The sequence below is a fragment of the Paracoccus sp. (in: a-proteobacteria) genome (assembly GCF_047973135.1).
Classification (GTDB): domain Bacteria; phylum Pseudomonadota; class Alphaproteobacteria; order Rhodobacterales; family Rhodobacteraceae; genus Paracoccus.
This window is the reverse complement of the sequence record NZ_JBKEBL010000144.1, coordinates 1-44,389: the sequence shown is the minus strand read 5'-3', so window position 1 is coordinate 44,389 and position 44,389 is coordinate 1. Positions and strand designations below refer to the sequence as shown.

Genomic DNA, 44,389 nt, shown 5'->3' with positions numbered 1-44,389 from the left:
CAAAATCAAATGTCGTCATGCCGCTGCCCGCGCCGACAGTGCCCTGATCGAAGCTGGTCCCGGCGTTGTCGATGGCGGCCATCGCGTCTGCCTCGGTCACGGCCAGACGCTGAATATCGTTGACCTTGCCGTCATTACACTCCAGCACCAGCGGGTTGACGGTGCTGTCCTGCCGCCCGATCCGGTCGTTCTGCGCAATCGCCCTGCGGATCAGCGCCGAAGCGCATGCGGGCACGCCGAACGTGTTGGTCAGCAGGATCGGAGTCTCGATTTCGCCCAGTTCGGTCAGTTGCACCAGCCCAAGGCTTTTGCCAAATCCGTTCAGCACCGCCGCGCCCGCCGGAACCGGGTTGCGGAACAGATCGCCGCCATGCGGCAGAACCGCCGTCACCCCGGTGCAAATGCCTTCCCCCCGCAGCGAGGCATGGCCGACCAGCACGCCCGCCACATCGCTGATCGCATTGGCCGGGCCCGCGGGCAAACGCCAGTAATCCCTGGCACCGATCGCATCACGCATGTCGTCCTCAGCCCTCGTCCAGCTTGGGGTCAAGCGCATCGCGCAGCCCGTCGCCCAATATGTTGAAACACAAAACGGTCACGAATATGGCCAATCCGGGGAAAAATGTCAGGTGCCATTCACCGGCCAGCATGTAGTCGCGCCCGGTGGCCAGCATCGCGCCCCATTCCGCAACAGAAGGTTCCACGCCAAGACCGATGAAAGACAGGCTGGTCGCGGTCAGGATCGACGTCCCGATACGCATGGTGAAATAGACGATCACAGCACCCAGCACCCCCGGCAGAATATGGCGGAACATGATCACCGCGTCCGAAGCACCCGCCGCGCGCGCGGCCTCGACATAGGTGGATTCCTTCAGCGACAGCGTGCCCGACCGGACGATGCGGGCAAAGGCCGGAACGCTGAATACCGCGACGGCGATGATGACATTGCTCAGCCCCGCGCCAAGGATCGCCACGATCCCGATGGCCAGCAGGATGCCGGGAAAGGCGAACAGCACATCGGCGATGCGCATGATGACCGAATCCAGCCAGCCGCCGTAATAGCCTCCGAACAGCCCGGCAAGAATCCCAAGCGCCGCCCCGATCGAAACCGAGACAAAGCCGATGAACATCGACAGCTTGGCCCCGTTCAGGATGCGGGCAAAGATGTCGCGGCCAAATTCGTCCGTCCCCGCCCAATGGACAGGCGACGGCCCGCCAAGGGTGTTCTGATAGTCGAAATCATCCGGCCCGAAGGGCAATATCCACGGGGCCAGCAGTGCCGCCAGCAGCAGCAGCACCAGAAACAGGCCGGTGACAATAGCCGCCCTGCGGCGTGCGAAACGGCGGCGGAATTCGCTGAAAGGCGACCGGGCGCTGGTTTCGCCACGCGCGGGCCGGGATTCCTGGGCGGCAAAGCTGGTCATGGCGAACCCTATCTATAGCGGATGGCGGGGTTGATAAAGCCGTACAGGATATCAACCGCCAGATTGATCAGCAGGAATTGCAGCGAAAACAGCATGATCTCGGCTTGCACGACCGAATAGTCGCGATAGCTGATCGCGTCGATCAGCAGCGACCCCAGGCCCGGCCAGCGGAACACCTTTTCCACGACGATGGAACCGCCCAGAAGAAAGCCGAATTGCAGCCCGGCCATCGTCACCACCGGGATCAGCGCATTGCGCAGCGCGTGTTTCCAGATCACGATGCGTTCGCGCAGCCCCTTGGCGCGGGCGGTGCGGATATAATCCTCGCGCGCGACATCGATCACGGCGGATCGCGTGAACCGCGCCATCACCGCCGCCACCCCGGATCCAAGCGTGATCGCGGGCAGGATCAGGTCCGACGGTCCGTCAAAGCCGCTGGTTCCCAGCCAGCCCAGATTGACCGAGAAATACTGCATCAGCAGCAGCCCCAACCAGAAATTCGGCATCGAAATCCCCGATACCGCCAGAAACATGCCCAGATGATCGCCAAGGCTGCCGCGCCGCACCGCGGAAACCACCCCGGCGATCAGCCCGAACAGCACCGACCATGCCAGCGCGCAGATTGACAGCCAGAAGGTCGGCATGAAGGCGCGGCCGATCATGTCGGCCACAGGTTCGCCCGTACGCAGCGACACGCCCAGGTTCAGCGTCGCGACATTGCCGAGAAAGTCGAAATACTGTTCGATCAACGGTCGGTCGAGGTTCAGCGAACGGCGGATCGCATCGACCTCTTCCCGGGTTGCCGTCTCACCCGCCAGCAGCCGCGCCGGATCTCCGGGCAGCGCGTGGATGAACAGGAACACAAAGACCGAGATCAGCAGCAGGACCGGCACAAGGGCCAGCAGCCGGCGCAGAAGATAGGTGATCATGATGTCTCTTTCGATTCTGGCCCGGCGGTGGCAACCGCCGGGCCACGATGACCCGCGCCCTATTCGTAGGCGGCGTGCTTGTACTGCATGGTCCCGTCAGGCATCTGGAACACTCCGGTCAGCCCCTTCTTGCGGCCAGCCACCTTGTTTTCGATCCCCAGCCAGATCACCGGACGATCCTCCCAGATTTGTTTCTGCGCGATGGCATAGGCGGCGCGGCGCTTTTCCGGGTCGGCGGTGTTCAGCGCGTCCCTGATCGCGTTGTCCACGATCTCGTTCGAATAGAAGGCGGCGTTATAGATTTTTGGCAGCCAGCCTTCCGTGGCATAAACCGGGCGCAGATGCCAGTCGGCATCCCCGGTCGAGGGCGACCAGCCGCCTGTCACCAGATCGTATTCGGCCTTTTCAGGCACCATGGACGAAAACAGCTTTTCCGACCGGGTCGCCCCCTCCATCGGCACGATGGTTGCGTTCACCTTGATCTGCGCCAGTTGCTGCTTGAGAAACTGCAACTGCCGCACGCCCGAGGAACTGTTGGTTCCCCAGATCGTGACGTCAAAGCCGTTTTCATAACCGGCTTCCTTCATCAGGCGGCGCGCCTCTTCGACATCGGTTGTCAGCGGCTCTTGCGCCTCGTGAAAGCTGGTATCCGGGGCAATGGGCGAGTCCGGCACAATGCCCCGGCCCGCCAGCACGATCCCCAGATAGGCCTGCTGATCCACGGCAAGGTTAAAGGCCTGGCGGACGCGGATATCCTTGAAATGATCCTTGAGCATGTTCATCGACGCCGTCGAAACCGAGATTCCCGGCATCTCGGTCACTTCGTAGCCATCATTCGACGCAACCCGGTCTGCCAGCTCCGGCGGCAGGATGTGAACGAACTGAACCTCGTCCGACAGCAGCATCGACACCCGTGTCGCGCTTTCGGTAACGGGATAGAAGGTCACGCTGTCCACCCTGGGCCAGTCGGCATCCCAGTAATCGCCGAATTTCTCAAGGACCAGTCGTTCGCCCGGTATCCATTCCTTGAACTTGAAGGGGCCGGTTCCGACCGGGTGCTTTTCCACATCCTTGCCCATCTCGGCCAGCGCCTTGGGGCTGTGGATGACGACTGACGGATGAGCGACCGTGTTGATCATCGCACCGAAAGGCTCCTTCAGATGCAGGATGACGGTCATGTCATCGGGTGCCTCGACCGATTCGACGACCTTGAACAGGCTGTTCTTGGCAAGGTTCTGGGACTGGTCGGCCAGACGGTCGAAATTCGCCTTGACGGCGGCGGCGTTGAAATCGGTGCCGTCATGGAACTTGACCCCCTCGCGCAGCTTGAAGGTGAAGGTTCTGGCATCCTCACTGCCTTCCCAGCTTGTCGCAAGCTGCGGCTCCAGCTTCATGTTTTCGTCAAATCCGATCAGCCTTTCCAGCACGCCATTCACGGCCGAGTAATCGACGTTGTAATTGGTGTTATGCGGATCCATGCGCTGAAAGATCTGGTTCATGGCGATGGCAAGATCGTCGGCGACGGCGGGCATCGCCAGCGCGGTACCGGTCATCAGTGCCGCGCCGAACGCGGCATGTTTCAGGAAAGTCATCGGGAATACCTCTCTGTGATTGTGACGTTTCTGGTTATGTTCAGGCAGCCGACCAGCCGACCCCGTCATGGTCGGCCGCAACGAAATGGCCGTGGTTCACCTCGATCAGATTCAGCAGGGCGGGCGGCTGGCCAACGGGGCGGACAGGGCTGGGAACCTCGCCCGAGATCAGCGGACGGTCGCGATGGCGCATCGCCGGATCCGGGATCGGGGCCGCCGCCATCAGGCGCCGCGTGTAGGCATGGCGCGGATCCTCGAATATCGCGCGGCGCGGGCCGGTTTCGACGATCTGCCCCAGATACATCACCGCAACCCGGTGACTGATCCGTTCGACAACCGCCATGTCGTGGCTGATGAACAGATAGGCCAGCCCAAAGCGATCCTGCAAATCCATCAGCAGGTTGACGACCTGCGCCTGAACCGAGACATCCAGCGCCGACACCGCCTCATCCGCGATAATCAGCCGCGGCTCGGTCGCCAATGCGCGGGCGATGGCGATACGCTGACGCTGCCCGCCGGAAAACGCATGCGGATAGCGATGCGCGTGATCCGCGCTCAGCCCGACCTGTTCCAGCAGCCAGACCGCGCGGTCAAAGGCGTTCTTGCGGTTGTCCAGCCTGTGCAGCAGGATCGGCTCGGCAATGGAATATCCGACGGTCAGGCGCGGGTTCAGCGACGCATAGGGATCCTGAAACACGAATTGCACCTGACGCCGCAGCTTTTGCAGATCCGGCCCGGATAGCCGCGTCAGATCCTCCTGGTTGAATTGCAACCGGTCAGAGCTGGCCTCGACCAGCTTCAGGACAGACCGCCCCGTCGTGGATTTTCCACAGCCGGATTCGCCGACCAGACCCAGAGTCTCGCCCGGCCAGATGTCCAGATCCAGATGCTCGACCGCGTGAACCCGCCTTGTGACACGCCCCAGAAGGCCGCCGGAGATGTCGAACCGTGTGGTCAGCCCGCGCACCGACAGCAGCGGCGGCTGCGTGTAATCGACAGGCTGCGCCACCGTCGCCGGCACGGCCTGCCGGTCCTGACCCGGAATGTCAAAGGGCGCGGGGGTCTCGGTTCCGGCCATGGCACCCAGCCGGGGCACAGCGTTCAGCAGTGCGCGGGTATAGGGATGGCGCGGTGTGGCAAAGACCGTCGCGACATCCCCCTCTTCGACCTTTTCGCCGCGATACATGACGATCACCCGGTCCGCGATTTCGGCCACCACGCCCATGTCATGCGTGATGAACAGGACGGCCATGCCCTCGTGTTCCTGCAAATCGCGGATCAGACGCAGCATCTGCGCCTGAATGGTCACATCCAGCGCGGTTGTCGGTTCGTCGGCGATCAGCAGTTGCGGGCGGCAGGACAGGGCCATCGCGATCATCACCCGCTGGCGCATACCGCCCGACAACTGGTGCGGATGCCGCCTCATCACCTGCGCAGCATCGGGAATGCGGACCTTTTCCAGCATTTCCAGCGCAATCGCGACCGCCTCTGCGCGGCTTTTGTTCTGGTGGGTGATCACGGCCTCGACGATCTGGTCGCCGATGGTGAACACCGGATTGAGCGAGGTCATCGGTTCCTGAAAGATCATCGCGATATCATTGCCGCGCAGATCGCGCGCGGCCTCGTCATCCAGCGCGGCAATGTCGATCCGGGTACCGTCGCGCCGCGCGAACCCGATCCTGCCGCCCGCGATCCGTCCTCCGCCGAATTCGACCAGCCGCATGACCGACAGCGCGCTGACCGATTTGCCCGAACCGGATTCCCCGACGATTGCTACCGTCTCGCCCCGACCGACATGAAGATCCAATCCGCGCACGGCCTCAAGCATTCCCGCGCCCTGCCCAAAGGCGACACTCAGTCCCTCGATTTGCAGCAGATTGTCAGCGTCCATGCCCCCTCCCGTGCTCAACGCAGCGCCGGACAGAAACCTGTCGCAGCGTATACGGGCATTCTGGCGGTCAGTTCGCCCCCAAGGCCAAGGCCATTTTCACATGGGTTATGCAAAATTTGCATAATTCTGCGCTTGTGAGGGCACAGCCACCATGCTGTCATCGGCTTATGGACATCAAGTGGCTGGAAGATTTCCTGACTCTGGCACAGACGCGGAACTTTTCGCAGGCCTCTCAGGAACGCAACGTATCGCAACCGGCCTTCAGCCGGCGAATCCGCGCGCTGGAAAGCTGGCTTGGCGTATCCCTGTTCGACCGCCACAGCTATCCGGTGGTGCTGACCGAAGAGGGTCGCACCTTCCGCGACACGGCTGAAACCGTTCTGGCGACGCTTTATTCTGACCGGGCGCAGTTTCAGGAACATCTGACGCGCGGCCGGCCCGATCTGCGCATCGCCGCAGCCACCACGCTGAACCTGCATTTCGTGCCGGCCTGGCTGCGCCAGCTTGAACCTCTGACAGGGCATCTGACCACGCATCTGTTAACCCGCAACTTTCATGACATGGCACAGAATCTTGCGGATGGGGAAATCGATCTGGTGCTGCAATACAGCCATGCCAAGGTACCGTTCCTGTTCGAATTGTCGCGCTTTCAGACCCGCATCCTGGCGCATGAGGACATGGTTCTGGTCTCGACTGCAGATGCCGGGGGACGACCGCTGCATGACCCGTCGCGCCCTCTGCCCGGAGGACAGGACGTGCTGCCCTATGTCGGCTATTCGGGCGACGGATATTTCGCCGAGGTCGAAAAGCTGTTCTTCGCGAATTTCCTGCGCGACGGGGTGATCGTGCGCAGGCTTGGCGAAAGCCCCACATCCGAGGTGCTTAAGCGGATGGCCCTGGTCTATGGCGCAACGACGCTGCTGCCCGAAAGTTGCGCGCGCGATGCTCTGGACAGTGGGGCGATGGTGATTGTCGGCGATCAGGACTGGCGCATGCAGCTTGAAGTACGGCTATACCGCGCCCGCGATTCCCGTCGCACCGGCGTCCGCAAGATCTGGGCCGCACTTGAAGCCACCGCCGAAACCGAACCGCGTCAACAGGAAACCACAGGATGAAAATCTTCATTTCAGTCGATATTGAGGGCGTCGCGGGGGTTTGCGAACCCGTTCAGGGCCAGCGCGGCAACCCGGAATACGAGACCGCCAGACGCCTGATGACAGAAGAGGCGAACGCCGCCATCGTCGGCGCTTTTGACGGCGGTGCCACCGAAGTGACCGTCGCCGATTCACATGGGGCGATGCGCAATATCATTGCCGGGCAATTGGATCCCCGCGCCAGCCTGATATCGGGGAAACCGCGCCCGCTGTCGATGATCGAGGGATTGCGCCAGGATCATGACGGCGTGGTCCTGATCGGCTATCACGCCGCTGCGGGGGAACGCGGGGTATTGGCGCACACCATCAGCGGGCTGGCCTTTTCGCGGATCCGCATGAATGGCCAAATCGTCGGGGAACCGACACTGTTCGCCGGTCATGCGGCGGAAATCGGCGTGCCGCTGCTGGCGGCAAGCGGCGATGACCGGTTGTGCGACGAAATCGCACGGCAATTTCCCTCGGCGGTTGCGATCTGCACCAAGTCAGCCATCGGTGCGCATGCAAGCAAAAGCCTGTCTCCACAAAGCGCCCGCGATCTGATCGGCCTGCAGGTCCGTTCGGCCGTGGCGCAGGCGTCTGGCCGCAAACCCGAAGCGCCATGCCATCCCCCGCTTGAGGTCGAGGTCGGGCTGACAAGGCAGGTCTTTGCAGATGCCGCCAGCCTGTTACCCTTTGTCACGCGGCTTGACGGAAACTCGGTCAGCTTTCAGGCGCAAAACCATGCCGAGGTCATCGGAACCCTGTCAGTGCTGGCACTGGCATCGCTGGCCCTGGCCTGAGGCCCGGCACCTATTTGCCGGGGCCCCGGCTGGATTGCCGGATGGACAGGCTGACCGGCGTGCGGGTTTCCGTGGGCGGCACCTCGCCTTCCTCAAGCCATTTCACCACGGTTCCGGCGGCCATGACGCCGATATGGGCGATGTCGCAGCGCACCGAGGTCAGCGCCGGATAGCTTTGGGCGGCATCCTCGATATCGTCAAATCCGACGATCAGGAAATCGGAACCGATCCTGCGACCGATCTCGTTGAAACCCGACAGCATGCCAAGCGCGACCAGATCGTTGAAGCACATGGCGGCATCGACATGCGGATGGTCACGCGTCAGGATCGCCGCCGCATCGCGTCCGAACCTGCGGCTGGTCTGGCCGGTCAGGACGGTGGGCGCGATGCCCGCCTCGGCCAGCGCGCGCAAATAGCCGCCCTTGCGTTCCTCGGTGACGCCAAGCCCCTCCAGCCCGCCGACAAAGGCCGGATAACGCGCGCCCTGGGCGATCAGGTGGCGCGCGGCCTCAAGGCTGCCGCCGATGTAATCGGGCGCGGTAAAAGGAAACAGATCCAGCCGGTCATCGGCGCGGCGCAGCATCTGCATCGCCGGTATCCCCGCCCGCGCGATCATGTCGAAGGCGCCGTTTCCGGCACCGGGGGCAGGACAGATGATCACCGCTGAAACGCCGTGTTCGATCATCGATCCGACCACCTGTTCCTGCAAGCGCGGGCTTTCGTCGGTATTGGCGATAAAGGTCGAATAGCCGCGCTCGGCCAGGGCCATCTGCAACGAGGTCGCAAATTCGGTAAAGAACGGGTTGCGCAGGTCGCTGATCACAAGCCCGATCAACCCGGCATTCGCCATCCGCATATTCGCGGCGGCGCGGTTATAGACATAGCCGATCTCGGCCATCACCTTCTGGACTTTCCGGCGTGTCCGGTCCCGCACCGAGGGGCTGTTTTGCAGCACAAGGCTGACCGTCGATTTCGACACGCCCGCCTTGCGCGCAACGTCGATAATGGTCGGTCGGCGTGTCGTCGTCATCTTCCGTCAATCCAGCCGGGCACCACTTTCGGCGCAAAGCTACGATCAGGGACGCACCTTATACCCGTTGCCCTGTCCATCTACGCCATACCATCCGGTTTGAAAATCGCTGCCGTGGGTAAGTTGATCATTATTCAGCCCATGCCGTTATCAGCCTTGATCATGTCGGACGCCTTTTCGCCAATCATGATCGCCGCTGCGTTGGTGTTCGAGGAAATGACTGTCGGCATGATCGAGTTATCGACCACGCGCAGCCCCTGAATCCCGTTGAAGCGCAGGCGCAAATCCACGACTGCCCCGGCATCCACACCCATCCGGCACGTGCCCGCGCAATGATGCGAGGTCTTGGAATGGGTGCAGATAAAGTTGAAATAATCCTTATCCGTGCGGGTATCGGGTCCGGGCAGACGCTCGGCCAGGATAAAGGGCTTCAGCGCAGGCTGCGACAGGATCGCTTGGGTCAGCTTCAAACCCCGGATCGACATTTCGCGGTCCATCGGGTCTTGCAGGTAATTCGGGTCGATCAGCGGCGCATCGGCCGGATCGGCGCTTTGCAGGCGCACTGTCCCGCGCGAACGCGGTCGCAAATAGCAGGAATTCAGCGTCACCCCCCCCTTGGGCATCGCCGCCACGCCATGTTCGATCCCGGTTCCCAGACCCAGATGCAACTGGATGTCGGGCGAACGCGCATCGGGGTCCACATACCAGAATCCCCCCGTCTCGAACAGCGAGGACGCCACCGGCCCCTTGCGCGACAGCAGATATTGCAGCCCGGCCAGCGCCGCCCAATGCGGTTTGGCGTAACGGTCGTAACTATAGGGGCCGGACAATTCGCTGATGCAATACAGGTCCAGATGATCCTGCAAATTCTCGCCGATCTGCGGCTGATCCTGGATCACCGCGATCCCCAGCGCGGACAGATGGTCCGCGGGCCCGATCCCCGACAGTTGCAGCAGCCGGGGCGATCCGATCGCCCCCGAGGACAGGATCACCTCGCGATCCGCGCTCAGGCGGGTGCCATCGGTCAGCTCGACCCCCGTTGCCCGCCCGCTTTCCACGATCAGCCGCCGCACCTGCGCGCCCAGCCTGACCGTCAGGTTCCTGCGGTGCCGGTTCGGAGCCAGATAGGCCATCGCCGCCGAGGACCGCCGCACATTGCGCTGCGTCAACTGGTAATAGGCCGCGCCATCCTGCCTTTCGCCGTTGACATCCATGTTGCGCGGAATGCCCAGTTGCGCGGCGGCCTCGAAAAAGGCTTCGCAGATGGGAAGGGGCGCGGATGGTTCGCTGACGCCAAGCGGCCCCCCCTTGCCGTGATAGGCGTTGTCATAGGTCTGATTATCCTCGGCCTTGCGAAAATAGGGCAGCACATCGTCATAGCCCCAGCCCTCGCAGCCCATCTGCCGCCAGTCGTCATAATCCTGCGCATTACCGCGCGTATAGATCTGGGCGTTGATGGCCGAGCCGCCGCCGATCACCTTGGCCTGAGTATAGCGGAACACCTTGTCCTGCATGTGGCGCTGCGGAACCGTGTCCCAGCCCCAGCTTCCGATGCCCTTGGTCATCTTCGCGAAACCGGCGGGCAGGTGATAGAACGGATGCCGGTCGCTGCCGCCCGCCTCCAGCAGCAGGACGTTCACATCGGCGCTTTCCGACAACCTGGCCGCAAGGACCGAGCCGGCCGAGCCGCCTCCGATGATGATGAAATCGTAACCCTTGGACATGGGATGCTCCTTTGATCACGCGGCGGTTTCGCGGATATGGTCCGCCGCCCGCAGGGCCAGCGCCGCGATGGTCAGCGCCGGGTTCACCGCCGCCGAGGTCGGCAGGACCGAGGCGTCGGTGATGAACAGGTTCGGGTGATCGTGACTGCGGCAGAAGGTATCGACAACACTGCTTGCCGGGTCGCTGCCCATCCGCGCCGTGCCGCATTGATGCGAGGGCGTGCGCCGGTCGAAGGGCCGCGACAGCACGACCGGATAGCCCGCCTTGCGCAGCAGCGCCTTCAGCCTTTGCACCAGCAGCAGATGCGCGTCCCAGTTCGACCGCTTCCAGTCCAGCACGATCTGATCGCCCTTCAGGCTGACACGGCTTTCGGGATTGGGCAAGTCTTCGGACATGGCATAAAGATCGACCGAGCGCGCGGCGACCCAATTCGCGACCGGCCCCGGCAGACCGGACGATGCCGCAAGGATCGGCCCCGAAATCTTGCCAAGCAACTGGATATTCCCCAAGGGCTCGCCCCCAGGCCCGCCGGTCAGATAAAAATCGTTCACCATCAGGGTTTTCTGATAGATGGACGGGTTCTTGCGGAAGGGATGCAGGGCCAGCACCGCCGAGCAATTGTGATTCATGAAATTGCGCCCGACCTGATCGGACCGGTTGGCCAACCCCGTCGGGTTCGCCTCATCCGCCGAAGCCAGCAGCAGCGCCGCGCTTTGCACCGCCCCTGCGGCAAGAATGACGGTTCCGGCGGACAGCGTGCCGCCATCTGCCAGCGTGACGCCGGTGATGCGACCACCGTCCCCGGCGATCAGCCGGGTGACGCGCGCACCCGTCCGCAGGGTCACATTCGGATGCTGCAACGCGCGGGCCAGCCCCCCCGATTCCGCGTCCTTCTTGCCGCCAGTGGTATCGGGAAAGGCGTCCCATGGCGTTTTCGCGCGGCTCAGCCATCGATCCAGATCCACCCCCAGGGGCAGCGATGAAGGCCGCAGCCCGACCGATGCCAGTCGGCTGCGCAGATCGGCTATGGGCGGTTCGTCCGGCAGCGGGCCAAAGGGATAATCGGCGGAATGCGCCGGTTCGGTCGGATCCTGCCCCGCCGTACCGCGCACCTGATACAGTGCCTCGGCCCGGCTGTACCACGGTTCGATCTCGTCATAGGTGATCGGCCAGCCCGGCGTCGTGCCGCCAAGATGGGCCAGCGGGCGGAAATCCTGTTCCCGGTAACGGATCAACACCGCCCCGAAGAATTTCGAATTCCCGCCAACATAGTAGTAATTGCCCGGATTGAACGGCTTTCCCTCGCCATCCAGCCAGCTTTCTCCGGGGCGGAAATACCCGTCACGAAAGATCGCCTGTGGATCGCGCGCCTGAGGGCAGTCAGACAGATGTTCGCCGCGTTCCAGAATCAGGATGCGGCGACCCGTATCGGCAAGGGCGGCGGCAACCGTCGCCCCGCCCATGCCAGACCCGATGATGATGACATCTGCGTCCATCAGCCGCCAATCCGTTCTTCCGTCTTGGGATCAAAGACCACGGCCTTGTCCATGTTGACGGTAAATTCGAACATCTGCCGCGGATGGGCATCCGCATCGGCCCGCATCCGCGCCACGCAATCCTTGCCCGACAGCACCGTGGTCACAAAGGTGTCCGAACCGGCAGGTTCCGTGACCGAGACCTGATTGGCCAGGGTTTGCAGGTTCTGCGCCCGGCGATCCGCGCCTTCGGCATCGGTGATCGCCTCGGGGCGGATGCCGAGGATGACCTGCTGCCCGACATGGCGGCGCAGCCCCGCCCCGTCGCGCGACAGGCGCAGATGCACCGGCTGGCCTGCGTGATCGCGCAGTTCCGCAGCCAGCGCACCATCCTGTTCGACCAGCCGCGCCTCAAGCAGGTTCATCGACGGGCTGCCCATGAAGCTGGCTACGAACATATTGGCGGGGTTGTCATAGATCTCTTTGGGCGTGCCAAGCTGCTGGACATAGCCCTTGTTCATCACAGCGATGCGGGTGGACAGCGTCAGCGCCTCGATCTGGTCATGGGTGACATAGACGATGGTGGTGCCAAGGTTCTGGTGCAGCTTCTTGATCTCGGTCCGCATGTCCACGCGCAGTTTCGCGTCAAGGTTCGACAGCGGTTCGTCGAACAGGAACACGTCGGGATCACGCACCAGAGCCCGGCCCATCGCCACGCGCTGCCGCTGACCGCCCGACAACTGGCCGGGCTTGCGGTCAAGCAGATGGTCGATCTGCAACAGCTTCGACACATCGGCCAGCTTGGCATCGCGTTCGAGCTTGGGCGTGCCGTGCATTTCCAGCCCGAAGGTGATGTTCTGCCCGACCGTCATGTTCGGATACAGCGCATAGCTTTGAAAGACCATGGCGATATTGCGCTTGGACGGATGAACGTCATTGACCACCCGCTTCTTGATCGAGATCGTACCGCCGGTGATATTCTCAAGCCCGGCGATCATGTTCAGCAACGTGGACTTGCCGCATCCCGAAGGCCCGACAAGGACCAGAAACTCGCCCTCTTGCACGTCAATATCGACGCGATGCAGAACCTCGACATTGCCATAGGACTTGGTGACGTTTTCGATATTCAGAAAGCTCATGGGCTTACCCTTTCACAGATCCGGCCATCAGTCCGCGCACGAAGTAACGTCCCGCGACGATGTAAACCAGCAAGGTAGGCAGCGCGGCCAGAATGGCGCCGGCGAAATGGACGTTGTATTCCTTGACCCCGGTCGATGACTGGACAAGGTTGTTGAGGGCGACGGTCATCGGCTGGGCGTCAAGCCCGGCAAAGGACACGCCGAACAGGAAATCGTTCCAGATATTCGTGAACTGCCAGATGATGCAGACCACCGCGATCGGACCCGAGACGGGCAGCATGATCCGCCAGAAGATGCGAAAGAACCCTGCGCCGTCGATCATCGCCGACCGGACCAGTTCGGTCGGGAAGGCGGCGTAATAGTTGCGGAAATACAGCGTCGCGAAGCCGATCCCATAAACCACATGCACAAGGATCAGCCCCGGCAGAGACCCCGCCAGCCCCATCATCCCCAGCAGCCGCGCCATCGGGATCAGCACGATCTGGAACGGGATAAAGCAGGAAAACAGCATCAGGCCAAAGATGATCGTGTCGCAGCGAAAGCGCCATTTCGTCAGGATATAGCCGTTCAGCGCCCCCAGCACGGTCGAGATCGCAACGGCGGGTACCACCATCAGGATCGAGTTCAGGAAATAGGGCTTCAGCCCCGTCGCCTCGACCCCGATCTGGGCGGTGGACCAGGCGGAATGCCACGGCTCGAATGTGGGCGATTGCGGCAGCGCCATCATGTTGCCCGAGGTGATTTCAGACAGCGGCTTGATGCTGTTGATCACCATGATGAAGAACGGCAGCAGATAGAACAGCGAAAAGAAAATCAGGACCACATAGATCATGACCCGCGAAATACGGCCCGTCCTGACGGCCGTGTCCTGTGTTGCGGCAGCCATCAGTTTCTCTCCTTCAGTTCGGAATAGATATAGGGCACCATGACCGAGGCCACGCCCATCAGCATGATCACGGCACTGGCCGCGCCCACGCCCATCTGGTTGCGGGTGAAGGTATAGGAATACATGAATGTCGCGGGCAGTTCGGTCGCCCGGCCCGGCCCGCCGCCCGTCAGTGCGATCACCAGGTCATAGGATTTGATCGCCAGATGCGCCAGGATCACAAAGGCCGACATGAAGGCCGGGCGCAGCAGCGGAATGACGATGCGGCGATAGAGGTTCCAGTTCGAGGCACCGTCGATCTGCGCGGCCTTCAGCATCTCGTTGTCGATCCCGCGCAGACCCGCCAGGAACATCGCCATCACAAAGCCCGACGATTGCCAGACCGCCGCGATCACCAGCGTATAGATCGCCATGTTGCGATCCTTGATCCAGCCGAATTTGAAGCTTTCCCAACCCCACAGATGCATCGTGTGTTCCAGACCGATGCCGGGATCAAGAAACCATTTCCAGGCCGTCCCGGTCACGATGAAGGACAGCGCCATCGGATACAGATAGATCGGGCGCAGCATCCCCTCGCCGCGGATTTTCTGATCCAGAAAAATCGCCAGCGTCAGCCCGATGACCATGCTGATGACGATGTAAAGGCTGGCGAAAATCGCCAGGTTCACCAGCGCGGTGGACCAGGCCGACAGCCCGAACAACCGGGCGTAATTCTCGAACCCGACCAGATCATAGCTTGGCAGCATCTTGCTGCCGGTAAAGGACAGATAGATCGTATAGGCGATAAACCCATAGACGAACACGACCATCGCCGCGATGGATGGCGACAGGACGATCCGGGGCAGCCAGTCCTGCAGCTTCGTGCGCAGATCCGGGCCATCCGAACTGTGTGTCATAGCCATGGAAACCTCCCTTTTCAGGTACAAGCGACCCCCCTGCCCGAATGGCAGAGCGCAGTCTGTTCAGAGGTGCCGGTAAGGGACAAAGCCGCGATTTGCGGCGGCTTTGCCCAAGGCAGGCGCTATTGGGCGGATTCGACCGCGTTCACCAGTTCCTCGGCAGCGGTGGCGCTGTCATATTCACCGTTGAAATGCGCCGTCACCACGTCATAGATCGCGTTCTTGACGGCGGCCGGGTTGGCGTGGCCATGCGCCATCGACCCCAGCAGCGTGCCAGCCTGCGCGGCCTCGGCCAGTTGCGCCATGCCCTTCTTGCCGCAGGCATCGAACGCCTCGTCCGGCACATCGGTGCGCGCCGGAACCGAGCCCTTGACCACGTTGAATGCCGACTGGAATGCGGGCGATTCAATGGCCTTGGCCATCGCTGCCTGCGCCTCTTTGGCCCCGGCATCCTTTTGCGCGAACATCACGAACTGGTCGCTGTTGAAGGTCACTGTGCCGTCGGTTCCCGGCACGCGGAAGCACAGGAAATCGGTGTCCGGCACCTTGCCCGCGTTCAGGAATTCGCCCTTGGCCCAGTCGCCCATGATCTGAAACGCCGCTTCGCCATTGATCACCATGGCCGAGGCAAGGTTCCAGTCGCGGCCAGAGAAATTGTCATCCACAAAGCCGCGCAGCACGGTCATCTTGTCGAATGCCTGCACCATCTGGTCAGATCCCAAAGCCTCGGGGTCCAGGTCGATGAAAGCCTTCTTGTAGAACTCTGGCCCGCCGGTGGCCAGAACCGCGCTGTCGAACATGGTCGCGTCCTGCCAGGGCTGGCCACCATGCGCCAGCGCGACCTTGCCCGAATCCTTGACCTTCTGCATGGCGGCAACGAATTCGTCCCAAGTGGTCGGCTGCGCGATGCCCAGCTCGTCCAGCAGGGCCTTGTTCGCCCAGACCCAGTTGGTCGAATGCACGTTCACCGGCGCAGCAATCCAGACCCCGTCGGGTTTCGAGAATTTTTGCAGCGCCTCGGGGATGACGGCATCCCAGTTCTCGGCGGTGGCGACCTCGTTCAGGTCGGCCAGCAGGGCGGGCTGCGCGGCCCAGTCCAGAATGTCAAAGCCCAGCATCTGAACGGCGGTCGGCGGGTTGCCTGCGGTGACACGGGCGCGCAGAGCGGTCATTGCCGCCTCGCCGCCGCCGCCGGCAACCGGCATGTCCTTCCAGCCGATGCCCTGCGTTTGCAGATCGTCCTTCAGCACGTTCAGCGCCTTGGCCTCGCCGCCGGCGGTCCACCAGTGCAGAACTTCGACATCCTCGGCCTGCGCGGCCATGCTGGTCGTTGCCAGCAGCGCGGCGACCAGCACCGCTTTCCCCCTGTAGTTACCAAGCATCGACTTCTCCTCCTGAGTTGGTCGTTAGGGTTTCGTTCTTGTCGTTCCTTCCGGCGTCAACCTTCCCTGACCCATGGCGCGCGGCTGCGGCCGACGCGCATGACAAGGGATTTGACCTCCAGAAACTCGTCAAAACCATAGCTGCCGATCTCGCGCCCCTGGCCGGATTGCTTCATCCCGCCAAAGGTGATTTCGGGAAAACCGTCCATCCATGTGTTCGTCCAGACCGTTCCGGCCTGCACGCTGCGGGAAAATTCCAGACAGGTATGGATATTCTCGCTCCAGATGCCGGCCGACAGGCCATAGCTGGCATCATTGGCCAATGCGATGGCCTCGTCCAGCGTGCGGAAGGTCAGCACCGACAGGACCGGGCCGAACACCTCTTCGCGGGCGATGGCCATGTCGGGCGTGACGTCGCTGATCACGGTCGGCTGATAGAACTGTTCGCCAAGGCCCGGCACCGTCAAGCTGCCGCCGCCAAGGCAGATGCTGGCCCCCGCCGCCACCGCATCGCGGACATAGCCGTCGATCTTGTCGCGATGCTGCGGCGTCACGATAGCCCCGACCTGCGTATCGGGATGCAGCGGATTGCCAAAGGCCACCTTGCGCGACAAGGCCACCACGCGCGCCACGAAATCATCGGCAATATCCTGATGCACGATGATCCGGCTGGATGAATTGCAGCACTGGCCCACGTTGAAATAGATGCCGAAGGCCACGGCATCGGCCGCGCTGTCCAGATCGGCATCGGGCATGATCACCTGCGGGTTCTTGCCGCCAGTTCCAGCGCCACCATTTTCAGCGTGTCGCCCGCGCTTTTGGTGATCGCCTTGCCCACGGCGGTCGAGCCGGTAAAGCTGACCATATCCACATCTGCATGCGTGGACATCAGGCTGCCGACCGGATCGCCGAAACCCAGCACGATATTGCAGACCCCGGCGGGCAGACCCGCCTGAACCAGAAAATCGGCCAGCATCGCGGTGGTCGAGGGCGTCACTTCGGACGGCTTGACCACGCAGGTGCAGCCGGCGGCCAGCGCGAAGGGCAATTTCTGGCTGAGGATCCAGAAGGGAAAGTTCCACGGCGTGATGATCGACACGACCCCGATCGGTTCCTTCAGCACCACGCCCAGCATGTCGGGGCCAAGCGTGTTGTGGCTGTCACCATGCGATACCCGCGCCAGCGATGCGGCATAGCGCCACAGATCCGCCGCCCCCCCGCATTCGCCGCGCGCCTGCGAAATCGGCTTGCCGCTTTCCAGCGTCTCGATGACCGCCAGCTTTTCGGCATTCGCCTCGATCAGATCGGCCACGCGGTTCAGAACGGCGGCGCGATCCTTGCCCGAAAGACGGCTCCAGCGGCCATCGTCAAAGGCCGTGCGGGCGGCACGGATCGCGGCCTCGGTTTCCGGCATGCCGCCAAGGGCCGACTGGCTGACCAGAACCCCGTGCGAGGGCGAAACGCGGTCCGATTTCCGCCCGTCTGCGCTGTCCAGAGGGCGCCCGTCGATGAAATGGCGGGCCTGATAGGGCGCATCCGGCATCCCGACGGTCTGATCGCTGATGATATGCAGGTCTTTCATCGCCTTAACGTCCCGAAAATTCTGGTTTGCGCTTGTCACGGAAGGCCTGAACGCCTTCGGCCCGGTCATCCGTGGCGGCAATGGCGGCGGCCCCCAAAGCCTCGACCATGGCGTCCCGATCCTCGTTCCGGGCGGCGTGGATCATGGATTTGGCGATCTCGACCGCGCGCGGTGACAGCGTCACGGCGCGGTCAAGCAGCGCCATGGCCGCCGCGCGCGGATCGTCATCCACCGCCGCGACAAAGCCGCAGGCCAGCGCGCGGTCGGCCTTGATGCGATGCCCGAACAGTGCCATCTCCTTGACCATCGGTTCCGGCATGAGCCGCATCAGCCGCTGCGTACCCGACCAGCCCGGCACGATGCCCACACCCGCCTCGGGCAGGGCCAGCGTCGCCTTGGGCGCCATCACCCGGATGTCGCAGGCGGTCGCCAGCTCCAGCCCGCCGCCAAAGGCATGCCCGTTCAGCACCGCTACGGTCGGCTTGGACAGCCGCGCCAGCCGGTCGAAAATCCGGTGCCCGTCGCGCACCCAGTACCGGGAAAATTCGGCCGGGCTCAGATCACCCCAGCCGTTGATGTCGGCCCCGGTGCAAAAGGCACGGTCGCCCTCGGCGGTCAGCAGCACGGCGGCGACAGCGCTGTCCCGCTCGATCCGGTCCAGATGCGCGCCCAGATGATCCAGCATTTCGACCGTGAAGGCGTTCATCTTGGCGGGGTTGTCCAGCCGCAATTCGGCAATGCGGCCCTCGATTGTCAGATGAACCGCGCTCATTCGCCCCACCCCATCGGCGCATCCGCCAGCAGCGACAGCGGCAGCACCAGCGCGTCATCGGCCACGCGCACCCGCCCGCCCGAAGCCTGAACGATGTCGCGCTGCGGGTCGATGCCGGGCATGATCTCGGTCGCGATCAGGCCCTGATCGTCCAGCCGGATTACGCAGCGTTCGGTGATATACAGCACCTCTTGCCCGCGTTCCCGCGCCCGTTTGCCCGAAAAGGTCACATGTTCGACCGCCTCGACCATCTTGACGAACTTGCCCGGAGCCGTGACCCGGATACCGTCATCGGTCAGGTCGATCTGCGCGCCGGCCTCGAACCAGCCAAGGAACACGATCTTTCCCGCGCCCGAAGTGATGTCCACGAACCCGCCACAGCCCGCCGTCAGATAGGGCTTTTTACCCAGCTTCGAGACGTTGACATTGCCGTCCACGTCAACCTCAAGGAAGGACAGGAACGACACGTCGAACCCGCCGCCCTGAAAATAGATGAATTGCTGGGGCGAGGGCACAAAGGCATCCGCGTTCGAGGCGCAGCCAAAGGCAAAACCGGTCAGCGGCATGCCCCCCACGGCGCCCTGTTCGATGGCCCATGTCACCGCCTCGGGGTAGCCTTCCTCCAGCAGGATGCGCGGCACCACGGCGCTGATGCCGAAACCCAGATTGGCGGTCATGCCGGGACGCAGTTCCTGCGCGGCGCGGCGGGCGATGATCTTTTCGACGCCATGCTGTGCGCGGGTAAAGCTGTCCCAGGGGCGCATGATCTGGCCCGAGATCGCGGGATCATAGGGCGTTTCGCAGGTCTGTTTCTGATCGGGGTCGATAACCACCAGATCGACCAGATGCCCCGGCACCCGCACGTCATGAGGCCGCAACGACCCGCGCTTGGTCACGCGGCTGACCTGCGCGATCACCAGCCCGCCATGGTTGCGCACGCAGATCGCCTGCTCCAGTGCGCCCAGATAGGCCCCCTCGTGTTCATAGGTCAGGTTGCCGAACTCATCCGCTGTCGTGGCCCGGATGATGGCGACATTCGGAACGATGTTCGGAAAATGCAGCCAAGTGCCGCCGTCAAATTCCACACGCCGCACGATGGGCGTTTCCGCGCCCCTGTCATTCATCGCACAGCCCTCGCGCTGCGGATCGACGAAGGTATCCAGCCCCACGCGGGTCAGCACGCCGGGACGGTTCGCCGCTGCCTCGCGGTTCATGTCGAACATGATCCCCGAGGGCACGTTATAGGCCGCCACCCGGTTTTCGACGATCATCTGCCAGATCTGCGGCATCGGCTTGGACGACGGCCCCGAGGGATAAGAGCCGCCAAGAATCCGCGACAACAGCCCGTCTTTCGCGATGTGATCGACGCCCTTGACGCCATACATGTCCCCCGCCGCGATCGGATGCAGCGTCGTCAGGTCGCGGGGATGGCCCTCGGCATCGAAACGCTCGCCCAGGGCTTTCAGCACCAGATCGGGGCAGCCTAGGGCCGATGACGACGACACCGTCACGATGGCGTGGTCGGGGATGCGCGCCACCGCTTCGGCGGCGCTGACGGTTTTGGTCATTCGATATCTCCGTAGTCGACCGTCTGGCGTTGTCCGGTCAGGGCAGCCTTGCGAACGGCATGGGCGACGGCCAGCGATTTGACCCCGTCGCCCCCCGTAGCCGCCGGCTGCCCGTTCCCCGCGACGGCGGCCACAAAGCGCCCGACGCCATATTCATACAGGTTATGCGCGTCAAACGGCACGGCCTCGCGCCCCGAACCCGTTACCAGTTCGATCTCGCCCACCGGTTCCTGCGTCATCACCCCGCGCGCAAGAATCGAGCCGTCGGTGCCATGCACCTCAAGCCCCGTACCCGCGAAGGGATGGGTAAAGCTTTCATGGCTCATGACCATCGCGCCCGAGGGCATGGTCCAGACCGACATCGCCGAATCCTCGACCCCCTGCCCCATTCCCGATGCGCCGGTCTGCGCGACCACATCCTGCGGATCCTCGGCCAGCAGGAAACGCGCGACATCGGCATCATGGACGGTAATGTCGGGGATCACGCCGCCCCCGGCCCCGGCGTCATTGATGCGCCAGCCTTGCAGGCTTGCCGGCAGGTGCACGGCATGAAAGATGCGCAGCGACAGCACCCGCCCGATCCGCCCCGAGGCGATCAGGTCGCGGATGGCCCTATGGCTGGCCGAGCAACGCAGATGATGATTCGTCGCCAGCACCACCCCGGCATCCCGTGCGGCCCGCACCATCCCCGCCGCCTCGTCCAGCGACATGGCCAGCGGCTTTTCGCACAGCACATGCTTGCCCGCCGCAATCGCCGCCAAAGCCTGCGCGGCATGCTTTTCGTTGGTGGAAGAGATGTAAACGGCGGTCACTTCGGGATCGGCCAACGCCTCGGCCAGATTGGCGGTCGCGCCGGGAATGCCATGCCCGGCCGCAAATTCCGCAGCCCGCGCGGCCGAATTGCTGACCACCCGCACAATCTTGCCCGATTGCGCGCGAATGGCCCCGATCATGTATTGGCTGGCAATCGTACTGGCGCCGACAAGTACCCAGTTCACGTCCACCTCCTCCTGATTTGGAACGTTCCACAACGTACTGGAACGTTCCATACGCTGTCAACAGCCTTCTGCGTTTTCATCGCGGGGTCAATCCGTATTCCGCACCGAACTGTCCAAAGGATAGATCGCGCCGGTCAGCCATGCCGGCCAGTCACGTTCGAAAAACGCCTTGGCCGTTTCGTCAAAGCCGCGATTCGCGCGGGTGCGGATCGTCATGACGCCATTCACCATCCGCAACACGATCTGTTCCTGCCGGTCACGGGCCTGTTCCTTGCGGAAGCGGTAATCCTCCAGCGGTCCGTGCCGCGAAACGGGCAGCCCCTCGCCCTGCGGATCGCGGATCGCGCGCGCGCCGCGACTGCCGCCGCCCTGCCGGACATAGTGGTCCAGCGCGGCCAGCACCGCCTGAGAGGCCAGCGCCATCTGTTGCCATTGCAAGGCGCGCGCCGCCTCTTTTGCCCGACCAAAGGCAATGCCCCGCGCCCGGATCGTCGCATTCAGAGCCTGCGCGCCGCGCAGGGCCCCGGCTACATCGGCGGGCTGACACAAAATCCCGGCACTGCCGCTCATCCGGGCCTGAACCTCGTCGCGAACCGCGTTCATCTGCACCGGGCTGTCAGGGCGCAGCACCGCCTCGATCCCGGCAACCGCCTCGGCCAGCGCAGCCATCGGGGCATCGATGTCGGGCATGGCACCGCGCGCCGCGATATGTTCGGCGACCCGCGTGCCAAAGACCTGCCCGGCATTCAGCGCCGCCCCGCCAGGCCGCGTCACCCCATGCGTCCCCGCAGCTTCGCCCACGGCATAAATGCCGGGAATGTTGCTGCGACCCCAGGTATCTACCGCGATTCCGCCGTTCATATGCTGGTTGTTCACCGCAAATTCCAGCGGATCAGAGGCGATGTCCATCTTGTAGCGGCGGTAAAGCTCGATCGACAGGGGGTTCATGTGCCGTAGCCGGTCGATGGGCATGTCCTGCCCGGCCCCCGCCGTTTGCAGATATGCGCCGACATCCGCATCCAGCCGGTCCATACTGAAAGGCAGATCGCCCGGCACGGGCAGTGGGTTGCGGTTGAAATCCATAAAGACCCGCCGCCCCGCCTGACTTTCGCGATATATCGCCAGATCGACAAGACTTGACCCGAAATCCAGCATCCGCGTCGCATGGAACGGCCATTGATAGCCCTTGCGGAACAGGTTCGACGCCATTTCCTGCGTCGTCCGGTAATAATCGGCCAGAAAATGATGCTCGGCCCCGTCGGCATCAATCGAATAGACATGCGGAATCGCCTGCACATAGGTGCCCGACAGGTTCCACGGAAACCCCTCGCGCCGCGTGCCTATGCCAAACTGGCTTTCGGTCAGGTTGACCAGTTCCAGCCCCGCCACAAGCGCAAGGCCAAGCGAGCCGAAACAACCCTTGGGAAAGACGCTGTCGCGATACAACTCTCCGGGACCGCCTGCTGCCAGGACCAGTGAGGCGCAGTGAAAGAACACCAGCCCCAGCGGATTCCCCTCGCCCTGATCCTTTGTCCGGATCGCCAGCAGACCCACGACACGGCGCGTATCCCCCTGCCCTTCGGTCAGGATGCGCACAGCCGTGGTGTGGTTGTAGAACGCAATCCCCAGCCCGATCGCCTCTTGCGCCAGAACCCTGACCATCAGCCGCGAGGTACGCGGTCCGCAGCTTGTCGCCCGGCCAACCTCGTCATGGTCGGTCTGATAGCGCAGCGTCCCGCCAAGCGGATCCTGCGGCAGGGGCAGGCCCAGAAACTGCAACGATGCCATCGCGCGGGTGGATCCGACGGCCTCGACATAGGCCGTATCCTCGTCCATCGCGCCCCCCGCCCGGATCGCACGCGCCATCGCCTTGTAATCATCGCCCCGATCCGCGCTGTTCGCCGTGTGCAGGGTCTGCTTGTCAGACCCCGAACAGGCCGAGGTTCCGCCCCAGGCGCTTTGACTGATGATCACCACATCGCTGCCCCTGCGCCCAAGCTCGACCGCGGCGCGCAGCCCCGCCGCACCGCTGCCGACCACCAGACAGCCGGCGCGACAGACAGGCACCCGATGCCCGCCGATATCGATATGCGCGGCAAACCCCGGTTCGGGCCGCAGACGCGGCATCGCAACATCGGTCAGGGCGTCAAGGATATGCTGGGGAATGGTGGTTTGCATGGCGGCGGTCCAAAGTAGGTCAGGGTCAGGGGTTATCGCACCAGAGATGCGGGAAGGGTCGTCAATTGCGGAATCAGCACCAGCAGCGCGACAACGATCAGCATGGTGCCGAAAATCCGCGCCATCTCGGCGAATGCCTCGTGCATGCCGATCCGGGCAATGGCCGAGGCGATCAGCAGGCACAGCCCATAAGGCGGCGTGACAAGGCCAAGCGACAGGCTGACACAGGCAACGATGCCATATTGCACCAGATCGATTCCCGCCGCCGCGACGGCAGGCGCGAACAGCGGTCCGATGACGATGATCACTACCAGCGCGTCAAGAAACAGCCCCAGAACCAGACAGACCAGCGCGACCCCGGCCAGCAGGATAACCGGCGAACGGACATCTGCCATGACCCCGGCAATCGTCTGCGGCACACCGTAATAGGTCAGCAGCCACGCGAACAACCCGGCCGAACCAAGGCAGAACAGCGACAGCGACATCAGCTTTGCGCTTTCCACAAGCTGCGACCAGAATGCACCCACCGAAAGCTGACGATAGACGAAAAAGCCGATGATCAGGGCGTAAAGCACCGCAAAGATCGAGGCTTCGGTCGGGGTAGCCAGGCCGAACATGATACTGCCGATCAGGATCAGCGGCAGTATCATCCCCGGCGCGGCGGACAGAAACGCGGTCCGGCGTCTGGCGCGCGACGCCTTGGCGCTGGTGGCCGACACATCGTGGCGACGGCACCAGATCACGATATAGGCGGCCTGCGAGGCTGCGATCAGGATACCCGGAATGATCCCTGCGGCGAAAAGCCGTGCGACCGAAGTATTCGTCACCGCCCCCCAGACGACCAGCGTGATACTTGGCGGGATGATGGTGCCCAGAACCGACGACGCGGCGGTGATCGCCACGGAAAACGGCGCGGGAAAACCCTTGGATCGCATCGCCGGGATCAGGACCGACCCGACCCCGGCGGTATCGGCGGTCGATGACCCCGACACACCCGCAAACAGCATGCTGACCAGCACATTCACATGCGCGATGCCACCGCGGATATGTCCCACCCGCGTATCGGCATAGCGGATCAGCCGCTCGGTCACGCCCGAGGCGTTCATCAGGTTTCCGGCCAGCAGAAAGAACGGCACCGCCAGCAGCACGAAACTGTCCAGCGAGTTATAGATTCGCTGCGCCAGCATGATCTCGGCCAGACGCGGCTCCATGACGATGGGCGGGATGGTTGCCAGAATCAGGCAAAAGGCGATGGGCACCCCCAGAAGGACCGTAACGCCGAAAATGGCGAACATCAGCAGCACCGGTTCCATGGCCTAGCCCCCGGTCTTGCGCGTGGCGGCAAGCAGGTAAATCCGGAAGGCCGCGCCCAGCAGGATCAGGACTCCGCCAACAAACAGCGCCAAATAGACCCAGACAGCGGGCAACCCCGACACTTGCGATACACGCGTCATGCCGCGTTGGGAAAACGGGATGGCGGACCAGACCAGATACCCCCCCGCGATCAGCGTACCCAGAAGCCCGATACAGTCATAAAGACGGCCCAGACGGTTTTCCAGAACCGCCAGCCGGAAATGCGTCCCCTCGAAGGCCGCCCAGCCTGCGCCCAGCATCACCACCCAGACCAGCAGCCCGCGCGCGATTTCCTCTGTCCACAGCAGCGAGGGCAGAAAGGTGAGATAGCGCGAGGATGACTGATAAAGCACCAGCACCGCCAGAACCAGCAGCAGCAGCGCGCAAAGCGCGCCGATAGAGGTTCTGATGGTGCGGATCATCGAATGCGAACCGTTATCCGGCATCTGTCAGGATCACTCGGCCCGGATTTTCTCGACCATGGCGGTCAGCCCCAGATCGTCGATGACCGCCGCAGCCGCCGGGGCCACCTTGGCCACGATGGCCTGTTTGTCCACCTCGATCAGCGTCATGCCATGCTTGTCGGCCAGTTCCTGACGGCTTTCGGCATCCAGCCTGTGCTCAAGCTGTTGCTGGAAATCCGCCGCTTCGCGGGCGGCTTGCAGGACGGCGTCCTGTTGTTCAGGGGTAAACCCCTCGAAACGCATCCTGGAAAACACCAGCGGTCGCGTGACGATTTCATGTTCGGTCAGGACATAATGGCTGGCCTGTTCATAGAATTTCATGCGCAGCACCCATTCGGGTTCGTTTTCCAGCGCATCCAGAACGTTAAGCTGCAAGGCATTGTAGATTTCGTTATAGGCCACCACGGTCGGGTTCGCGCCGATGGCCTTCCACGATTCGACCAGCAGCGGGCTGGCATGCAGACGCATCTTCATCCCGCCCAGATCGGTGGGATCGGGAACATCTGGCCTGGCCACCAGATTGCGAACCGAGCCGCCGAAATATCCGACGACCATCACATCGCTTCTTGCGGCGGTCATGTCGGCAAGTTCCTTGCCGATGTCGCCATCGATGACGGTTTGCCAATGATCAAAGTCCCTAAACAGGAACGGGACGGACATGACCTGAATTTCCGGAACAAATTCGGCGATGATGCTGGGAACGGCGGGAAAGATGTCGATCTGGCCGTTCGCCACCTGCTCGAACAGTTCGGAATTGCTGCCAAGCTGGCCATCGGGAAAAATCTTGACCGTCATGTCGCCACCGGTCAGTTCGGACAGCCGTTCACCAAAACGCTGAAGGCCCTGCCCCTGCGCGGTTTCCAGCGGACCGACCAGCGCGGCAATCAGTTCTTCCGCGCTGGCCGGTGTTACGACCGCGCCCCGGGCCATGGCCGCAGCCGCGAAAAATCTGTCCAGTTTCATACATCCCCTCCCATAACGTGACCGCCGCGACGCACAGCAATCTGCGACGGTCGAAACCCTGAACGAATCTTTATTTGGAACGTTCCAAATGACGCTAACCCAATCACGCGCGCGGGTCAACCGGCATCATGCGGCGAAATGGCGCGCAACCGGACGCTATCCGAAAACCAGTTCCGGCAGCACGGCTTCCCATTCGTCGCGGCGAATGCTGCTGCGGTATTTTTCCTCATTGTCGTATTTGCGCCAGCGGATGATGGCACCGATTTCTCCGCGCAGGAAGGTCAGGCCATCGGGCGGCGCAAAGGCGTTGGACATGCGGCCAAGCGTGTTCCCGGCCAGATCGCGAATGAACCAGCGACCTTTATTGCGGATCAGCGCTACCGGATCACCGACCTTGCAGGTGGCAATGGCACCGGACGAGGGACTGCCCTCGCCAAGCCGCCCCGCCCATGAAAGATCGACCAGCTTCATATCCGGCATGACATATTGCTCGGACCGCCCCTTCAGGACATTGGAATCCGGATCGACCTGCCGCAGAAGCAGATCCTCGTGCGGCGTCAGGAACGGATGCGCGCCTTCGGCCATCACCGCAAGACCGCTGCGGGCGCGGGTCATGGCCACGTAGAACAGGCGGCGCGGGGCGTCGGCGTCCTCGCCTTTCGACGGTCGATCCCAGCCACCGTCCAGAATGATCACATCGTCGAATTCCAGACCCTTGGCCCGGTGCGCGGTCAGCAGCAACAATCCCCGCTGCTCGCCCCGTGTGTCACGGGACCATTCGGCGAACCATTCGACCAGATCGGGCACCGGAATGGCCTTGTCGGCGATCTCGCGGGCCAGCCCGGCGACGCCCTCGGCGATCAGGTCGGTCCAGCGGTTGCCGGGCTGTTGGTTCAGCATGCCAAGCAAATCCGTGACCCCTGAACGTGCCGCAGAGTTCTGCCTTAAAGCAGCGATGAAGGTCTGCATCTCGCGCAGGCGCCAGATATTTGGCAGGCTCTCATTCGCCATTTCGACCGGAATGCCCCTGGCTTCGGCACAGGCGCGGACCGGTCCCAGCCCCTTCCAGTCGCGCGAGATGATCGCTGCGCGCGACCAGTTCCAGTCGGGATCAAGGCGCGACAGGCGGATCAGTTCATCCACCGCCGCCACGGCCTGCGCCGCACCTGGGGGGCATTGCAGAATCTGGACCCGGCCCTGCGCGACGGGATCGACCCCGGCCCGTGCCCCGCCCCGAGGCTCGTTCCGGCGCTTGCGGTCCACGGCGGCGGGATGACTGGCCTTCATGCGTCCGGCTGCCGAAGCGACGACCCGGTTGGCGGCCTCGACGATGTTGTGGGTCGAGCGGTAATTTTCGATTAGATATTCCGGCTTTGCCCGGTAATCCGCCTCGAACTTGCGGATGAACCCCACCGAGGCCCCCTTGAAGGCATAGATGTTCTGGTCGTCGTCACCCACCGCGAACAGGCTGAGCCGCAGATCGGGATCGTCCAGCGAACGCCCCGCCACGGCGGCGATCAGCGCGTATTCATGGTGGCCGATATCCTGATATTCATCGACCAGAATCCAGCGAAAGCCCTGAATCAGCGCGTCGCGCTGTGCCTCGGCCTCCGGTTTCGACAGCCCCTCGCAGTTCAGTTGCCGCACCGCCTCCTGCACGATCCCGTCAAAATCGCGGTCATTGTCAGAGGCACCCACAAAACTTGCCCCAACCAGCCGCATCGCCAGCGCGTGGCAGGTCGAGACGGTGACGAAAGCCGCCTCGTCGCCGATCAGATGGCGCAGCCTGGCGCGGATCTCGGCGGCGGCATGGCGGTTATAGGTCAGCACCAGAACCCCGCGCGGATCCTCGCGCCGGACCCGGATCAGCCAGGCGATGCGGTGGACAAGCACCCGCGTCTTGCCAGAACCCGGACCCGCCAGCACCAGCACATTGGTCTGTTCGCGGTCATCAGAGACGATCTTTTGCTGAACCGGATTATCCAGCGCCTCGACGATAGCCTGCCACGACGCACCGGTGGTCTGGCGGCGCAGTTCCATGCCGCGACCGGGCAGCCATTTCTTCAGAAAATCGTCGTGGTCAAGGCGGAAATAATCCTTGGACAGGTTCTCGGCCTGATCGATCGCAGCAAGGCCCCGTTCGGCATAGGCGGCCATCACATGGGTCTGGACGGTCTGTTCGGTGTAATGTTCTTCCAGCGGGGCGAAATGCTCGACGGTGAAGGGCTTGCTGCCGGGCCGCAGATACAGCGTCATCGCCGGACGAAAGACGGTCAGCCCCTTGCCAAGCGTCACCACCTCCTGTTCGTGCAGCCACAGAAGCGCGCGCTCCATCAGCTTGTTCGTGTCCCGCGCGGCCCCGCGCAGAAAGGCGTCGCCGGTCAGGCTGGCCAGCAGATCGCCCATGGTGGTCTCGACCTGAATATCCTTGCCACGCCTGCCCTTCGCCACCTTGCCGGTCAGATGGGCCAGTTGCGTTTCTGCCGCCTGACGCCGGATCGCCGCAGTCTGGTCCACGATTGGCCATGACCGTTGCAGCGCGACCATCAGCGTATTGCGCGAGGCCTTGCGCAGCCGCAGACTGCCGCGTCCGCCATCCTGATCGCGCCCGTCGCCCGCCATGCCGCGCAACAGCTTTTCGACGATATCGGGCCGAACGCCGGTATGGCCCCGGTCGCGCAGCGCCTGACAGGTCTCGGCCAGATGCAGGGGCACCGCCTCGTCGCCTTCGGTATCGGGGGCCGCCTCGCGCATCAGCGCAATCAGATCGGCCTCAAGCTGCGCGGCCAGCATGAAGCGGCTGTGCGAATGCCCCTCGACACCGACATGCACAAAGACCGTCATCGCCAGATCGTTGCGGGCGATGCCAAGTGCCTCCAGATCGGCCATGGCCTTGTTCAGCCCCGTACCGCTCAGCCCGCTGACGCCGGTCAGTTCGTCGGTGGAAATCCCCTGATCGGGCAGCGCATTCATCAGGTGGCGAACCATTTCAAGCAACTGCTTGCGCCGGGTGCCATTGATCTTGGCGCGGTCAAGGATCGCCTCGACATCATCCAGTCTGCGGATGAGCAGCGAGGACGGAAAGACCTGCACCCGGTTTTCCTCGCGGCTGAGCAGCGCCGCTTCCTCCAGCCAAGATACCGCCGTCTTGACACGGGTGTCGTCAGTGGCGCTGTCGCGCGCAAACTCCTGATCACGCTCGGCCCGGACGATTTCGCCCGACGTGGCCACAACCTCGCCCGATTTCAGGGTTTTCCCGTCAAGCCTGCGTAATGCCCTGAGAATTGCGCCGATTTCATGCCGCGCCAGTCGCGAACGTGCCGATAGCGAGAACTGCCTTTCGACATCCTCGCCGGAAAACAGCAGCACGCATTCGGCATGTTCACGGTCGCGGCCCGCCCGCCCGGCCTCTTGCAGATAGTTTTCCAGCGAACCAGGAATGTCGCCATGCACGACCAGCCGTATATCGGGCTTGTCGATCCCCATGCCGAAAGCATTGGTCGCCGCGATGACGCGCAGTTCGCCGATGCGGAACCGTTCCTGCACATCGCGTTTGGCCTCGGCCGTCAGCCCGGCATGGAAATGCTCGGCGGCAAGGCCCTGCTGTTTCAGGAACTCGGCCACACGCTCGGTTGTACTGCGGGTCGCGCAATAGACCACCGCGCCCGACGCACCCTCTGCCGGCAGCTTGGCCTCGATCACGTCCAGAATATCGGCCAGCTTGGTGTTGCGCTGCGTCTCGCGCACCTCGAAGGACAGGTTGGTACGCTCTGCGCCGCCATCCAGCAGCAGCAGATCGACCCCAAGCCGCGATTGGAAATGGCCGCAAATATCGGCCACCACCTCGGGTTTGGCGGTCGCGGTCAGGCACAGAACTGGCGCAGGCGGCTGATCGCCCGAAAATTCCCTGATGAAACGCCCGATATAGCGGTAATCGGGTCGGAAATCATGACCCCATTTCGACACGCAATGCGCCTCGTCCAGCACCCACAGCCCGATCTCGCGCTGCTTCAGGACCGAGCGGACCGAGCTGCTGCGCAACTGTTCAGGCGAGATCAGCAGCATCGCGGCCTCGCCCATCCGCACCCGGTCCAGTTCGTCCTGCCGCTTTGGCATCGAAAGCATGCCGTTAACCGTCGCGGCTGACGAAATCCCCGCCCGCTTCATCCCGTCTACCTGATCCGCCATCAGCGCGACCAGCGGCGAGATGACCACGGTCAGCGCCCCGGTCCGGTCGAATTTCGTCAGCGCCGGGATTTGATAGCAGACGGATTTTCCGGTGCCGGTAGGCAGGATACCCAGCAGGCTTTGACCGGCCATCGCCTCGCTGACGATGCGTTCCTGCAAGGGGCGGCCAGTCTTGGGGTCTTTCGGCTGCGGGCGGAAAGCGTCGAAACCGAACCAGCGGCTCAGCGCCCGGCCCGGATCGCCGTGTTCGCGACACCATGCGCAATCCGGGCTGTCGCAGCCGGTATCGCGCAGATCCCGCACGATCCGCGCGGCATCGGGGAATTGCATCCGTACCCAGGGCGGCATGACGGAATCCCCGCCCGCGACCGAGATCCAGGACAGCGCATAGGCCAGCGGCCAGCCGTGTTTCGGATCGGCCAGCCAGTCAAGCACCTGCCCAAGCCGGGTTTCACAGGCCCGCCCGGCCAGCAACCGCCGGATCGCATCATGCGCCACCGTCGCCGAGGGCCTGTCAGACCCGCGGACATGCCGAAACACAGCGTCAAAACCGCCTGCATCATCCATCCTCGCGGTCAGGAAATGATAGGCGGTCAGCGCGTCAGGCGGCAAATGCGCAAGCGCCTCGAATTGATTTTGCAGAACCTCAAAAACCAGCCGCGCGTCCAGTTCGGGATCGTTCACATGCCCGGCCTGAAGGCGGCCATCGTGATAATGCTTGACCAGATGGTGATAAGGGTTGCGGGGAAAGGCCAGCGGGTTCAGCCACAGCGTGTCGATCGGCGCCCGCGCAAGCGCCGCCAGCCGGGGCCGCGCCGCCGCCAGATGCGGCAGGTCATGGCGCAGGATATTATGGCCGATCAGATGATCCGTTGCGCCAAGGACGGTTTCCAGCCGGTCCAGCGCCACATCCGGCGCGCCCTTGCGCGACAGGATCGCGGGTGTGTTGTCATGGCGGACTGCCGCAAGCGCGAATATCCGCGCCGTTTTGGGATCGACCTCAAGATCAACAGACAGACAGCGCCCGAGAAATTTCTGCGTCGGGGATTTCACGACAGGCACGGCGACCGGCCCGCCACTACGGGATCGCCGGGGAATGGCCGACGCGGGCAACGGGCAACCGTTCCCGATCGGCTTGCGGGCACCCGGCCCCGGCGGCGGGACGGCTCGCCTTTGTCACTGCCCCCCGGCAGATCATTCGTTGCTGTCGCGCGCGTAAACATCCTCGTAACGGATGATGTCATCCTCGCCCAGATAGCTGCCGGTCTGCACCTCGATCAGGACCATCGGCACCTTGCCGGGATTCTCCATCCGGTGCACGGCACCCAAAGGCACATAGATCGACTGGTTTTCCGTCACCAGCGTCACCGTCTTGTCCACCGTCACCCGCGCCGTGCCGCTGACCACGATCCAGTGTTCGGACCGGTGGACATGGCTTTGCAAAGACAGCGCCGCGCCGGGTTTCACCACGATCCGCTTGACCTGAAAGCGGTCGGCCAGGGCCAGCGTCTCGAACCAGCCCCAGGGGCGGTGGTCGCGCGGGAACGCCTCGGCCTGTTTGCGGCGCTTTTCCTTTAACGAGCTGACCGCCAGCCGCACATCCTGCGCCCGATCCATCCCGGCGACCAGCACCGCGTCATGGGTTGCGACAACCATCGTATCCTTCAGCCCGATGCCCACGACCTGCAAATCCTCGCTATCGGATCGCAGCAGCACGTCCTGACAGTCGATCGCGGTCGAGGCGGCATCGGTGACGACGCCCGCCGGTGACGGATGTTCGGACAGCGCCTCGCGCCAGACGGCGTCCCAGCCGCCCAGATCGGACCAGCCCTGCGAAAAGCGGATCACCGTCAGGTTATCGGCCTTTTCCATCACCGCATAGTCGATGGACTTGTCGGGCAGACCGCCCCACGGTCCGCGCGCCAGCCGGAGAAAGCCGAGATCGGTCTGGGCCTGATCCAGCGCCGCCTGAACCGGGTCCAGATATTCCGGCGCATGGGCGCGGAAGGCGTTGATCATCGTATCGGCGCGGAACAGGAAAATCCCGGCATTCCAAAGGAAATTGCCGCTGGCCAGCATCTGCGCGGCGCGGTCGGCATCCGGTTTCTCGACAAAGCGGGCCAGGGGCTGCGGCCCCTCGCCCTGACCGGCCAGTTCCAGATAGCCATAGCCGGTTTCGGGGCGGTCGGGGGTGATGCCGAAGGTCACGATACGCCCGTCCCGCGCGGGGCCGGTCCCGGTTTCCACCGCCTGCCGGAAAGCGGCGGCATCGGGGATGACATGATCCGAGGGCGCCACCAGCAACAGACGTTCCGGATCCTGCGCCGCGACCATCAGCGCGGCGGCAAGGATGGCGGGCGCGGTGTTGCGGCCCGCAGGTTCGATCATGACCGCTTTGGCCTGCTGGCCGATCTGGTCAAGCTGCTCGGCCACGATAAAGCGGAAATCGGCATTGGTCATCACCACCGGCGCGGTATAGTCAGCCCCCGCAAGCCGCCGGGCCGAGGCCTGAAACAGCGTTTCATCGCCGACCAGCGCCGCGAATTGCTTGGGGAATGCCCTGCGCGAGACCGGCCACAGCCTTGTGCCTGAACCGCCCGCCATCAATACCGGCGTAATCCTGTTGCTCATCCCGCTCACTCCATCACTGCACGCACAAGGCGACCGTCACCGCCGGGATAGACCAACCCGCCCCGAAGGCCAAGCCGAGCCTGTGCGGAATTTGAGCTAATTTCCCCGCTTCACCGGTTTCCCGGCGATATAGGTCTGCGCCACGGCGCGGTCGTCGCCCATGATCTGAAGGATGAACAGTTCCTCGGCCAGGGTCGTGGCGCGTTCTGCACGCAGCGCCATGGCCGGGGTGGCACGCGCATCCAGCACCACAAGATCGGCATCGCTGCCCGGTGCCAGCGTTCCGATCCGGTCGGCCATGCCCAAAGCCAGTGCGTTGCCCCGCGTGATCCAGTGGAACGCCGCCAGCGGATGCAGCTTTTGCCCGCGCAGTTGCAGTACCTTGTAACCTTCGTTCAGGGTTTGCATCATGGAATAGCTGGTGCCGCCGCCGATATCGGTCGCAATCCCGCTGACCACCCCGGCCTTCCGCAATCCCCCGGCATCGAACAGTCCCGAGCCGAGGAACAGGTTCGATGTCGGGCAGAACACCGCGCGGCTGCCGGTTTCCGCCATGCGGGCGATTTCGCGGTCGCGCAGGTGGATCGAATGCCCCAGAAGCAGGCGCTCGCCCAGAAGGCCGTGCATTTCGTATATATCAAGGTAATCCCGTGCCTTGGGATATAAATTCAACGTAAATTCTATCTCATCCCGGTTTTCGCTCAGATGGGTCTGGATGTGGCAATCGGGATATTCGCGGGCCAAAGCGCCCGCCGCCCGCATCTGTTCGGGACTGGAGGTGATGGCAAAGCGCGGCGTGATCGCATAGCGCAGCCGCCCGCGCCCGTGCCAGGCCTCAAGCAGCCGCTTGCTGTCGTCATAGCTCTGCTGCGGCGTGTCCAGCACCTCGGGGGGGGCGTTGCGATCCATCATCACCTTGCCCGCGATCAAGGCCATGTCACGGGCACCGGCGGCGGCAAACAGGGCCTCGGCGCTTTCGGGATGGACAGAACAGAACACCACCCCCGTCGTCGTGCCATGCGCAGTCACCTGATCCAGAAACAGTTCGGCCATGCGCGCGGCATGGGCCGGGTCGCCGAACCGCGCCTCTTCGGGGAAGGTATAGGTGTTCAGCCAGTCCAGCAGTTGCGCGCCCCAACTGGCGATCACCTGAACCTGCGGGAAATGCAGATGCGGGTCGATAAAGCCCGGCATGATCAGATGCGGGCGGTGGTCGGTTTCGGACAGGTCGGGGCGGGCCAGCCGGGCGTAATCGTCCACCGCGACGATCCTTCCGGCCTCGATCAGGATCGCACCGTCCTCAAGACAGCGGTGATTGTCGGCGGTCTGGACGGGATCGGCGTGAAAATCCAGCACCCGGCCCCGGATCAACTTTTGCATGCCAGCCTCGTTCGGGCAGGGATTGCGGTCAGGGCCGCGATCAGTTCGACCGTCGTGCAGGCGGCGATGACGGCAGGGCGCTTGTCGCGGGTGATGCCCGCGCCGATGGGACAGACCAGCCGCGCAGGGTCCAGCCCGCGGGCGCGGGCAAAGCGGGCGAACTGCGCGCGTTTCGTGGTGCTGCCGATCATCCCCGTATAGGGCAGATCGTCACGGGCCAGAGCCTCGGCCGCCAGCAGAAAATCCAGCGCGTGATCATGGGTCAGGATCACCACGGCACTGCCGGGGCGGGCGGCACGGATCTCGGCCTCGGGCAAGGGGGTCAGACGGGTCGTCACGCCGGGGGCGGCCTGCGCCAGTTCGGGGGCGCGGCTGTCGATCAGCGTGGCGGCGAATGGCAGGGGACACAGCGCCAGCGCCAGCGCGCGGCCCACATGGCCCGCGCCGAAGATCAACACATCGGGGCGGGCCTCGGGCAGAGCCGGGCCACGATCCAGCAGCAGGGTAACGCGCCCACCACAGCACTGGCCGATTTCGGGGCCAAGGGGAATGTCCATCCGCGCGCTTGTCTCGCCCCGTGCCAGCATCTGCCGAGCGCGGTCGATGGCCATGTATTCCATCTGCCCGCCGCCGATTGTGCCCGTGACCCGGTCCGCGCCGACCATCATCTGCGCCCCGGCCTCGCGCGGGACCGAGCCCTTGGCCGAAATGATGCGAACGCGGATCATTCCTTCAGCCGGTTCACGGCCATCAGCACCCGCTCGGGCGTGGCGGGGGCATCCAGCCGCGCCGGTTCCCGGTATCCGGCAACCGAGGCGACGGCCATGTTGATCGCCTCGAACACGGAAATCCCCAGCATGAAAGGCGGCTCGCCCACCGCCTTGGATCGTTTGATCGTGCGTTCACTGTTTTCCGACCATTCGGCCAGGGCAACGTTGAAGATGCGCGGCCGGTCGCTGGCCAGCGGGATTTTGTAGGTCGAGGGCGCATGCGTGCGCAGTCGGCCCTTGTCGTCCCACCACAATTCCTCGCAGGTCAGCCAGCCGGTACCCTGCACAAAAGCCCCCTCGACCTGTCCCTTGTCGATGGCCGGGTTCAGCGAGCGGCCCACATCATGCAGCACATCGGCGCGGTCGATTACATATTCGCCCGTCAGCGTATCGACCGAGACCTCGGCCACAGCCGCGCCATAGGCAAAATAATAGAACGGCCTGCCCTGCCCCGTGGCGCGGTCCCAGTGGATGTCCGGCGTCTTGTAGAACCCCGCCGCCGACAGATGGACCCGCGCCAGATAAGCGGCAGCGATGACCTTGGCCCAGGGGATCGCGGCCTTTCCGGCCGTGACATGGCCGGGGACAAAGTGGACCTGATCCGTCGGCACCTGCCAATGCCCGGCCACGAAATCGACCAGCCGCGCCTTGATCTGTTCCGCCGCGTCCAGCGCCGCCATGCCGTTCAGGTCGGTCCCGGACGATGCCGCCGTGGCCGAGGTATTGGGCACTTTCTCGGTCGTGGTCTGCGTGATCCTGATCAGGCGAATGTCACATTGGAACGCCTCGGCCACCACCTGCGCAACCTTGGTATGCAGCCCCTGCCCCATCTCGGTTCCGCCATGGTTCAGCGCGATGGAACCGTCGGCATAGACATGGATCAGCGCCCCGGCCTGATTGAACCATGTCGCGGTAAAGCTGATGCCGAATTTCACCGGGGTCAGCGCGATGCCCTTGCGGATCACCCCGCCTTGCGCGTTCCAGTCCAGCACCGCCCGGCGGCGGGCCTGATAGTCGCTGCTGGCCTCAAGCTCGTCAAAGATCTGCGGCAGGATCTGGTCGGTGACTTGCTGATGGTAGGGGGTCAACTGGCCGTTTTCATAAAGGTTCAGCCGCCGGATTTCCAGCGGATCGCGGCCAAGGGCACAGGCGATTTCGTCTATGATCCGTTCGGCCACGATCACGCCCTGCGGCCCGCCAAAGCCGCGAAAGGCGGTGTTGCTGACGGTGTTGGTGCGCATCGGATGGCTGCTGACCCGCACATCGGGATAGTAATACGCGTTGTCGGCATGAAACAGCGCCCGGTCCGTCACCGGCCCTGACAGATCCGCCGAAAAGCCACAGCGCGCGTACCAGTCGCCCTGAACCGCAAGAATACGGCCCTGATCGTCAAAGCCGACCTCGTAATCCACGACGAAATCGTGGCGCTTGCCGGTAGCCACCATATCGTCGTCACGATCCGGGCGCAGCTTGACCGCGCGGTTCCATTTCTTCGCGGCCACGGCGGCCACGCAGGCGAACAGGTTCATCTGCGTTTCCTTGCCGCCGAACCCGCCGCCCATGCGCCGCACATTCACCACGACCGAATGGGCGGGCACGTCCAGCACATGCGCGACCATGTGCTGCACCTCGGTCGGATGCTGGGTCGAGACATGCAGGGCCACATCCCTGTCCTCGCCGGGAATGGCCAGCGCGATCTGGCCCTCAAGGTAAAAATGATCCTGCCCGCCAATCGCGAACCGGCCCGCGATCCGGTGCGGCGATGCTGCCAACCCCCGCGCCGCATCCCCCCGCCGCAGCGTCAGCGGCTCGGTCACATAGCCCGCCCCCGCGTCGCGCGCCGCCATCGGGTCCAGCACATGTGGCAGAGGATCATAGCTGATCCGCGCCCGCGTCGCCGCCCGCCGCGCCTGATCACGGGTTTCGGCAATGACGGCAAAGACCGGCTGGCCGTGGAATTTCACCGCGCCTTCTGCAAGGACCGGGTCGTCATGCCGGTCATTCGGCGCGACGTCGTTGACGCCGGGAATGTCCGTCGCCGTCAGCACGCCGACGACGCCCGGCATGGCCAGCGTGCCGGTAAAATCCATGCCTGTGATCCGGCCATGGGCGCAATCCGACAGGCCCAGATATGCATGCAAAAGACCCGAAGGCTCGGTCAGGTCGTCGCAATATCCGGCGCGGCCCGTCACGTGTTTGACGGCGCTGTCATGGATCGTGCTGCCATGGGCAAAGCCGCTGATCGCATCATCCCTCATGCCGGTTCCCCCGCCCTGTGGTCCAGCCGGACCGGCTGCGCCTGTTCCGACTGTTCCAGCCAGAAACGCCGGAACAGGTTCGCCGCCACCGCGCTGCGATAATCCGCACTGGCCCGCCAGTCCGACAAGGGCTGAAAATCCTGCCCGACGGCCCGCGCGGCGACCTCAAAGCTTTCCGCAGCAAAGGGCTGCCCCAGCAGCGCCGCCTCGGCCTGCGCCGCCCGCTTTGGTATCGCCGCCATGCCGCCAAAGGCCACCCGCGCGCCGATGATCACGCCGTCCCGCTTGGTCACGCAGAACCCGGCGGCGACGGCGGTGATGTCGCTGTCGCGGCGCTTGCTGACCTTGTAGGCCGCAATACGGGCGTCCGGGCAGGTCGGGACGATTACCTCTTCCACGAACTCGCCTTGCCTGCGGTCCTGCTTGCCGTAATCCAGAAAGAAATCCTGCAAGGCGATCTCGCGCCGCGCAGCCCCGTTGCGCAGCACGATCCGCGCGCCAAGGGCAATCAGCACCGGCGATACGTCCCCGATGGGCGAGCCATTGGCGATATTGCCGCTTACCGTGCCCATATTGCGCACCTGCCAGCCGCCGATCCGCAGCCAGTAATCATGAAGGGCGGGGATATGTTCCGCGATCAGCGGCGCGGCCTCGGAATAGGTCACGCCCGCCCCCAGCCGGATCCGGCCGCCCAAGACCTGCGCGTCCTTCATCAGATGCCCGATGAACACCGCAGGCGCGATGTCGCGCAGCAATTTCGTCACCCACAGCCCTACATCCGTCGCCCCGGCAACCAGAGTGGCGCCGGGATGAGCCTCAAGCACGGCGGCCAGATCGTCCTCATCCGCCGGGATGATTGCCCGCTGGCCATCCTTCGACAATTCGACCCGCCCACCCCGCATCGCCCGCAGCCGCGCCGCCACCGCCTCGCGTTCCGTTGCCAGCATATCCCGCGCCTGCCCGCCGGCGCGGATTGCGGCAAGCGCCGCCCTGACGATGGGCGCATAGCCGGTGCAGCGGCACAGATTGCCCTGAAGCGCGGTCTCGACCTCGGCCGCACCGGCCTGCGGATCGGTCATCCACAGCCCGTAAAGCGCCATCACGACCCCCGGCGTGCAAAAGCCGCACTGGCTGGCATGATGATCGACCATCGCCTGCTGGACCGGGTGCAGCCCGCCGTCAGCGCCACGCAGATGTTCAACCGTCACCACATGGCAGGCGTGGCAAGAGGCCAGAAAGCGGATGCAGGCATTCACCGGCTCATAGATCAGCCCGTCCGGGGTCAGCCGCCCCAGCAGGACGGTGCAGGCCCCGCAATCCCCCTCGGCGCAGCCTTCCTTGGTGCCGGTCAGCCGCTGCCCGATGCGCAGGAAATCCAGCAGCGTATCGGTCGGGCCAATCCCGGTCAGCCGGATCTCGCGGTCATTCAGCAGAAACATCAGTTCAGAAGTCATCGCATTCCCCGTGGCCTTCCCCCAGCCTAGCCCAAGGCAGAGGAACGCGTCGAGGTCTCGTTTGTGACGCGCGTGGCGCGGACCGCGATCTGCCCAGGAAAAAAACCCGTTCCGGGCCACCCCGGCCCGGAATGGGCTCAGGCCGCGCGCCGTGCGCGGCGCCACGCCCCCAGACCACCGGCCGCCGCCAGTAACATCAGCGCGCTGGACGGCAGCGGAACGGGGGCCGGGCCTTTCGCATCAAAACGGATGCCGTCCCAATCCGTAACCATCGGATCGCCATTGGCGTCCAGCCGGACCTTGACGATTGCGGTATTGTGCAAACTGTTCGCAAGGGCGAAATCCGGCGTCACGTTATTGGCGAAGAACGGCATCGTCCAGCCGATCGAGCCGCCATGCCCGACGATCGCGACCCCGCCATCTTCGTCCTTATGCGCATCAATGATCGAGCGATATGCAGGCAGCACCCGCGCATTCAGTTCGTTCAGCGATTCCGAATCCGGGCTGCTGGCCAGCCTGGCATCGTAATTGCCCGCGCCCCATTCGCCGAACAGCGCACGAAACTCGTCGATGACGGGCATCGTCGTGCCAAAGCTCCATTCGTGGATATTGGGGTCAAGAACCGGGGTCAGCCCGTGATCCGCCGCCGCGGGCGCGATGGTCAATTGGGTGCGCTGGTACTTGCTGACATAAACCGTCGTCAGGTCAATCCCCTGCAAGGCCACGGCCAGATCGACGGCCTGTTGCTGCCCAAGCGCGGTCAGCGGCGGATCGACCACCTCGGCAGGGGTCGATGCCTGACCCGTATTTGCGGTGCTTTCCGCGTGACGGATAAAGTAGAAGGTCGCCGCTTCGATGGGATTGACCTGAGCCACAAGACCAAGGGCGGCTGCCACCATGGCAAGACGCTGAAACATCGCACTCTCCGGTTTGTAATCTACAAACTTCAGATAAGCCGAGATTGCGACGGGACAATGACAACCGGCAAAAACGGTTCATTCTGTCGCAGGGGTCAGACCATCATCTCTTTCGTGGCTGACAGTTTCAGGTCCGGGTGGTCGCGTTCGATCCGGTCGATGTCCCATTGCAGGCGGGTCAGATAGACCAGATCGCCGTCATGGTCCTGCGCCAGATGACCCTTGTTGGCATTGGCGAAGGTTTCGACCTTGTCCTTTGGCCCCGCGACCCAGCGGGCGCTGGTGAATTGCGAGGCTTCGAAACGGACGGGGATGCCGTATTCTATCTCGATCCGGCTGGCCAGCACCTCGAATTGCAGCGCCCCCACGACGCCCACGACAAAGCCAGAACCGATCATCGGCTTGAACACCTTGGCGGCACCTTCCTCGGCGAATTGCATCAGTGCCTTTTCCAGATGCTTGGCCTTCATCGGATCGGTGGCACGCACCGATTGCAGCAGTTCCGGCGCGAAAGAGGGGATGCCGGTAAAGCGCAGCCCCTCGCCCTCGGTCAGGGCATCGCCGATGCGCAACTGCCCGTGATTGGGAATGCCGATGATGTCGCCCGCCCAGGCCTCGTCAGCCAGTTCGCGGTCGGCAGCCAGAAACAGCACCGGATTGGTCACTGCCATCGGCTTCTTGCTGCGCACATGGGTCAGCTTCATCCCGCGTTCGAAATGGCCCGAGGCAAGACGCACAAAGGCCACCCGGTCGCGATGCTTGGGGTCCATGTTCGCCTGCACCTTGAAGACAAAGCCCGTCACCGCGCCTTCCTCGGGGGCGATCTCGCGTTCGGCGCTGTTCTGGGGCTGCGGCGTCGGGCCATAGCTGCTGATACCGTTCATCAGCTCGCGCACGCCGAAACTGTTGATCGCACTGCCGAACCAGATCGGGGTCAAGTGCCCCTCAAGAAACGCCCTGCGGTCAAAGGCGGGCAACAATTCGCGCGCCATCTGGAGTTCCTCGCGCAGCTTGTCCAGCAGCGCGCCGGGCACATGTTCGGCCAGCTTCGGATCGTCCAGCCCGGCGATGCGGATCGATTCTGCGACCTTGTTGCGGTCGGCGCGATCCATCAGCTCCAGCCGGTCGTTCAGCATGTCATAACAGCCGATGAACTCGCGCCCCATGCCGATAGGCCAGCTTGCCGGAGACACGTCGATGGCCAGATTTTCCTGAATTTCGTCGATGATCTCGAACGTGTCGCGGCTTTCGCGGTCCATCTTGTTGCAGAAGGTCAGGATCGGCAGGTCGCGCAGGCGGCACACCTCGAACAGCTTGCGGGTCTGGCTTTCGACGCCCTTCGCGCCGTCGATCACCATGATCGCCGCATCCACCGCCGTCAGCGTGCGATAGGTATCTTCGGAAAAATCGCTGTGGCCCGGCGTATCGACCAGATTGAAGCGGTGTCCGTCGTAATCGAAGGACATGGCCGATGCGGATACCGAAATCCCCCGGTCCTGTTCCATCTTCATGAAATCCGAGCGCGTGCGCCGCGCCTCGCCCTTGGCGCGCACCTGCCCGGCCATCTGGATGGCGCCGCCATAAAGCAGGAATTTCTCGGTCAGCGTGGTTTTCCCCGCGTCGGGATGCGAGATGATCGCAAAGGTCCGGCGGCGGGCGATTTCGGGCGGAAGATCGGGGCGGTTGCTCATGGCCTGCGATTTAGCGCGCGCCGCGATCCGTTGCAATCGCCTGTTCTTCAAATAATGTCTGCACATTTCAAGGCGATAGTGAAGATGCCACAACTCTGTGCGTTTTGGCACACAGTATGACCTGAATTTGTAATAATATTTAACGACAAACCGGGTGCCATCTGGCACTATCAGCGGTATTGCCCGGTCCCTCAGGATGCGCAAAATGGAACGCCAGTTCGAATGCTAGAAGCAAATCGGAATAGCCCCTTCGGATCAGGTTATGATCAGCTGCTTCGGATGCTTGCAGCGCGCGGACTGGAATGGCTCAGGCAGCGGATCGAGGATCTGCCCGCCGGGCCGGCGCTGTCGGATGAGGTGATCGCCCCCCTTGCCGCAGCCGGACGGCTGGCCCCCGTCCTGTCGGGCCTGCGCGGCAGCCGCTCGCCCCTGGAGGTGATCGCCGCCCGGCGAATGACGCCCGAGATGGTGCTGGCGGCGGCGGCGCAGGCTTTCGATGGCAACGACAGGCAACGCTGGCAGATCGACCTGTTGCTGGCCGGGGGCGGAATTGTCGGTGATCATCCGCTGTGGCAACTGGCCTGCGCGCATCTGGCCGAGGATGAGGGGACCGATCTGGCCGACCGGCTGGCCCTTGGGGCCCCCGCCGCCGCCCTGATGCCCGAGGCCGAGGCGATCCTGACTGCGACCATCCCGGAAGAGGCACTTGGCGAGACATGGATCGACAGGTTCGCGCGCCTGATGATGCAGATTTACGCCTTCGGGGCGACACGCCCGCAATTCAGCAATCCGCGCATCTATGGTCAAATCTTTGATAATTGCTGCCGCCATGCCGAATGGGCGCAGCGCAACGGGGCGCTGTCAGCGCTGGCGCAGACGGCATATTGCCTGTGCCTGATCGATCCCGATCACGCCATTGCCCCGCTGCTGGCTGATGTGATCCCCTATCAGCGCCCCGACGGCTCGTTTCCTCCGCGCGGGGGCTATTCCAACGCCGATCAGGATTTCGAGACGGGATATCGCGCGACGCTGATGGTGGTGGCGGCATTGCATATCTGTGCCTATCGCCGCTGGCACCAGGGTGCCCCCGCCGCCGCCGCCCGCAATCCGCTGCATGGCAGCCGCGACCGGGCAGCGGAGTTTCTGTCGGGGGCCTTGTCAGCGCGGCTGGAGGCCCTGCCGGTCGAGACGCGGCTGCACGCCGCCGCCACCCTGTCCCGCGCGACCGGCAGAAACTGGTTCGCCGCCGCCGGACTGAATGGCTACGCGCCCTCACCCACACAGATCGCTGCACTGGCAACGCGGGTATTCGGGGGCTTTGCCGCCGCCCGCCATGCGCGCAGCAGCCTGTCGCTGCCATCCGAGGGAACCATGGCGGAATGTGCCGGGCCACATCTGGCCCCGGCCTTGAAATGGCTGCGCGGCGCTGCGGTCAGCATCGACCGCGCCATGCCGCCCGAGGTGGCGCAAGCATGGGACCGCACCGCGCTGGACGGGGATGTCGAGGGCTTTCACCATTACTGCCGGATTGCCGCCTCGTGCCGCCCCGGAACCGGAAGCCCCACAATCCGAAAGGCCGCGCGCCTGATCGCGCAGGCCGATTTGCGCGTGCTGGAACACCGGCAGAATGAACCCGTCCCGCTGCGCCTGTTGCGGCTGGACAGGCTCTCATTGCTGGCGCAGATATTCGAACCCGGCATCTGGCTGGCCGAAACCGCCTGACTTGCCGCCGCGCCGGTGTTTCCGAGCCCGGCTGCAAGCGTGAGGACCGCCCCGGCCATTTGCGCCCATATCGCTGCCGCGACCCCGAGCCATCGGCATCTCGCGGGATGGGTTCGATCTTCTTGCGGGCTGGCTGGCACCTGAGCAGACAGAGGGCAAGTGCAAGCACGTCGGATCGGACGGAGGAGCTGCGTCCCGCGATGGCCGGGGGCGCAGCGCCCCCCCGCCGCCCTTCAGAGGCGCAGCATCTGCCCCTGATGTTCCAAGGCCGAGCAAGCCCCCGATCAACCCTCGCCTCGCTTGCACATGAGGCCGCGTCCGCAGTCGTGGTCAGGGGCAACAAGAGGCTGCGGTCAGAACAGCCCCTCGATCCGGCCTGCGCGGTCCAGACGGATCAACTCGGCTGCGGGGTGACGCGGAAGGCCGGGCATGGTCATGATGTTGCCGCAGATCGCGACGACGAAACCCGCACCAGCGTTCAACCGTACCTCTCGCACCGGAACAGTGTGGCCCTCGGGGGCACCGCGCAGGGCGGGGTCGGTCGAAAAGGAATATTGCGTCTTGGCAATGCAGACCGGCAAATCACCATGGCCCGCCTGCTGCCAGGCCTCAAGCTGGTCAAGGACACCCGCCGCCGCCTCGACCCGACCCGCGCCATAGACGCGGGTGCAGATCGTCTGGATCTTGTCCCACAGCGGCAGGTCATCTTCGTAAAGCAGGCGAAAATCCGGCGCTGCGCCCTCGGCCAGGGTCGCGACCTGCCGGGCCAGATCCTCGGCCCCCGCCCCGCCTTCGGCCCAGTGCCGCGCAATCGCCATCGGCACGTCCTGCCCGTCGCAGAACCGCCGCAGGGCATCGATCTCGGCCCCGGTATCGGCGTCGAAATGGTTCAGAGCCACCACGACCGGCAGGCCAAAGTCGCGCAGGTTACGGATATGGCGGCCCAGATTGGCGCAACCGCGCGTTACCGCCCCGGCATCCGCGGCCCCCAGATCGGCCTTTGCCACCCCGCCATTCATCTTCAGCGCCCGGATCGAGGCAACCAGCACCGCGACCGAAGGTGCAAGCCCGGCCAGGCGGCATTTGATGTCCAGGAATTTCTCGGCCCCCAGATCGGCCGCGAACCCGGCCTCGGTGACGACATATTCCGACAGGCGCAACGCCGCGCGGGTGGCGATGACGCTGTTGCAGCCAT

General features: G+C 63.8%; 31 protein-coding genes and 1 pseudogene. 3 read left to right on the top strand and 29 right to left on the bottom strand.

Annotated features, from left to right (window positions below):
* The 5 genes from ACK5L9_RS11185 to ACK5L9_RS11165 form a co-directional block, all read right to left on the bottom strand.
* Positions 1-517: P1 family peptidase (locus ACK5L9_RS11185; RefSeq protein WP_416911544.1), on the bottom strand; the 517-nt coding region annotated here is incomplete at its 3' end.
* Between the two features lie 7 nt (positions 518-524).
* The gene (locus ACK5L9_RS11180; RefSeq protein WP_416911543.1) at positions 525-1,424 is read right to left on the bottom strand and encodes an ABC transporter permease subunit; all 900 of its coding nucleotides are present in this window, start codon (positions 1,422-1,424) and stop codon (positions 525-527) included.
* An 8-nt stretch (positions 1,425-1,432) separates the two neighbouring features.
* Positions 1,433-2,353 carry an ABC transporter permease subunit gene (locus tag ACK5L9_RS11175; RefSeq protein ID WP_416911542.1) on the bottom strand — a complete coding sequence of 307 codons (921 nt, stop codon included), beginning with the start codon at positions 2,351-2,353 and terminating at the stop codon, positions 1,433-1,435.
* A gap of 59 nt (positions 2,354-2,412) precedes the next feature.
* Complete coding sequence (locus tag ACK5L9_RS11170; protein WP_416911541.1) at positions 2,413-3,945, bottom strand: glutathione ABC transporter substrate-binding protein; 1,533 nt, start codon at positions 3,943-3,945, stop codon at positions 2,413-2,415.
* Positions 3,946-3,985: 40 nt separating this feature from the next.
* Complete coding sequence (locus ACK5L9_RS11165) at positions 3,986-5,836, bottom strand: dipeptide ABC transporter ATP-binding protein (RefSeq protein WP_416911540.1); 1,851 nt, start codon at positions 5,834-5,836, stop codon at positions 3,986-3,988.
* 167 nt (positions 5,837-6,003) lie between these two features.
* On the opposite strand from ACK5L9_RS11165, the gene ACK5L9_RS11160 reads away from it, so the two are divergent.
* Both ACK5L9_RS11160 and ACK5L9_RS11155 read left to right on the top strand, forming a co-directional pair.
* Entirely contained in the window at positions 6,004-6,951 is a 948-nt protein-coding gene (locus ACK5L9_RS11160; RefSeq protein WP_416911539.1) for a LysR family transcriptional regulator, read from the top strand.
* Positions 6,948-7,769, top strand: a complete 822-nt coding sequence (locus tag ACK5L9_RS11155) for a M55 family metallopeptidase (protein ID WP_416911538.1) — start codon at positions 6,948-6,950, stop codon at positions 7,767-7,769. Before ACK5L9_RS11160 ends, ACK5L9_RS11155 begins: the two co-directional genes overlap by 4 nt.
* 10 nt (positions 7,770-7,779) lie before the next feature.
* On the opposite strand, the gene ACK5L9_RS11150 is transcribed toward ACK5L9_RS11155, so the two are convergent.
* The 23 genes and pseudogenes from ACK5L9_RS11150 to ACK5L9_RS11040 form a co-directional block, all read right to left on the bottom strand.
* Complete coding sequence (locus ACK5L9_RS11150; RefSeq protein WP_416911537.1) at positions 7,780-8,799, bottom strand: LacI family DNA-binding transcriptional regulator; 1,020 nt, start codon at positions 8,797-8,799, stop codon at positions 7,780-7,782.
* Between the two features lie 134 nt (positions 8,800-8,933).
* Positions 8,934-10,523, bottom strand: coding sequence for a GMC family oxidoreductase (locus tag ACK5L9_RS11145; RefSeq protein WP_416911536.1), 1,590 nt, complete (start codon positions 10,521-10,523; stop codon positions 8,934-8,936).
* Between the two features lie 15 nt (positions 10,524-10,538).
* Entirely contained in the window at positions 10,539-12,020 is a 1,482-nt protein-coding gene (locus ACK5L9_RS11140) for a GMC family oxidoreductase (RefSeq protein WP_416911535.1), read from the bottom strand.
* Positions 12,020-13,138 (bottom strand): ABC transporter ATP-binding protein, encoded by a 1,119-nt coding sequence (locus ACK5L9_RS11135; protein ID WP_416911534.1) that lies wholly within the window; start codon positions 13,136-13,138, stop codon positions 12,020-12,022. The genes ACK5L9_RS11140 and ACK5L9_RS11135 overlap by 1 nt, the downstream gene beginning before the upstream one ends.
* 4 nt (positions 13,139-13,142) lie before the next feature.
* Positions 13,143-14,024: a carbohydrate ABC transporter permease gene (locus ACK5L9_RS11130; protein ID WP_416911533.1), complete on the bottom strand. Its 882-nt coding sequence runs from the start codon at positions 14,022-14,024 to the stop codon at positions 13,143-13,145.
* The gene (locus ACK5L9_RS11125) at positions 14,024-14,926 is read right to left on the bottom strand and encodes a carbohydrate ABC transporter permease (RefSeq protein ID WP_416911532.1); all 903 of its coding nucleotides are present in this window, start codon (positions 14,924-14,926) and stop codon (positions 14,024-14,026) included. Before ACK5L9_RS11125 ends, ACK5L9_RS11130 begins: the two co-directional genes overlap by 1 nt.
* A gap of 119 nt (positions 14,927-15,045) precedes the next feature.
* On the bottom strand, positions 15,046-16,305 hold the full coding sequence (locus tag ACK5L9_RS11120) for an ABC transporter substrate-binding protein (protein WP_416911531.1): 1,260 nt from the start codon (positions 16,303-16,305) through the stop codon (positions 15,046-15,048).
* Between the two features lie 56 nt (positions 16,306-16,361).
* Positions 16,362-17,848 (bottom strand): annotated as a pseudogene (locus ACK5L9_RS11115) (aldehyde dehydrogenase family protein).
* Between the two features lie 43 nt (positions 17,849-17,891).
* Positions 17,892-18,659, bottom strand: coding sequence for an enoyl-CoA hydratase/isomerase family protein (locus ACK5L9_RS11110; protein WP_416911530.1), 768 nt, complete (start codon positions 18,657-18,659; stop codon positions 17,892-17,894).
* Positions 18,656-20,227, bottom strand: coding sequence for an acyl CoA:acetate/3-ketoacid CoA transferase (locus ACK5L9_RS11105; RefSeq protein WP_416911529.1), 1,572 nt, complete (start codon positions 20,225-20,227; stop codon positions 18,656-18,658). Before ACK5L9_RS11105 ends, ACK5L9_RS11110 begins: the two co-directional genes overlap by 4 nt.
* Positions 20,224-21,225: a Gfo/Idh/MocA family protein gene (locus tag ACK5L9_RS11100; protein ID WP_416911528.1), complete on the bottom strand. Its 1,002-nt coding sequence runs from the start codon at positions 21,223-21,225 to the stop codon at positions 20,224-20,226. The genes ACK5L9_RS11105 and ACK5L9_RS11100 overlap by 4 nt, the downstream gene beginning before the upstream one ends.
* Before the next feature lie 87 nt (positions 21,226-21,312).
* Complete coding sequence (locus tag ACK5L9_RS11095; protein ID WP_416911527.1) at positions 21,313-23,403, bottom strand: FAD-binding protein; 2,091 nt, start codon at positions 23,401-23,403, stop codon at positions 21,313-21,315.
* A gap of 32 nt (positions 23,404-23,435) precedes the next feature.
* Positions 23,436-24,716 carry a TRAP transporter large permease gene (locus tag ACK5L9_RS11090; RefSeq protein ID WP_416911526.1) on the bottom strand — a complete coding sequence of 427 codons (1,281 nt, stop codon included), beginning with the start codon at positions 24,714-24,716 and terminating at the stop codon, positions 23,436-23,438.
* A gap of 3 nt (positions 24,717-24,719) precedes the next feature.
* Positions 24,720-25,178, bottom strand: coding sequence for a TRAP transporter small permease (locus tag ACK5L9_RS11085; RefSeq protein WP_416911525.1), 459 nt, complete (start codon positions 25,176-25,178; stop codon positions 24,720-24,722).
* A 33-nt stretch (positions 25,179-25,211) separates the two neighbouring features.
* On the bottom strand, positions 25,212-26,183 hold the full coding sequence (locus tag ACK5L9_RS11080; protein WP_416911524.1) for a TRAP transporter substrate-binding protein: 972 nt from the start codon (positions 26,181-26,183) through the stop codon (positions 25,212-25,214).
* 156 nt (positions 26,184-26,339) lie between these two features.
* Positions 26,340-31,424, bottom strand: a complete 5,085-nt coding sequence (locus ACK5L9_RS11075) for a RecQ family ATP-dependent DNA helicase (RefSeq protein WP_416911523.1) — start codon at positions 31,422-31,424, stop codon at positions 26,340-26,342.
* A 141-nt stretch (positions 31,425-31,565) separates the two neighbouring features.
* Positions 31,566-33,002 (bottom strand): mannose-1-phosphate guanylyltransferase/mannose-6-phosphate isomerase, encoded by a 1,437-nt coding sequence (locus ACK5L9_RS11070; RefSeq protein ID WP_416911522.1) that lies wholly within the window; start codon positions 33,000-33,002, stop codon positions 31,566-31,568.
* Positions 33,003-33,098: 96 nt separating this feature from the next.
* Positions 33,099-34,382: a guanine deaminase gene (guaD, locus tag ACK5L9_RS11065; RefSeq protein WP_416911521.1), complete on the bottom strand. Its 1,284-nt coding sequence runs from the start codon at positions 34,380-34,382 to the stop codon at positions 33,099-33,101.
* Positions 34,370-35,110 (bottom strand): xanthine dehydrogenase accessory protein XdhC, encoded by a 741-nt coding sequence (xdhC, locus tag ACK5L9_RS11060; protein ID WP_416911520.1) that lies wholly within the window; start codon positions 35,108-35,110, stop codon positions 34,370-34,372. Before xdhC ends, guaD begins: the two co-directional genes overlap by 13 nt.
* Positions 35,107-37,410 carry a xanthine dehydrogenase molybdopterin binding subunit gene (xdhB, locus tag ACK5L9_RS11055; RefSeq protein ID WP_416911519.1) on the bottom strand — a complete coding sequence of 768 codons (2,304 nt, stop codon included), beginning with the start codon at positions 37,408-37,410 and terminating at the stop codon, positions 35,107-35,109. Before xdhB ends, xdhC begins: the two co-directional genes overlap by 4 nt.
* A complete protein-coding gene (gene xdhA / locus ACK5L9_RS11050; RefSeq protein WP_416911518.1) occupies positions 37,407-38,864 on the bottom strand; it encodes a xanthine dehydrogenase small subunit in 1,458 nt (485 codons plus the stop codon). Before xdhA ends, xdhB begins: the two co-directional genes overlap by 4 nt.
* Positions 38,865-39,001: 137 nt before the next feature.
* Entirely contained in the window at positions 39,002-39,781 is a 780-nt protein-coding gene (locus ACK5L9_RS11045) for a histidine phosphatase family protein (RefSeq protein WP_416911517.1), read from the bottom strand.
* Between the two features lie 95 nt (positions 39,782-39,876).
* Positions 39,877-41,472, bottom strand: a complete 1,596-nt coding sequence (locus ACK5L9_RS11040) for a peptide chain release factor 3 (protein ID WP_416911516.1) — start codon at positions 41,470-41,472, stop codon at positions 39,877-39,879.
* Between the two features lie 279 nt (positions 41,473-41,751).
* On the opposite strand from ACK5L9_RS11040, the gene ACK5L9_RS11035 reads away from it, so the two are divergent.
* Positions 41,752-43,194, top strand: coding sequence for a hypothetical protein (locus tag ACK5L9_RS11035; protein ID WP_416911515.1), 1,443 nt, complete (start codon positions 41,752-41,754; stop codon positions 43,192-43,194).
* Between the two features lie 353 nt (positions 43,195-43,547).
* Here the strand turns inward: ACK5L9_RS11035 and ACK5L9_RS11030 are convergent.
* The coding region (locus ACK5L9_RS11030; RefSeq protein ID WP_416911514.1) for a formate--tetrahydrofolate ligase at positions 43,548-44,389 on the bottom strand (842 nt) is incomplete at its 5' end.

Excerpts from the sequence above, each read along its gene's own strand:
- ACK5L9_RS11180 (WP_416911543.1), bottom strand. The coding sequence starts at position 1,424 with ATGACCAGCTTTGCCGCCCAGGAATCCCGGCCCGCGCGTGGCGAAACC.
- ACK5L9_RS11175 (WP_416911542.1), bottom strand. The coding sequence starts at position 2,353 with ATGATCACCTATCTTCTGCGCCGGCTGCTGGCCCTTGTGCCGGTCCTG.
- ACK5L9_RS11170 (WP_416911541.1), bottom strand. The coding sequence starts at position 3,945 with ATGACTTTCCTGAAACATGCCGCGTTCGGCGCGGCACTGATGACCGGT.
- ACK5L9_RS11165 (WP_416911540.1), bottom strand. The coding sequence starts at position 5,836 with ATGGACGCTGACAATCTGCTGCAAATCGAGGGACTGAGTGTCGCCTTT.
- ACK5L9_RS11160 (WP_416911539.1), top strand. The coding sequence starts at position 6,004 with ATGGACATCAAGTGGCTGGAAGATTTCCTGACTCTGGCACAGACGCGG.
- ACK5L9_RS11155 (WP_416911538.1), top strand. The coding sequence starts at position 6,948 with ATGAAAATCTTCATTTCAGTCGATATTGAGGGCGTCGCGGGGGTTTGC.
- ACK5L9_RS11150 (WP_416911537.1), bottom strand. The coding sequence starts at position 8,799 with ATGACGACGACACGCCGACCGACCATTATCGACGTTGCGCGCAAGGCG.
- ACK5L9_RS11145 (WP_416911536.1), bottom strand. The coding sequence starts at position 10,523 with ATGTCCAAGGGTTACGATTTCATCATCATCGGAGGCGGCTCGGCCGGC.
- ACK5L9_RS11140 (WP_416911535.1), bottom strand. The coding sequence starts at position 12,020 with ATGGACGCAGATGTCATCATCATCGGGTCTGGCATGGGCGGGGCGACG.
- ACK5L9_RS11135 (WP_416911534.1), bottom strand. The coding sequence starts at position 13,138 with ATGAGCTTTCTGAATATCGAAAACGTCACCAAGTCCTATGGCAATGTC.
- ACK5L9_RS11130 (WP_416911533.1), bottom strand. The coding sequence starts at position 14,024 with ATGGCTGCCGCAACACAGGACACGGCCGTCAGGACGGGCCGTATTTCG.
- ACK5L9_RS11125 (WP_416911532.1), bottom strand. The coding sequence starts at position 14,926 with ATGGCTATGACACACAGTTCGGATGGCCCGGATCTGCGCACGAAGCTG.
- ACK5L9_RS11120 (WP_416911531.1), bottom strand. The coding sequence starts at position 16,305 with ATGCTTGGTAACTACAGGGGGAAAGCGGTGCTGGTCGCCGCGCTGCTG.
- ACK5L9_RS11110 (WP_416911530.1), bottom strand. The coding sequence starts at position 18,659 with ATGAGCGCGGTTCATCTGACAATCGAGGGCCGCATTGCCGAATTGCGG.
- ACK5L9_RS11105 (WP_416911529.1), bottom strand. The coding sequence starts at position 20,227 with ATGACCAAAACCGTCAGCGCCGCCGAAGCGGTGGCGCGCATCCCCGAC.
- ACK5L9_RS11095 (WP_416911527.1), bottom strand. The coding sequence starts at position 23,403 with ATGCAAACCACCATTCCCCAGCATATCCTTGACGCCCTGACCGATGTT.
- ACK5L9_RS11090 (WP_416911526.1), bottom strand. The coding sequence starts at position 24,716 with ATGGAACCGGTGCTGCTGATGTTCGCCATTTTCGGCGTTACGGTCCTT.
- ACK5L9_RS11085 (WP_416911525.1), bottom strand. The coding sequence starts at position 25,178 with ATGATCCGCACCATCAGAACCTCTATCGGCGCGCTTTGCGCGCTGCTG.
- ACK5L9_RS11080 (WP_416911524.1), bottom strand. The coding sequence starts at position 26,183 with ATGAAACTGGACAGATTTTTCGCGGCTGCGGCCATGGCCCGGGGCGCG.
- ACK5L9_RS11070 (WP_416911522.1), bottom strand. The coding sequence starts at position 33,002 with ATGAGCAACAGGATTACGCCGGTATTGATGGCGGGCGGTTCAGGCACA.
- guaD (WP_416911521.1), bottom strand. The coding sequence starts at position 34,382 with ATGCAAAAGTTGATCCGGGGCCGGGTGCTGGATTTTCACGCCGATCCC.
- xdhC (WP_416911520.1), bottom strand. The coding sequence starts at position 35,110 with ATGATCCGCGTTCGCATCATTTCGGCCAAGGGCTCGGTCCCGCGCGAG.
- xdhB (WP_416911519.1), bottom strand. The coding sequence starts at position 37,410 with ATGAGGGATGATGCGATCAGCGGCTTTGCCCATGGCAGCACGATCCAT.
- xdhA (WP_416911518.1), bottom strand. The coding sequence starts at position 38,864 with ATGACTTCTGAACTGATGTTTCTGCTGAATGACCGCGAGATCCGGCTG.
- ACK5L9_RS11045 (WP_416911517.1), bottom strand. The coding sequence starts at position 39,781 with ATGTTTCAGCGTCTTGCCATGGTGGCAGCCGCCCTTGGTCTTGTGGCT.
- ACK5L9_RS11040 (WP_416911516.1), bottom strand. The coding sequence starts at position 41,472 with ATGAGCAACCGCCCCGATCTTCCGCCCGAAATCGCCCGCCGCCGGACC.
- ACK5L9_RS11035 (WP_416911515.1), top strand. The coding sequence starts at position 41,752 with ATGCTTGCAGCGCGCGGACTGGAATGGCTCAGGCAGCGGATCGAGGAT.